Origin of the sequence: Aquimarina muelleri DSM 19832 (genome assembly GCF_000430665.1) — a bacterium.
Taxonomy (GTDB): domain Bacteria; phylum Bacteroidota; class Bacteroidia; order Flavobacteriales; family Flavobacteriaceae; genus Aquimarina; species Aquimarina muelleri.
In genome coordinates this window covers 1-42,047 of record NZ_AUML01000042.1, presented here as the reverse complement: position 1 = coordinate 42,047, position 42,047 = coordinate 1, and the positions used below count along the sequence as shown (strand labels likewise).

Genomic DNA, 42,047 nt, shown 5'->3' with positions numbered 1-42,047 from the left:
AATATTTTTTAGAGATATAAAGCAACAACTACATATTAAATCTTTTATCGGAACTACCCAAAATGCCGTGATGATACAAATTTGGACTGCTCTGATCACAATTCTTATCTTAAAAGCGTTAAAAACACAAGCAAAACATCCTTGGTACTTGTCTAATTTAGTAGCCTTCATAAGACTTAACCTTTTTGTAAAGGTTAACCTCCATAAATGGCTCGACAATCCGTTTCAGAAAAAGCAACCTCCGCCAAATCAATATATACAAGGGGTTCTTTTTTGAATATTTACTTAAATATAGCGATAGGTATGTAAAATGGCTAAAATTTTTATGATACAAATTTATTTAGGACAGGATTGAAAAAGAATATAAACTAAAAACCCTGCGAATCTGGATTCGCAGGGTTTTTTACACATCTTTATAAAAATTACCTCTCTTTTAAAAGGGCATATTGTTTTTATTTATTACTTGCAATCCAGGTATTAATTTTATTTTCTAATAATGCCAAAGGCACACAGCCTGTTTCTAAAACTTGATTATGAAACTGACGAATATCGAATGTGTCTCCTAATTCTTTTTCTGCTTTGGTTCTTAATTCTCTTATTTTTAACTGTCCGATTTTATACGATAATGCTTGTCCAGGATTTGCCATATATCTTTCGATCTCAGAAATTATTCCTGCTTCTGATTCTGCTTCATTATCCAAGGAGTATTGTATTGCTTGCTCTCTGGTCCATCCTTTAGAGTGTAACCCTGTATCTACAACAAGGCGAATTGCGCGATGCATCTCTGCTCCTAAAGTGCCAAAATACTGGTAAGGATCGGTATACAATCCTAGCTCTTTACCTAATGATTCGCTATACAGTGCCCAACCTTCTCCGTAACCACTATACCAAAGTGTTTTTCTAAATTTAGGTAGCTCTGTACTTTCTTGGGTTAAGGATATTTGATAATGGTGTCCTGGTATGGCTTCGTGCAAAAATAAGGACTCGTCACTATATACGTTATATTTTTTTACGTCTGGTATTGGAGTGTAGAAAATCCCTGGTCGTGTACCATCTAGAGATCCTGGGTTATATTCTGCACTGGCAGAGTTTTCTCGAAATGCTTCTGTACGACGAACCTCAAATAATGTCTTCGGTTTTTTATCAAACAGTTTATCTATTTGTGGTTTCATACGATCATGTATGGTATTAAAATTATCGATTACTTGCTGTGGATCTGTAAAAGGCATTAATTCTTTTTTATTACGTACATGATCAAAAAATGATGTTAAGTCTCCGGTATATCCTACTTGCTCTTTTACTTTTTCCATTTCGGCAGAGATTCTGGCAACCTCAGAGAGTCCTAGTTCATGTATTTGCTCTGCTGTCATATCTGTTGTAGTATACAGCTTTATTTGATATTGATAGAATTCTTTTCCGTTAGGAATACCTTCGATTCCTGAAGTTTCTCTACCAGCATCCATATACTCTGTACTCATAAATTGGTGCAGGCCTTTGTATGCAGGAACAATCTTTTCTGTCATCATTTTGCTATACGCTTCGGTTATCTGTTTTTTATCTTCTTCAGAAAAATCTTCAGGAAAGTTGTTTACTGGGGTATAAAAGAGGTGTGTATCTAGATCGTCTACCGTTAATGCTTCTAGTTGTGGAAGTACTTTGACTATCAATGATTTTGGCAAGACATATCCTGCTACCATACCTTCTTTCATTTTTGCTTTGGCAGAGGTCATCCAATCTACATAACCATCCAATCGTTTTAACCAATTGTTATAATCTTGTACTGTTTTAAAAGGTTGCGCACTGGATCCACTTGCTAATTGTCCTACTTCTAAATTAATTGACCACATTTGATCAATAGGAAAGTACTCTTTTTTAAATTGAAATTTTTCCAGATTTCTATCACATTCCCAATTAAGGATAGCTTTGCTCATTTTTTCACTATCCGATAGTGTAGAGTCTTCAAACTGTGCTACCTGCTCTTTATACTTTTTATAATATGCTTTATACTTATTTACTGTTTCTTCGGCTAAAGGGTTAGAGAATTGATCATTAAATCTACTATCTCCTGTAAAAGTGGCTTGCACAGGATTAAGCTGTAAGCCTTCTTCATAATAGTTGTCCAACATTTGATTAAATCGATCGCTAACAGCAATCTGATCTACAGGTTTTTCTGTTGTCTTTTTCTCGTTTTTACAGGCTGTAAAAAGAATAGCTAGACACATTATAGCCAGTGTTTTTTTGATCATAACTAAGAGTTGTTTTTTGATTTAGGAAGGAAAGGTAACAAAATTAGCATTAAAAAAATGTGTTCTTAATATTCTGAAAATAAAAGGTTTATTTCATAAAAAAAACCTCACAGATCTTTCTATATCTGTGAGGTTTGAAATATAATATTATAGTTTAATTATAGCATTATATACTAAACTTATCTAAAGTGATTTTTATTTTTGCTGTTTTTTTAAAACAACCCTCTCCTTAAACTCTTTACAAAAAAAACAAAACGTTCAAATACTAAAGAGTACAATAACACGCTAAGAGTCAAGCCTCCTGCAATACCGTATATATTTCTTACAACTCCAGAATACCCAATAATATCTGTTGGAAACTTAAACAAAGAATGTAACTTCATTAAAAACTCTGTGGTTGGAGTAAAAACAAGAGTCCCTTTATCATTTGCATATCCAATCAAGCTGCATATTACAGCTAGAATAAACAGTAAAATAAATGTAGTAAAATAGGTAGACATGTTAATCTTTTTCATCTTTATATACTATTAAAAGTGATTATAATAAGTGTTTCTTAATACTGCGCAAGATATTATGGTTTGCAGGTTTATAAATCACAGTTAACAATGAAAACCTATATACTGAAAACAGGGGTATGAAGATTGTTTACCAAAGAGAAGATAATACCATTTATCATTTGAGTTTACTGGAATAAAATGTTTTTTTTATACTTTAATTTCAGAATAAATATAAACCGTATCCCAGCTATGCTTGATACCAGATCAAGTCTAATACGATTTACGAATAAAAATCTCGCATATAATCGTGTTCTTTTTCTACTATATTTTCTTCATAAAATGAAACAATGGCTATTCTTTAATTTGATTCATCAATCTAGCGAAAAACCTTTGCAATTATTTATACGCAATTCTCATCCGTAAATCGTATAACACAAGCTTTTCTTCTTCATTGAAAACAAAAAAATCTTTATTTTCTCTTCTAGTAAACTCAAACAATAACTGGTATAACTTTGTAATAATTCAGGTTTAACTTCTGTTCGATATAAGAAATTAATCAATAACCTCGGAGCAAGCTTACGAGGTATGCTTCTGAAAATATATTTTGTTTTTGAGGTTAGCCTGAAAAAATCAAACCTGACCATGTGGATTAAATAAGTATTTACTTACCTCTATAGATAAAAAATTAAGTCAGGTTCATAAATTCAAAAAAAATACTAATAATCAAACTTATAAGTAACACCTCCTAAGACTTGTATGCCTTGAACTGGAAAGTTAGCCCAACGTTCATAATTTTTGCCTAATAAGTTATTTCCTTTAACAAAAAAAGAGAGTTGATCATTTAAACGATATCCAAAATTTATATTGGCATCTAAATAAGAATCTAAAGTAAGTGTAGATCCAGAAACTGTTGGTAGTAAAGCAAATTGATTATTTATATCTTTTCGTTCTCCTACATAAAACAATTGTGCTCCAGCAAACCATTGGGTATTAATTTGATAATCCAAAAACACTGAAGATTTGATTTCTGGCATATTCCAGGCTTCTTGCTCCTTTTCTAAACTATAGTTAAAATACTCTCCAGAAACCCCTAACTTAAATTTTTTATTGATTTCAAAATTTAATTCTCCATATCCTTTTATGGTATTTATATCATCGTATCGGTAGGTAAACGAGTTTCCGTAATCATATCCTTCAAATTGAAGAACAGGTATGGTGTTGTTAACGAATAAAGGTTTCTTATCTTCTGAAATATAGCTTCCTCTAAAGTTATAACTTACCACATCGGATATTTTTCCTTTTAGTCCTATATAAGCATCATACATAGTGCTAGTTGGTATAATTTTTAGTGTAGGGGATACAAAAGGATTATTTTTTACTGCATCTCTATATGTGTTTTGCTTTAATCCTCCTTCTATTCCTCCATAAGCGATAACAGTCTCATCTATTAATCTATAGGAAGCTGTAATTTTGGGATAAATAAATAAATCACTGTCTTTGTTCTCTATATCCATACTATAATATAGTGCTGCCCCTAAATTTACAGTAAGATCATCTCTTAATATTACTAAACTTGGGTTTACTCCTAAGTTTAATATGTTATATGCATTAGGGGTTTGTTCTAAAACGCTTAAGTCTCTTTCAAAACCTCCATTTACATAATCTGCAATAAAATTAGCGGTAATTAAATTGTCTCCCATCTCAAATTCAAAAGTTGGTTTTGCTACTATATGGTGTTCTGTAGAACTAAAAGCGTCGCCAAAAAAACGATAGTTTAAAGATGCATTTTTAAAATAAAGGTCATCAAACTGAAGTTTTCCTCCTAATTTTGCTCCAAAATAACTTTGTTGCGGATCTATCGCGGCTATCTGTTCTTCATTTAATATTGGATTTTTTGGTAAACCATACCAGTTATACAATTGATGTTCTACGCCTGCTTCTATCCCGTATGTATAATCTCTGGTTCTGGAGGTGTAATTAAGGTCTAAAAAAGTATTATAGAATTTATCTTCTAATTTCACTTCTTTTATACCTCCCTGAGAAGAGTTATGGTGCAAATACAGCCCCATATTATCCGAGCGATTTATTTGAAAATTGCTATAAAACTCTGCAAGAACTGATGTAAAACTACCAAACCCTAACGTGGCATAGTTATCATAAATATCTATTGGTTTGGGTCTGTCTATATTTGCTGCTCTTCCTTTTTCTGGTGTATAGGTAGATGCTACCGGAACCGAAAAAATACTATATCGTATTTGCTTTTTTTGTTGGGTTACGGAGTCATTTACAACTGGGGTCGACTTTATCTTAAATGCATCACTAATTGTTGGTGTATATGTTTTAACAATAACTACTCGTTCTGTATCCAGAGTTTCTTCTTCTTTTTCTTGTGCTGATGCAACAGTGCATATTAGACTACTAAACAAAAGTACTACTACAGATTCGTAAAGTTTGCTTGAGGAAAAAGTATTAATCTTTTTAAAATATGTAAACATATAATATGGCTTGTTTGATGTCGAATTACTATTGTTCGGTTTGGATAGATGAATTTGTTTTTGCTTCTTGGGCTTTAATAGCTTTAAGTTCTATTTCTGCTTCTAAAATTACATCGGGGTAATCGGTAAAGTTTTTAATTACACTTTCCAAAATATAGGTTGCTTGATATGCATCTTTAAGTCCATAAAAGTTTTTTGCCATTAATATTAATCCTTTAGAACCATATAATCGATACCCAGAGAAATTTTTAGACAATTTTTGAATGGTCTCATTAGATGTTTTATAATCTCTATCTTGGTTTTTAAAATATGCATCATAATACAAAGCCTCTGCTGCCAACTCTCCTGTTGCTATTTTTTGTACTTCTGCATAGGCTGTTTTAGCTCGTTGCATGTCTAAGGTTTTAAAAGCGGCTCTTGCTGTAAAAATTTTGGCATCACTCTTTACCTCTTTTTGGATTTTAGGGTTTGCTAAAACTTTGTCCGCATATTCTATCGTTTTTTGATAATTTACTAGTTGGTAATGAGATTTCATCAAATTAGATTGTGCAAAAATTATGTTTTGAGGATAGTCTGCATCGCTTTCTAATCGCTCTAATACTGGGATTGCTTTTTTGTAGTTTTGTTTTTCTAGGTATATCTGAGATAATCTTGCTAATGCTTGCTCTGCAAACTCGGTTCTATCTTGTTGTAATACATACTCATAATGTGGCAATGCAGCATCTTTATCTCCTTTTTTGAAATATAATTGCCCTACATAAAAATGACTTTTTAAAGCATGTAATCCATTAGGGAATTCTCTTAAATATTTTTCTAAACTACTAATTGCAGCACCCTCTTTATTTTCTAAAAATTGTTTTTCTGCTGCTTCAAAAGAAGTGTTATCCAAATCTGCATCTGTAACATCTATAAAGCTTAATCCTTTTACCCATGATGCATACTCGTCTGTTCTTCCGAGGTCTACATAAATTAACCTTGCTGTATTTACTGCCTGAATTGACTCATCTGTACCTGGATATTCTGCTACTACTTTCTTAAATTTTGATAATGCTTTATCTCCATTATTAGCATTATAATAAACCAACCCTTGTTTTAATAATGCTTTTGGAACATAAGAACTTCTGGGAATATCCCGAATTAGGCGATCATAAGCTCCCAAACCTTTTTCTATTTTATTTTCTGAAATATAAACATCTCCCAAAGAGAACATAGCATCATCTCTATATGTGGATCGTGTATATGTTTTTAAAAACATTACCAGATCTTCTATCTTTTTGTCATGTTTATTTACAAAACCATAACTAATTGCTTTTTGATAGTGTGCATAGTCTGCATCTGCTCCATTTTGTTTAATTGCCAGATTATAGGCTTCCATTGCTGGCCAGTATTTACTGGATATAAAATGACTATCTCCTAATCTTAAGTAAGTATCTGACTTTCTAGCATCCTCTATATTTTCTTTTTTAGAATAGGATTCGAAATGCTTAGCTGCTTGTGGATATTGTTTTAATTTAAAATAGGTATATCCTAGATTATAATCTATATTATCAAACTCTATCGTTGTAGAGGATTGCTGAGTTTCATAAAATTGTTTAAAACCAATTAGAGCTTCTTCAAAATTACTTAACAAATAGTCACTTTCTGCTTTCCAATAAATGGCTTTAGCAGTAAATCTAGAGTTTACTTGTTCATTTAAAGATTTATCAAAATAAGATATTGCCTCTGCGTATTGCATTTCATTATATAGCTCAATTCCTCGGTAAAAAGCTACTTTTTGATATACTTCTTTATCAGCAAAGTTTCTACTCCCTTCTAGCAGATCCATTGCTTCTTTATAATTTTTAGAGGTGATATAAGAACTTATCAGTAATTCTCTAATTTCTTCTTCAAACTCAGTATTTGGATATTGTTCTAAATATCCAAGTAATACTTTTGGTGTACTTTGGTAAGAGTTACCTATTTCGTAACTTAATTTTGCATAATTATACGTAGCATCTTCTTTAATTTTTGCTTCATAGTCCATTTCTGAAGCATTTTTAAAAGCATGTAAAGCTTGTTGTTTTTGGTCTGTTTTAAGATAAGATTCTGCCAAGTGGTAATATGCATTTTGGGCAGTAGCATTATTACCTCCTACAATTTTATTGAATTCTGATATTGCATTTTGATAATCTCCTTGCTTATAATATGCATACCCTAGTAAATAATAATCTGTATTATTCCATTTTCCTTTTCGCCCTTTATATTCTTTTAAATACGGAATTGCTTTAGCGTATTCTCCAAGATTAAAGTAGCTTTCTCCTATGATTTTATTAAGTTCTGATTTTTCTGAAGGTTTAGAGTTTGGTAATTGCGTTAATCCTTCGTTTATAGCTTCCTGAAAGTTACCCGATTTAAAATTCATGTCGCTTTGAAAATAGGATAAATTTTTATTGTATTGATCTAAATCCTTTACTTCATCAAATAATTTGTCTGCTTCTTGATAATTATCGCCTTCATAAGCTATAAATCCTAAATAATATTTTGCTTTGGCGCTATATTCTGGAGAGTCTTCTACTTGAGTTAAAAACTTTTTAGCTTCATTAAATCGTTGAATTTTAAAATACGCATATCCATTATTGAAATTATATTTTTCTTTTTCATTTCGGCTTAAGTTACTTATATCTACTTTATCATACCATTTACGTGCGTATGCATATTTACCATTATCAAAATAATAAGTTGCTGCATCCAGATATGCTGCATTTCGTTTTATACTAGTTGGATATTGTACTACAAACGTCTCTAAAAGCTGATCTGCATCTTTTTGATTTAACCACACTGCACAATTAGCTATATAATAAGTACAATCTGCATCAACATTTTCATCGTTTGAAGCATTCTTTACTTTATCAAAAAGGTTTTGCGCTGCTAGAAATTGTTTATTATTATATAATTCTAATGCTTGATTATATAGCACTAATTCATTAGTATAAATTGCAGATTGCTGTGCAGATACTTGTGTATACAAAACAATCACAAAAAGCATCGAAATGATGTGTCTCATAAGAATATATTGTAAGATCTTTTAAAAACAATAAAGAAATCGCTACAAAAAATTTTCTTTTTTAGCCTTTATTTATTGATTTAATTAACCTTGATTTTAATTTAAAATAAATATCGTTTCCCGCGAATAAATTTCATGCTAAAGATACCCTAATCTTCGATTTAATAACGAAAGTTTATAAAGTTAATTACATAGGGCATTCATTATTATGAATTCTTTATGAATTTTAAAAATTTATTCTAAAACTATGTTATTTGTTTATATAAATCAAAAACTATTCGTTTACCTTATTTTTTTTAACTAAAAACTTTTTACTTTTACCAAATACTATTAATCAAGAATCAAAACTATGTCTAATACGGTATTAACCCTTAAGGATGCTTCTATATATCAACGTGAAAGTCTTATTCTTTCTGATGTTAATGTTGAAGTAAATAAAGGTGACTTTGTATATCTTATCGGTAAAACTGGAACTGGAAAAAGTAGTTTTATGAAAACTCTATATGGTGATATTCCTTTACTAAAAGGAGAAGGCAGCATTGTAGATTTTGATCTGCCGACCCTTCAAGAAAATCAGATTCCATTTTTAAGAAGAAAATTGGGTATTGTTTTTCAAGATTTTAAACTCTTAAATGACAGAACGGTTAAAGCTAATCTTTTATTTGTACTTAAAGCTACCGGTTGGACCGATGAAAAGGCAATGGATAGTAAGATTAATGATGTACTGGATAAAGTAGGTATGAAATCTAAGGATCTTAAATTTCCTTATCAATTATCTGGAGGGGAACAACAACGTATTGCTATTGCCAGGGCATTACTTAATGATCCCGAATTAATATTAGCGGATGAGCCTACAGGTAATCTAGACCCCCAGACCTCTGTTGAAGTTATGGAGGTGCTTAGGGATATCAATAAGAATGGCAATACTATACTTATGGCTACTCATGATTATGCTTTGTTACTTAAATATCCTTCTAAAACTTTAAAGTGTGATGGAAATAAAGTATTTGAAGTTGTGCAAAGAAAAGCATAAAAAGTAAAGGTATTAGTTCTAGAATACAGTCTATAAGATAAGTAATCAACCTATTTTTAGTCCGTTTTTGACTTTTAAATCTGGGGTAAGCAAAGTTACCTCTTTATCCTCTCCTACTGCTCCCAACACCAAACATTCGCTCATCATATTTGCTATTTGTTTTGGAGGAAAGTTTACTACCGCAACTACTTGTTTACCAACAAGCCCTTCTAAATCATATAGCTGTGTTATTTGTGCAGAAGTTTTTCTATGACCTAATTCACCAAAATCAATAATCATTTTATATGATGGATTTCGGGCTTCTTCAAAAACTTCAACATTTATTATAGTACCAACCCGCATATCCACTTTCATAAACTCTGACCATTGTAAACTTTTTTCCATTGTCCCTATTTTAGACTATATATTATTTTAAAATTTTTGTATTCAGCAAAATACCACTACCACAAGACAAAACAACAACCTAAACTAATAATAAAGGTGTTTAATGAAAATTTATTTTGTTTTCGATACTAATCGCTAGGAATTACTGTCTCTATAAGAGATTAAAAGTACAAAAAACAATTTTTAAGACAATTTATAAATAGAAATACCACAAAAAAACAAAGCAAACTCCTTAGTTCGGCAATGTTTTTTACGTATTTCAACGACTCAAATTGCTTTTTAACGACATTTTATTAACTTTAACTAGTTTACTTAAAGAATTATTCTTACTTTTGTAAAAGTGTTATACAATGATAAAGTACTTTTTTTGCCCTAAAAATATTGAATACCCCAATCGCATACCCCAAAATTTCGACAAAAAATCCTGAGCTAGTCTCGGGATTTTTATTTAAATAAACTTAGCTATAACCTGCGACACACAAATTAATCCTACTCTGTCATCTTAGATTTAAAAAATACATCCATCCCAACCTTCCTTCAAAGGAATGGGTCAAAGTCTCCCTTTGAAGGGGGATTTAGAGGGATGTTAATGGTAAGTCTAAAAATGAAATAAAAGCATATATAAGGTAACAAAATAAGATTAAAACTTGGGGCTTTATAAAAAAATAACCCCAGAGAAAAATTTCTCTGGGGTTATATATTAATGTAGTACAAAAAATATTATACTATCTTATTTCTTTTACGATCAACTTCGGTAAGAAATACTTTTCTCAATCTCAAATGATTAGGAGTAACCTCTACATACTCATCTTTTTGAATATACTCTAAAGCTTCTTCTAATGAAAACTTAATTGCTGGTACAATTTTAGCTTTATCATCTGCTCCTGAAGAACGTACGTTTGATAATTTTTTTGTTTTGGTAATATTTACCGTCATATCATCACCACGTGAATTTTCTCCAATAACCTGTCCTTCATATATATCCTCTCCTGGATCTACAAAGAATTTTCCTCTATCTTGTAATTTATCGATAGAATATGGAATAGCCGATCCTTTTTCCATAGAAACCAAAGAACCGTTAATACGCCCAGGAATATCTCCTTTAAGTGGTTGATATTCTTTAAATCGGTGTGCCATAATAGCTTCACCTGCTGTAGCAGTCAGCAATTGATTTCTTAAGCCTATAATACCTCTAGATGGAATCATAAATTCACAAACCATACGGTCTCCTTTAGCTTCCATACTAAGCATTTCACCTTTACGCATAGTTACCATTTCTACTGCTTTACCAGATACACTTTCTGGCAAATCAATAGTTAATTCTTCAATTGGCTCGCACTTAACCCCATCAATCTCTCTTATAATAACTTGTGGCTGACCAATTTGTAATTCGTATCCTTCACGACGCATAGTTTCGATTAGAACAGATAAATGCAATACACCTCTACCAAATACTATAAACTTATCTGCACTATCTGTATCATTAACTCTAAGTGCTAAGTTTTTTTCTAGTTCTTTTGCTAATCTTTCTTTAATATGTCTAGATGTTACAAATTTTCCATCTTTACCAAAGAAAGGAGAATCGTTAATCGTAAACAACATGCTCATCGTTGGCTCATCAATAGCAATCGTTTTTAATCCTTCTGGATTTTCAATATCTGCTACAGTATCTCCTATTTCAAAACCTTCTAACCCTACTAAAGCACAAATATCTCCTGCATCTACTTTTTCTACTTTCATTCTTCCTAAACCTTCGAAAGTATGAAGCTCTTTAATTCTTGATTTTTTTATAGATCCATCTCGTTTAACCAAAGAAACTTGCATTCCTTCAGTCAAAGTTCCTCTTTGTAAACGTCCGATAGCAATACGTCCTGTAAAAGATGAGAAATCTAAGGAAGTAATTAACATCTGTGGTGTACCTTCTTCTATTTTTGGTGCTGGTATATGCTCAATCACCATATCTAATAAAGGCTCTATATTATCTGTTTCATTTCTCCAGTCATCGCTCATCCAGTTATTTTTAGCTGAACCATATACTGTTGGAAAATCTAACTGCCACTCTTCTGCTCCTAACTCGAACATTAAGTCAAATACTTTTTCATGAACCTCTTCTGGTGTACAGTTTTCCTTATCAACCTTGTTAACTACTACACAAGGCTTCAGTCCAAGATCTATTGCTTTTTGCAAAACAAAACGAGTTTGCGGCATTGGCCCTTCAAACGCATCTACTAAAAGTAATACTCCGTCTGCCATGTTTAATACACGCTCTACTTCACCACCAAAATCGGCGTGACCAGGAGTATCAATAATATTAATCTTTGTTCCTTTATAAATAACCGAAACGTTTTTTGAAGTAATTGTAATACCTCTCTCTCGCTCTAGGTCATTGTTATCCAAAATTAAATCGCCTGTGTTTTCATTTTCACGAAATAATTGGCAATGGTACATAATTTTATCTACCAACGTAGTTTTACCGTGATCTACGTGAGCAATTATCGCAATATTTTTTATAGCTGTCATAAACGCCTCATTTTTAAGGCTGCAAAGGTAAGTTATATTTTGACAGGTTGTACATTAAAATTTGATTATTAAAAAAGCTTCACGTTTTCATAATACTAAACTCGCATTAACACCTATAAAACGCTCATTATCATTTTAATTACTATTCTTTCTAAATATGAATGTTTAGAAAGAAATTAGTTGTTTTTGTAATATAAGAATTAGCTTCAATTAAGAACCTCGGAACAAGCTCACGAGGTACACCTCCGAAAATACATTTTATTTTCAGGAGTATCTCTCAAAGAATTAGACCTTCAATGAAAGATTATAACTACCTCTAAATTTAAATTAATTTTTAGCTTATTAGCTCTCTATATCGAATACAAGTCTACCTCTCTGTTATAATCTAAACTTAATTATAGATTACTAAAATAATTCTCTAAAACTCAACAAGAGAGCATAACTATAAGGCTTTGATATTTCACACTAAATTTAACGTACTTTTACTACCAAATCTTTCCTTTGAATCCTGAATAAGATATATATTTGCCCCATTAAAAAACCCGTATGAATCTTTCTGAAATAAAAAACCTTAAAAATCTTGATGCTAACAATTTTTTTCTTTTGGCTGGCCCTTGTGCTATTGAAGGGGAAGAAATGGCATTACGTATCGCTGAAAAAGTAGTTACCATAACTTCAAACCTTAAAATACCTTATGTTTTTAAGGGGTCCTTTAAAAAAGCTAATCGTAGTCGGATTGATAGTTTTACAGGAATTGGTAATGAAAAAGCATTAAAAATATTACGTAAAGTTGGAGAAACTTTTGAAATTCCAACAGTTACGGATATTCATGAAAATGAAGATGCTGCACTTGCTGCTGAATATGTAGATATTTTACAAATCCCTGCATTTTTAGTACGCCAAACAGACCTTGTAGTTGCTGCTGCAAAAACAGGTAAAACAATAAACCTTAAAAAGGGGCAGTTTATGAGCCCTGAGGCAATGCAACATGCTGTAAAAAAAGTAAAAGATAGTGGTAATAATAATGCTATGATAACAGACCGCGGAACTATGTTTGGGTATCAAGACATGATTGTTGATTTTAGAGGGATCCCTACTATGAAACAATATGCTACTACGGTTCTTGATGTAACACACTCATTACAACAGCCAAATCAATCTAGCGGAGTAACCGGAGGCAGACCAGATATGATCGAAACTATAGCTCGCGCTGGTATAGTTACTGGTGTAGATGGTTTATTTATAGAAACACATTTTGATCCTGCTAACGCAAAAAGTGATGGTGCAAATATGTTACACCTAGATCACTTAGAAAAACTACTAAGTAACTTAGTCGCTATTAGACAAACTGTAATTAATCTTTAATATTACCCATTGAAAAAAAGTACTATTCTAATTTTCCTTTTATTAATAGCAGGAAAATACAAAACACTAGCACAACAAGATAATACCGACTCTAATCCTATAGGTAAAACAAAGGAAAAAACTAAAAACAAAGGAAAGGTCTATTTTTATTGGGGTTGGAATATTTCTCAATATAGTAGTTCTGACATTCGTTTTTATGGAGACAATTACGATTTCACAGTTCAAAACACAAAAGCTGAAGATAAAGTTGCTAAACCTATAGGCTATGACAAATACTTGAATCCGGGAAATATGACTATACCACAAACTAATGCTAGATTGGGGTATTATTTTCATGATAACTGGAATGCTTCTATAGGGTTAGATCATATGAAGTATGTAGTAACTCAATTTCAAACAGCACAAGTATCTGGGGATATTAATCTTACATCACAAAATGAAGGTTTCACTTCTTTTAATGGTGTTTATAATAATACAGATACTATTTTATCTGAAGAGTTTGTATCTTTTGAACATACAGATGGTTTAAATTATATTAATTTAGAAGTCGCTCGTGTGGATAATTTAGGCGATTATATTGGTTTAAATCCTGATAAAATACAAATTAATTTAACAGAAGGTCTGAGTGCAGGAATGCTTATCCCTAAAACAAATTCAAAAATTTTGGGAAAGGAAAGGTATGATGAATTTCATCTTGCTGGATACGGCATATCACTTAAAGGTGGTATTAACGTTACCTTTTTTAAATACTTTTTTATTCAGGCTGAAGTCAAAACAGGGTTTATAAATCTTCCTGATATACGAACAACAAAAAATAGTGCAGATAGAGCAAAACAGCATTTCTTTTTTTCGCAACAGAATATTACTTTTGGAGGAATTTTTAAAGTGTTTTAGATTCTCTTTTTAAAACATCCTTTTGAGGACAAACCTGAATATCTTCAGGTTTATACTATCAAAATAATATACTATTAAAAAAATACATTTATTAATTTGTATAATTGGATATTTTAAATTTACTTTGTTTTTCAAAGTACTTTAATATGCAGAAAGAAGAATATTTAAAAGACATTACTCAGATTAAAGACATGATGAATAAATCATCCCGTTTTTTCTCTCTTAGTGGGTTATCTGGAATAATGGCTGGCATCTATGCTCTTATTGGTGCCGTAATTGCTTACTATCTGGTGAGTATTAGCGGTAGGGAATACCTAATTTTGGATGGAAAAATATTTAATTATATCCTTATAGATCTTGTAATTGTTGCTACACTTAGTATTGTAACTGCTATTTTTTTAAGTGTAAAAAAAGCAAAGAAAAATGACGAAAAATTATGGAATGGCACTTCTAAAAGATTACTTATTGCTTTTTTGACCCCATTATTAACAGGAGGAATATATATTATCATTAAAATCACTAGTGATCATTACGGACTTACAGGTTCTCTAATGCTTATCTTTTATGGGTTGGCATTAGTTAACGCTTCAAAATATACTATCGGAAATGTAAAATACTTGGGATATATAGAAATTGTATTAGGCTTAATTTGTGCAATCTACCCTGGGTACGGATTTTGGTTTTGGGTATTTGGATTTGGTATAATGCATATTTTATATGGAAGTTTAATTTATTTTAAACACGATAGGTAACAATATACAATCAACCTTTTTTAAAACTATTTATCCCTTTTTAATTAATCAAACATCCATAAGCTTAATAAAGCGACAAAGAGAAAAATGAGCAGTATCATCAACAATATAAATAAAGCATTTGATCATAGAATTCGACTAGGAATCATGTCGATACTGGTAGTCAATGAATATGCAGACTTTAAAATGTTGAAAGAACTTCTTGGAGTAACCGATGGCAACTTAGCTAGCCATACAAAAGCATTAGAAAAAGAAGAATACATAAACGTTGAAAAATCATTTATAGGTAGAAAACCCAATACCAAATATTATGTCACAAAAAAAGGAAGAGATGCTTTCAAAAAACATGTAGAAGCAATCGAAAAACTATTAAATAGATAAATATATTTTTTTATCTATTTACTTTGAAATACAAAGTACTTTAAAAGCTAAAAATGAGAGCATTTATTTTAGAAACAATTTACAACTGGAGTAAAAAACCATATCAAAAATGGTTTAAGAAACAAGCACCTTGGGATATATCTGTAAAAGCACTTATTCAATTTCCTAAAAAAAGTCTGGGCTTTCATTTAGGATGCTTTTTATTAATGTATGATTTTAGCCCACAACCTAAATTAGAAAATCATGATGTTTTTCATGTATTAACAAATACTGGTATATCTGTTCCTGAAGAGATATCTATGCAATACTATTTATTAGGAAATGGTAAAAGAACTCTATATCTAATTTTTGTAATTTTTCTTGGCACCCTACTCTATCCAGATAAAATTAATCTTTTTAAAAACGCTTATTTGAAAGGAAAAGCAGCATATACCTTTCATCATCTGGATTATAAAAAATTATTACACCAACCCATATATAAATTACAAACTACATTTTTAATCTCGTCAATATGAAAATCAGACAACCCATAAACAAAAGCGCTCTTATAATTGCTATTGCAAGTTTTATTTTGGGGACCATACTTTTATTATTTTTTATAATCTCTCCATCCAATATATTAGTAGATATAGGTCTTTTTTACATTCTTATAGCTATTGTATTAAACACGATAACCTGTATAGAACTAATTACAAACTCTTTTATCAATTACCAACATAATAAAGAAAATCTAATTACAATTCTACTGATTACATTAAATATACCTATTGCCATTGGATATATTATTATTGTTTTAAATAATCCATTTAACAACCTTTTATAATGAATACTATACTACAAAATCAATTGCCTTTTATAAAAACATTTGTTGTTACTGTACTATTCAGTTTTACACTTTTATTAATACGAGTTATTAAAACAGATTCTACATTCTATTTATTTCTGGTTTGGAATCTTTTTTTAGCCTGTATTCCTTATGCTATAACGCTGATTTTATGCTCGCAAAAAACAAATTCATTTATTTTCTGGATTGGCTTTGCTTGTTGGCTGGTATTTTTACCAAATTCGCCATACATCCTAACTGATTTACAACACATTAAACTAAGTACTTTAGAATCTGTTTGGTTTGATGTTTTACTTATCTTGTCTTTTGCAATTAATGGGCTAGTAGCAGGTTTTGCATCATTATCGATAATACAAACTTCTCTTCAGAAAAAATTTTCAAATAAAATAGCAAATTTTATCGTCTATTTCATTCTACTCCTTTGTGGATTTGGAATTTATCTGGGGCGAGTATTGCGATGGAATAGCTGGGATATACTTCAAGATCCTACAGGACTTTTGTTGGATATCGCAAAAAGAATTCTATTTCCCTATCAACATATAAACACTTGGTTTTTTACAATAACCTTTGGTGTTTTTTTAATTATCATCTATAGAATGATGAATCACTATGAAATAAGAAAAATAAAATAACAAGCACTACAAATTTTAAAACTATGGAAAAACAAAAAAAATCCTTCGGACAATGGCTTAAAACCTCTATTACTATAAGAATGCTTATGGTAGGGATCTTAATTTTGGTTTTATTAATTCCGCTATCTTATATCAAAAGCTTAATACAGGAACGCTCGTACAGACAGGAAGAAGTCGTAAAAGAAATCAATCAAAAATGGGGAAATGAAGTTTTGCTATACGGCCCTATACTTAAGATCCCATACCAAGTACATAATCTAAAAAAAACATGGGATGACAAAACCAAATCCTATTCTGAAGAAGATATAATCACTATAAAACATGCGTTCTTCTTTCCAAACATACTAGATATAAAAGCCAATATAGAATCTGAGACTTTAGGAAGAAGTATATACGAATCTGTAGTATACACATCTAATATGAAAATTACAGGTTCTTTTACTACTCCAGTTTTCGAAACACAAGACATTAAAGAAACAGATATTTTATGGAATAAAGCTACTGTTGTTATAAATTCGACAAACCTAAAAGGCATACGCAGTAATCTAGAATTAAAATTAGGAGAGAGTAACTACCCATTACAATCCAGGTATAGTCAAAATTCTTATACAAACACTTTAGAAACCAAATTCCTTAAAGAAAATTCTCTACCTAAAGAAAAAGAAATACTTTTTAACTTAGATCTTGTTATAAACGGAAGTGAGCAGTTACGTTTTATTCCTGTAGGTCGAGAAACAAATGTCTCTATGACTTCGAATTGGGCATCTCCTAGCTTTAATGGCAATTATTTACCAAATACCAAAACTAAAGAAATCACCAAAGATGGCTTTAAAGCCAACTGGAAAGTACTACAAATAAACCGAGAATTTGAACAGGATTTTTTTGGCGAACTACCTCAAATAGACTCTTCTGCATTTGGAGTAAAACTACTTATACCAGTAGATGAGTATCAAAAAAGCGAGCGCGCAGCAAAATATGGGTACTTAGTGATAGCACTTACATTTTTAGTCTTTTTCTTGATACAAACGATTAGTAAAATTGATATTCATCCTTTTCAATATTTAATGATAGGGTTGGCATTAACAATGTTTTACACTTTATTGATTTCTATATCTGAACACTCCAGCTTTTTGCAAGCGTATTTAATTGCTGGTATTGCGGTAGTTTTTCTTATCTCTGCATACTCTAAGGCAATACTTAAAAGTTTTAAGTTTATGACCTTTATTGCCGCTTCTCTTGCCGCATTATACACCTTTATATTTGTCATCATACAATTAGAAAACTATGCTTTATTAGTAGGCAGTATAGGTCTTTTCTTAATACTTGGAGCTATAATGATGATATCCCGAAAAATAGATTGGAAAAATGAAGGAAATTAGTTTTCAAAAAAATAATATTAATTAATGGTAAAAAGTCGTGTTTCCTATTTTTGAAGCGCGACTTTTTACCTATTTTTAAATTTCAAAAAAAGAAACGAATGAAAAAGGGTATTTACATTTCCATTATTGCCTTAGCTACACTTCAGCTATTCTCCTGTAAAACAGATTCTAAAAATAACAAAAGCTTAATTAAAGAGATTACATTTACCAAAGAAGGTAAACTTTCTTTATTTGATTTAAAAGATTCGATCCCCAATCTTATAACCAAATTGGATATCGAAATAGCAGATGATGAATATCAAATCCAGACAGGTTTAATGTATCGAGAATCTATGTCAAACAACCAAGGTATGTTATTTATTTTTCCTGAAGAGACTCCACGTTCATTTTATATGAAAAACACAAAATTTCCTTTGGATATCATTTTTATCGATGCTAAAAACAAAGTAGTAAGTATTCAAAAAAATGCAAAACCATTAGATGAATCTTCGTTGCCATCTAAGGGAGCTGCTCAATATGTATTAGAGGTTAATGCTAAATTAACAGATACTTGGAATCTTAAATCTGGAGACTCTATTTCCTTTAGTAAAATATAAAAACAATTACTACTATTTTTTTTACGGTAAATCCTAAAGGCTCGAGGTTATAAATAAATTAATACAAATAAAAAATCCTTTCTGAACAAATTCAGAAAGGATTTTTATAGTTAAAATTATAAAAGAGATATTACTATTCTTCAATAGTCTCTTTTTCTTTAGTTTTTAAACCAACTTTACTTACCGTATCATACATTATAGGCGTTGCTATAAACAGGGACGAATAAGTACCTATAATTACACCTATTATTAAAGAGAACATAAACCCTCTTAGCGGCACTGCAAATACAAAGATTGCAATAAGCACTAGTAATGTAGTTAAAGATGTATTTAAAGTACGACTTAATGTGCTATTTAAAGCATCATTAACATTTCTATTCAGCACCCTTCCTGTATTTTCTTTAAAAAACTCTCTAATTCTATCAAATACTACCACCGTATCATTTAATGAATATCCTATTACTGTTAGTATTGCTGCTATAAAAGCTTGATCTATTTCCATATTAAACGGCATAAACTTATAGGTCAATGAGAACACACCTAATACGACTAATACATCATGAAACACTGCAGCAACAGCACCTAAACTAAATTGCCATTTTCTAAATCGTAATAAAATATACAAAAACACTACTATTAAAGATCCTAATACAGACCAAAATGCAGCTTGCTTTATATCATCGGCAATTGTTGGCCCCACTTTCATCGAAGACATAATACCGACTTGCTTATCTTCATCGCCGTTAGCAAATTCTTCATAAGTCAGTCCATCTGTTAGATAAGGTTTTAGAGCAGTATATAGTTTATTGGATATTTCAGAATCTATATCTTCTCCGGTTTCTTCAACCTTATACTTTGTTGTTATTTTTAATTGGTTATTAGCTCCTAAAGTTTTTGCTTGAGCGCTTTCAAATACAGCTACCAAATCTTTTTCTACTGTAGTAGGAACTACATCTTTAGCAAAACGAACGGTATATGTTCTACCTCCTACAAAATCAACTCCATAATCTAAACCTTGAGTAAACAAAGACCCTAATCCTACAAGGATGAGAACTCCTGATATGGCATAAGAAACTTTACGTTTCTTTAAGAAATCAATATTTACATTTTTAAACAGGTTCTTAGTCATTCCTGTAGAGAATGCTAATTCTTTACCATTTTTACCATATCCATCTATAAATAATCTGGTAATAAAAATTGCAGTAAATAAAGAAGTTAAAATACCTATTAATAAAGTAGTGGCAAAACCTTTAATAGGACCTGTACCTATTAGTAACAATATAAGTCCTGTAAGTCCTGTTGTTATATTTGCATCTAATATTGAAGATAAGGCATTACTGAATCCATCTTTTATTGCATCTGCTTGAGATTTTCCTTTACTTAGTTCCTCTCTAATTCTTTCAAAGATTAAAACGTTTGCATCCACAGACATACCAATAGTTAATACAATACCTGCGATACCAGGAAGTGTTAATACTGCTTTTAATCCAGCTAAAACTCCAAAAATAAACAATATATTAACTACCAATGCTATATCAGCAAAAGCACCAGCTTTACCATAGTAAAATATCATCCATATCAAAATTAACACTAATGCTATTGCAAAAGACATTACACCACTATCAATAGCTTCTTGCCCTAAAGATGGCCCTACTACTTCACTTTGAATAATATCTGCTGAAGCTGGTAATTTACCTGCTCTCAATACATTTGCTAAATCCTGACCTTCTTCGATTGTAAAGTCTCCTGTAATTTCACTTCTACCTCCACTAATTGCTCCAGTGGTTACTCCTGGTGCAGAATACACAACATCATCTAATACAATAGCAATCTGACTTCTTTGACTAAAAGCCTTACCAGTCATTTCTTCCCATTTTTTAGCTCCTTTACCATCCATTTGCATAGTTACAGTAACAATACCAACCTGATTGTATTCTTGTCTGGCATCTGTAATAACTCCTCCACTTAATTCTGGATCGTTATCTCGATTACCTTTTATTGCATATAAATCTAAAATTTCAGAATCTTTTACTGGTTTCCCCCATGCAAACTTTACAAAACGCTGTTCTACTGGCAATAATGCTCTAACTTTAGGGTCGTTAAGGTACGCCATAAACTGCTCTGCATTCTTCTTTTCTACAGATACAACTACAGGTCCTCCTTGTCTTCCTTGCCCTGCAATTAGATCAAAAAGAGGATTAACCTCAGTTTCTAAATTTGTCGAATCTTCTGCATCTTCTAACAAATCATTAATAGCTGCATCAGCATCTGTTTTTGTGGAATCTAATTGTATTGAATCTGTAACTTTTTCGCTTACTTCTTCTACTTCTATCTCATCTTTCTCAACAGTGTCTACCTGTTCTTTTAAAAGGTTATTAGCAGCAAACAAGAAGGAAAGAATTTCTTCAGATTTATATACATCCCAGAACTCTAATTGTGCAGTACTGGTAACCAACGATTTTACTCTTTCAATATCTTTTGCTCCTGGCAGCTCTACTAAGATACGACCAGACTCTCCTAAACGTTGAATGTTTGGTTGTGTAACCCCAAACTTATCAATACGCTTACGTAAAACTTCGAATGCAGATGTTACGGATTCGTCTATTTTTCTTTTTAGAATAGGCTTTACTTGCTCATTGGTCATGTCATAAGTGATATCATCACTTAAGTTTTTGTTTGCAAAAATATCTGGTGAAGCTAATTTTGCGTCTGGAATTTTATCAAATTCTGTAAAAAAATCTTCTAAATAGGTATTCTGACTATCCTTTTGTGCTTCATCTGTCGCTAATAAAGCTTGATTAAATGAAGGATCTTTAGATTTATTTGCAAGTCCACTTAAAATATCTTTTACAGAGATTTGTAAAATAACATTAATTCCCCCTTTAAGATCTAGACCTTTGTTTAACTCTTTATCTTTTGCTACATTATAGGTTATCCCTGCAAAAATCTCTTCTTTACCAATAGAATCTAAATAAATGCGCTCTGCGGTTTCCCTAAATTTCGAATAGTTTTCTACATTATCAGGGTACTGTTGTTTTGCATAAGCCTCAGCTTCTTTCTCTTTTGTGTAAGCTATGTAAGTATATGACAGCTGGTAAATACACACCAAGCCAAATAAGACAGCAAACAGCCTAACAAGTCCTTTATTTTGCATTATTTTTTTATTTTTTTATAATCAAACCTTCTATAAAGAGTAGTTATATAGGATTTGATAATTATTTTTAATTATTTTAACATTAATAGATTAAGCTTTATCATAATAATGACATAAGCTATATTAAAAGTTAGCAATGACTTTAAAAAAGGTATTAACCCTTCTTCATTTTAAACTTTTAACAAAAACAATTTTTTTGTATTTGGGAATTTCTTGAAACTTTGAACTCCAATCAAGAGATTGGTCCAGCTCTTACTTCTGGTATATTATGAGAAGCGTTATCTATTGCTATTGCAATATTTGCATGTACTATTTGGGCTACTTTTACAAGCCTGTCTATATAACTTTCATCAACATCAGAAATAAAATTGCAGGTATTAGAGCTAGAATACTCCCCCTGTTCATTTTTTATTTCTAAAACATATTTACCAATAAAGTCAGAGGACAACTCTGTACTTTTTTGAATTTCATAAACATCTAAATTATAATCTTTTGAATTTTCATTTAAGGGAAAAGAATCCTTATCTTCATTATCATAAAAAATAGGATCTAACTCTACGTTTCTCTCTTTAGAAAGTATTTTTTTTATATCCTCTACATCTACATCACTGTAATAAGTAATTTTAAGCTTACCATTTTTTAACTCTTCTGATACTCTGGTATTTTTTATCCCTATAGATTGCAACTGTTTTTTCACAATAGCAATCGCATTTTGAGCTTCTAAAGAAGTGATCTCGATATCAACAAATTCTAATACAATCTCTTGATTAGGCACAACGGTTTGCTGTTGAATAACAACAAGCAATGCTAGTGTAGCAATTAAAATACCGAAGTACCATTTTTTCTTCATCCCGCAAATATAAAAAAATAAAAACTGCATTTCTTAAAGTCTTCAAACAAATATTTATTACAAATCCTAGAACAGCTTCAAAACGTAAAAAAAATCCTAAATCTCTTTTAGGCAAAGGCTTTGTTAATTTAAAACCTTATTTGTAAAAAGTGTTTAAAAACAACTAGAGCTACTCAAAAAGTAGCTCTAGTTAAATTTTATTATCCGAATGAGTTATAACTCTAACAATCCATTTGTTTTTTTAACTCCTTCTGCACTCTCTGCTAGTTTAGTTTTTTCTGCATCACTAAGCTCTATTTCTACAATTTTTTCAATTCCATTTCTACCTAAAACTACTGGTGCTCCAATACACAAATCATTTAATCCGTATTCTCCTTCTAACAGTACTGAACATGGATATATTTTCTTTTGATCACAAGCGATTGCCTGTACCAATCCAGACACTGCCGCTCCTGGCGCATACCATGCTGAGGTACCTAATAATTTTGTTAATGTAGCTCCTCCTACTTTTGTATCCTCTGCTACTTGTTGCAATCTATCCTCAGAAATAAACTCTGATACAGGCACACTATTTCTAGTTGCTAATCTAGTTAACGGCACCATTCCTGTATCACTATGTCCTCCTATAACCATTCCATCAACATCTGAAATAGGAGCCCCTAATGCTTCAGCAAGTCTATATTTAAAACGTGCACTATCTAAAGCTCCACCCATTCCTATAATTCTACTTTTAGGAAGATCTGTAGCTTTATGTACTAAGTAAGTCATCGTATCCATAGGGTTACTAACTACAATAATGATTGTATTAGGAGAATGCTCAATTAAGCTTGTAGCTACTGTTTTAACGATTCCTGCATTTATACCTATCAACTCTTCTCTTGTCATTCCTGGTTTACGAGGAATCCCTGAGGTGATTACAGTAATATCACTACCTGCAGTTTTAGAGTAATCTCCTGTAGTACCTGTGATTTTAGTATCGAATCCGTTTAAAGATGCTGTTTGCATTAAGTCCATTGCTTTTCCTTCTGCATATCCTTCTTTAATATCTAATAACACTACTTCAGAAGCAAAATTCTTTATCGCTATATATTCTGCGCAACTAGCACCCACCGCACCAGCACCTACTACTGTAACTTTCATCGTTTTATGTCTTATTTTGATTAATATTTATACTTTATACTGAAATAACTTCAATACCCTCGCGAAAATACAAATTCTTTGATGAATTAATTAACAAATAGACTGTTAATTACCAGCCAAAATTAAGCCCTAGAGAAAAGTTATTATAGTTTTGAAGGGTATAATCTAAGTTTGCACTAAAAATACCAAATTTAGCTTTTGCTCCTATAGATGCTTTTACACCTTTTGTTTTACTCTTTACACTTATTGGGTTTTCAATAGTTTGTGATCTTAATGGTCCTTTTTGAATTTGATAAACCCCTAATACATCTGCATTACTAGAACCAAAATAATAACCCAACCCGCCATAAACATTAAAAACAGGAAATTTGGTAGATACGATACTTGTAAGTAACCAAGAATTTGTAACTAAACGTACTTCCCTGCCTGTTCCTAAAACACTATCATCTCCTTCGATATCATAAAAACCTTTTACATTAGTATACCCTAACAATGCAGAAAGATGTACAGGCCACCTCTTTAATGGAAAAACCCAATCTGTAAATTCGTGTTGAAAAGCAACACCATACAATTGTATCTCTGCACCTTGCACTGCCTTAATTTTTGGTAAAAACCGTATTTTAATTTCAGTACTTTTAATCAAACCTAAAGATCCTTGAATAAATCCACTTGGTAAAGAGTTAGTTTCTGAATCCCCTATACCATTTGGCAACACTACTTCTACTTCTTCTGGAGTTCCTTCATTAAAAACAACAGTTATATCATTTTGACTTGACCCAAGAGCATTACTAACACTTTGACTATTAGATCCATCTCTAAATGTTAAGCCTGTATACTCTGCAGTATTCATTATAAATGATTGTTTTTCCTCCCTCACGAAAGAAAGATTACCGACAATGCCAGCCTCAAAATGCCATAGTTTTTTTGTCTTTGCTGTACTATACCATCCATTTGACATAGCATTTACCAAAGACTCTCCTGCTGACGCAAAATAATCTTTACTAAATCTTTGTGCATTTTCAATCCCAATTTCTAGAATTTGATCAATCTCTGTCTGTGCATAACTGATATGATTAAGTAGTAGCACTAATAGCAAAGTACATTTTTTCATAAGATTTGGATTTAACACCAATTAAATTTTAAATTACAAACATGCAATTTTTAAATTTTAATCAACATAATAAGGGTTTGCAATATAAAAAAAATCCGCTATACCAATATATAGCGGATCTTAAATATAACTCTAAAAGTATTATGCGTCTATATTTGCATATACTGCATTTTTCTCTATAAACTCTCTACGTGGTGGCACTTCATCTCCCATTAACATCGAAAAAACCCTATCTGCTTCTGCAAGATTATCAATAGTAACCTTACGCATAGTTCTAAACTCTGGGTTCATTGTAGTATCCCATAATTGTTCGGCATTCATTTCCCCAAGACCTTTATATCTTTGTATTTTAGAACTTTCTCCAAACTCTTTCATTATCATATCTCGTTGATCATCATTCCATGCATATTGCTTCTTTGCTCCTTTTTTAACCAAATAAAGTGGTGGAGCTGCTATATATATATGCCCTGCTTCGATCAACTCTTTCATATAACGGAAAAAGAAAGTCAAAATTAATGTTGAAATATGACTACCGTCGACATCGGCATCACACATAATAACTACTTTATGATATCTTAATTTTGACAGGTTTAATGCTTTACTATCTTCTTCTGTACCAATAGTTACTCCTAGTGCAGTAAAAATATTTTTGATTTCTTCGTTTTCAAAAACTTTATGATGCATTGCCTTTTCTACGTTCAATATTTTTCCTCGTAATGGCAGAATTGCTTGAAACATACGATCACGACCTTGTTTTGCAGTTCCTCCTGCCGAATCTCCCTCGACTAAAAACACTTCGCATAATGCTGGATCTTGTTCTGAACAGTCTGAAAGCTTACCTGGCAGCCCTCCAATACTCATTACAGATTTACGCTGCACCATTTCTCTCGCTTTTTTAGCGGCATGACGTGCTTGGGCTGCAAGAATTACTTTCTGAACAATTATTTTTGCATCATTAGGGTTTTCTTCTAAATAATTTTCCAACATTTCAGAAACCGCTTGTGATACAGCTGAAGTAACCTCTCTATTTCCTAATTTAGTTTTTGTTTGTCCTTCGAATTGCGGTTCTTGAACTTTTACTGAAATAATAGCAGTCAATCCTTCTCTAAAATCATCTCCCGCTATTTCAAACTTCAGCTTATCTAGCATTCCTGAAGCATCTGCATACTTTTTAAGTGTAGAAGTAAGACCTCTTCTAAATCCAGAAAGATGAGTTCCTCCTTCATGTGTATTGATGTTGTTGACATAAGAATGAAGATTCTCTGCATACGAATCATTATAAATCATAGCTACTTCTACAGGAATATCATTTTTCTCTCCCTCCATAGAGATTACATCTCCTATAATAGGGCTTCGACTTGCATCTAAAAACTTAACAAATTCTTTTAAACCTTCTTCAGAATGAAAAATTTCTTCAACATCGTTCCCTTCCTTATCTTTATTACGCTTATCAGTTAGCTTAATAGTGATTCCTTTATTAAGGTATGACAGTTCGCGCATACGACTTGCCAAAGTATCGTAATTATACTCTAAGGTTTGTTGAAAAATAGTTGGATCTGGTCTAAAGGTAACTACAGTACCTCTAAAATCGGTTTCTCCTGTAGATTTTACAGGATATAAAGGTTTTCCTTTTTCATATTCTTGTTCCCAAACTTTACCATCCCTATGCACATAAGCGTGTAAATGATCTGAAAGTGCATTTACACAGGATACACCAACACCATGTAATCCACCTGAAACCTTATAAGAATCTTTATCAAATTTACCACCAGCACCAATCTTTGTCATTACTACCTCTAAAGCAGAAACACCTTCTTTTTTATGAATTTCTACAGGGATTCCTCTACCATTATCTTTTGTAGTTATGGAATTGTCTTCATTTATAGTAACATCTATTGTATCACAATGTCCAGCAAGTGCTTCATCAATAGAGTTATCCACTACTTCATACACTAAGTGGTGCAATCCTCTTACTCCAACATCTCCAATATACATCGATGGGCGCATACGTACATGCTCCATACCTTCTAATGCTTGAATACTATCGGCGGAGTAATTATTCTTATTAGCTTCTTCGCTCATAAAATCCCTTATTAATTATTTTATTTTTTGACAACAAACAAAGATAAAAAAAGAGCAAAAGTATCAAAGGGTTTTATCAAGAAGGATTTAACGAGTTATCAACAATTAATTAAGAAATAGTACTAAGAAACAAAAAAACACTCTTAAAAACGATAAAAACCATCTTAAATCGAATTCCAAAGTATTTCTTAGTTTATAAAATATTCCTTAAATCACTCTAACCGCTTTAGAAATCGAAAAATATAAATAACAAACCTTTTCTAATGATAAATACCCGCCACAAGTCTAAAGAAAAGAATATCAGCTTAGTTTGTTATTACCATAATTTACAACAAAATCAACAAGTAACTTATAATAGATAGTAGGTTAACAAGTTTAAGCCAGCGAACAATAATATTCTTTAAAATTAATAACCTCGGAGCAAGCTCACGAGGTATGCTTTCGAAAATATATTTTGTTTTCGAGGCAAGCCTCCTTTAGATATCGAAGGCACTAATAAAGAATACCCTAATGACAGAAACCCTAGCGATATCTGTGATGAAATATTTCCATATGCTTCTGAACAATCTTATTCTATAGGCGACAAAGTAACATATGATGGCTATTTTTTTACTTTACAAAATAATGAATAGAAACAAGAAGGAGAATATAGAAGCAACTGATTCCATATTTTAAAAACAAGAATATTTACTTTTTTACATAAACAAGCTACAATTAATCTTTGTAGCTTGTTTATGATTTCATCTTTATGGAATAAAACCCTGAATATATAATACAGGGATTTTATACTTAATTCTATTAACTCATATTTCTGGTTTTCTATCTAATAAGCTTCTTCATGTACATTAGTAACCGCTCTCCCACTAGGGTCATTCATGTTCTTAAAAGCCTCATCCCATTCTAATGCTATTTTTGTACTACATGCCACTGATGGTTCTTGAGGAACACATAAAGCTGCAGTATCACTAGGGAAATGTTCTTCAAAAATAGAGCGATAATAAAACTCTTCTTTATTTTGAGGTGTTTGAATAGGGAATCTAAAATGAGCATTAGCCATTTGTTCGTCTGTAACCTCTATATCTACCACTTCTTTTAAGGTATCTATCCAACTATAGCCTACTCCATCAGAAAACTGCTCTTTTTGTCTCCAAGCCACACTTTCTGGCAAATAAGACTCAAAAGCTTTTCGAATAACCCATTTTTCCATTCTTTCGCCATTAATCATTTTATCTTGAGGGTTAATACGCATTGCTACATCCATAAATTCTTTATCCAAAAATGGCACTCTACCTTCTATCCCCCATGCTGCAAGTGATTTATTTGCCCGCAAGCAATCATACATATGGAGTTTACTAAGTTTACGCACCGTTTCTTCATGAAATTCCTTTGCATTTGGTGCCTTATGAAAATACAGATAGCCTCCGAAAATTTCATCTGCTCCTTCTCCAGACAATACCATTTTTACTCCCATAGATTTAATAACTCTTGCCATTAAATACATTGGTGTAGATGCTCTAATAGTAGTTATATCATAGGTTTCTAAATTATATACGACATCTTTTATAGCGTCTAAACCTTCTTGAATAGTAAATTTAATTTCATGATGCACTGTTCCAATATGATCTGCTACTTTTTGAGCTGCTTCTAAATCAGGAGAACCTTCTAATCCTACTGAAAAAGAATGCAATTTTGGCCACCATGCATCTTTTGTATCTCCAGATTCTATTCGTTTTTCTGCATATTTTTTTGCAATAGCAGAAGTAACAGAAGAATCTAGACCACCAGACAACAACACCCCGTAAGGAACGTCGGACATCAACTGCCTATGAACTGCAGCTTCCAAAGCATCTCTAACCTCATCAATACTAGTTTGATTATCTTTTACAGCATCATAATCTACCCAATCTCTTACATACCATTTTTTAAATTCTCCATCTATACTACTCAAATAATGTCCTGGAGGAAACAATTCTATTTTAGTACAAACTCCCTCTAAAGCTTTTAATTCCGAAGCTACATAAAAAGTTCCGTTTTGATCCCACCCTATATATAAAGGGATAATCCCCATATGATCTCTAGCGATAAAATACGTATCCTTTTCGACATCATATAATGCAAATGCAAAAATACCATTTAAATCATCTAAGAATTCTACTCCTTTTTCTTGGTATAACGCTAAAATCACTTCACAATCTGATTCTGTTTGAAAATCATACACCCCTTCAAATTGCTTTCGTAGTTTTCTATGATTATAAATCTCTCCGTTTGCAGCAAGCACTAATTTTTTATCCGCACTAAACAAAGGTTGTTTACCTGAAACTGGATCAACAATAGCTAATCTCTCATGTGCTAAAATCGCATTTTCATTAGAGTAAATACCACTCCAGTCTGGGCCTCTATGTCGAATTTTTTTAGACATTTCTAATAGTTGAGGCCTTAAAACCTCTACATCCTGCTTAATATCAAAAGCGCAAACAATTCCACACATATTTCTATTATTTATCTATGATTATGAAGCCAAAAATGCAATTATAACTACATAATAAAAACAATAAACACATATTAGATTACTAATTAATATCAAAAATAAAAAATAACAATAAAAACATCACTTTTAAATAACCATTCTCTTAGAGAAACATCAAACTGTTACCTATATCAATTTAGTACTCAAAACATTTAACAGAATTTATAGACTTGATTAACATTTCTCTTGTAAGTTCACTAATATCTTTACATTTATAATTAAAAATTAAATTCACGTTATGAAAAAATCACTCTTATTAATGGTTGTAATGTTTCTAGGCACTTTATCTTCTATAAATGCTCAAAAATTTGCAGAACTACAAAAAAGTCCTACTGATATTTCTTATGCAAAAAAAGAAAGAGCTGCAAAACCAAAAATTAAAGTAATATATAGTCGTCCTCAAAAAAAGGGGCGTAAAATCTTTGGTAATCTAGCTGCATTTGATAAAGTATGGAGAACAGGTGCTGATGAAGCTACCGAAATAAAATTCTTTGAGGATGTCAAAATGGGAGATAAAAGCATAAAAGCAGGAACATACTCTTTATTTACTATTCCTGGAGAAAAAGAATGGACTATTATTATAAACTCTGATTTGGATAGTTGGGGAGCTTATACGTATGATGAGAAGAAAGATGTTGCAAGAATTAAAGTACCAGTTGCAAACGGTGAAGAATTAGAGGTTTTTTCTATTACATTTAATAAAGTAGACAAAGGCTACCATATGATCATGGGATGGGATACTACACGTATAGAAGTTCCTTTTTACTTATAATTTTATAAAAAAATAGCTTGAAAATTTAATTTTCAAGCTATTTTTTCCTCAACTTTGCTATTAGTATCCTGAAAGATATAATAACATATTCCTTCCTTTTTTTTTACCTGTGGATAGCATGACCTGATGCCTCAGGCAATTCTTTTAAAAAGTCCATTACAACTTTAAAAGTTACTCTAAATTTTGTGTAAAATAGCCCCATATATTCTTTTTTTAATAATTAATAATAAAAGTTTACATAAATATAATATCTATATAACTGATTTTCAATGTTTTTTATACATTTTAGACATAAACTAAGGTTTTCTCGATGATAGGCACAAAAACCTCATTTACAAACTGTTAGTTATTCGTCTTATTGTCATTTTATAGAAGAAAAATAGGATAATCCCTTTAATTCTTTTACAAATACGTAACAAAATTTTATATTTTGTCTGTATCTTTTTTTAAATTGTCCCTCAACAACTTTAAAAAATATTATTATCTACGGATTGCATCACTACAAGCCGATGGTAATTGTTTCAAAAACACTTTTAATGCTTTAATATCAATAACCATAATACCGTAAAATAGTCTCATAATGTTTTGATTTATATTTTGTTATACAAAGATAATATGCAATTGAGCTAGTCTAAAAAAATTAACATTCATAAAAGTAAATTTTCGATATAAATAACACTAAAAACGCCATAATCATTATTTCAAAGGTTTTCATCTACAAGTAAAAAGAAAATTCCTACGGTAAAAGATTAGTTTTTAGGGGTTTTCTCCCCCTTTTTAATTTTATAACTTCTCTCAAAAAATACTATTATCATTAAAAAGTAGACAAATAGGGTTAGAATTCTCATGTACAACTTAAATACATATCATATAATAGAAATTTATTGTAACTTAAAACTACTTCAAGCTCTGACGCCAAAACTACCGTATGCTTTTTAGCTTAACATAATAATGTTATTATGAACTAGGAAAATTTCAGTTTTTATTGTGTTCTTAACTTTAAAGCAAGTTTATTAAGCAATTCAATACTGTTTTCTTTTATTTTTTTAACATAAAAAAGACCATTTAGCTAATGCTAAATGGTCTTTTTTAGATTTTTTAATAGTAGTGTATCTAACTTCTCTAGTTCTATTATGTATTATCTACGCATAGCATAAAGAGAAGCTCCTGGTAATTCTTTTAAAAAATTAATAAAAGATTTAAAGTTTAACCCAGAAATGAAGTATGAATTTCTCATAATTGTTTTATTTTAAGTTAGTTATGTAAAAATAGAAACAATTAACATTTATTTAAAGTTAATTAATATATAAATTTTAGGTTTTCGACATAAATACAAAATAAATATGCTGAAATACTTCCATAAGCTTAAAAAATAAAATAATAGTAGTCTTTTTCCTTCTATTTAAAAATTCAAAAAAACAAAAACCTTTGTCTTAAGATGGTTTCTACGTAATAAATTAGATTGCAAATACTTGTATAAACAACTAAAAAATCTTGTAAGTCACTAAATTTTAAAATATTATGGGATATTTAAGTACTTATGTGTTTGGAGAGAAACTTTCCATTTTGGATTTTTCATAACATAATCTACTATTAAAGGAATTATTTTTTCACGAACACTCCATTCAGGCTGAAGGTACAACACACAATTCTCTGAAACCTCAGAAGCCTGCTCTTCTGCAAAAACAAAATCATTGTTATTATATATAATACATTTTAACTCATCTGCTTTTTCATAAATTTCTTGTTGTGGAAGTTTTATTTTTTTAGGTGAAAGACAAATCCAATCCCATATTCCTGTTAATGGATAAGCTCCTGAAGTTTCGATATGTGTTTTAGCGCCTTTACTCTTAAGTCCTTCTGTTAACAATGTCATATCCCATGTAAGAGGCTCTCCTCCAGTAACTACAATCACATCACTATATTTTAATGCATTGCTTACTATTAAATCTGTATCTGTAGGGGGATGTAAATCTGCATTCCAACTTTCTTTTACATCACACCAGTGGCACCCTACATCACATCCTCCTATTCTTATAAAATACGCTGCTGTTCCTTTATGAAATCCTTCTCCTTGAATGGTATAAAACTCTTCCATTAAAGGAAGCATCTTACCAATATTAACCAATTTTTGTACTCTCTCTTGCATAAGAATGCAAAGGTAAATAATAAATACAACCGATAATACAATAGTTCGGATAAAAAAGGTATAGATCATCCAGTAGCTATATTTTTAACTTACAAACGCATATAATCTACAGATCCCTGATCTCTAAATGAAATTACTAAATTATCTAAAAATGAAGTTTAATCTATTTTTTATATTTCTGGAAATTCGATAAATAAAAAATATTTCTACGAAGCACAAGACTCCTTATACCAAGACTCTAGTGGAAATTTTTCTATTAGAGTTTGTAGCTCTGCTCTGGTAATAGGTTTTACCAAATACCCTGTAAGCTCACCAATTTGCTTAGCTCTATTTAAATCCTCTGGATTTTTTGAGGAAGTAAGTAAGTAAATAAAAATTTTCTTTTCTAAAGAAGGTTTTAAGTATTGAAATTCTTTTAAAAATTGCCATCCATCCATGAATGGCATATTAATATCTAACAAAATGATATCGGGCAACTCATCTAATAACCCTAAATTAGTTCGTAGATAATTAATACCTTCTTCCCCATCCTTAAATAATTTAACCCTAATCGAGGAATCAATATTTGCTATACATCGAGAAATTATAAATTGAAATATCTCATCATCGTCTACTAAAGAAAGTACCATATCCTTCTTATTTAAATTAAAATATTATAGTAAAAATTGTCCCCTCATTAATTTTACTTTCCACTTCTATTCTTGCTCCTAATGACTCTAATATTGTTTTTGTAATGAACAGTCCCATTCCTCTTCCAGAGACCCCTTTATGAAATCTCTTATGAAACTTAAATATTTCATGATTATATCTATTCAAATTTATACCTAGTCCATTGTCTTTTATAGTAATGATTTTTTTGTTGTTCTTAAATGAAGACCTTATATAAATATAGGAATTATTTTTTAAATTCCTATATTTTATAGCATTAGATATTAAGTTTTGTAGTACAATTTTCAAATAATCCCGAGAAAATTGCACCTCATTCCATTCGACAAACTCTTGAGTAACATGAATCGAATTACTTAGTAAAGTATCTTTATGTATATTTAAAACACTATTGACTATTTCATTCAAATCTAATCGTTCTATTTTTGGTTTATCATTGTTAAGTATCTCTACATATGTAAACAAATCATCTACTAATAAATTAATATTAGAAGTTACAGTTGTTAGTTTAGGAAATAAGACTTTAGCCTCATCATAAGTTGTGCTAGAGACTAAAATAGATATTAATGCAGAAATACTTGTAGCAGGAGCTCTAAGGTTATGAGCTACCATATTATTATATCCTTTAAGTTGGTAATTACGAATTTCTAACTTTTTATTTATGCTTTTTAGTTCTCTTAAATATTCCTTTTTTGCTTTTTTACTTTTTAATCTAAGTAACACAAAGCAAAACAAAAAAATAATAACCAGTATATTAAAAACTAAAACTGCAAATAGTAATTTATTTAGTTTTTTCTGTATTAATTCATATGGGATTTGATTAATCAACAACCAATTATTAGATGTTTCTATATCTGAATTTTTATATTGAAAAACAGGAAGATTTGCTAGCTCTACCTTAAAATTAAATTGAATTTTAACCCATAAGTCCTTATCTTTTACAAACGAAGTGTCTGTTTCTTTTTTTAGAATATTCCAAACCTTTGGATGCATGGAGGCAAAATTACTTTTTTCTTGATTTGGTATTATATGAGAAAAATCTTTCTTTTTATCTTTCGTTGCTAAATAATTTCCTTTATTATCTATTAATGTAAAAGAATAATCATCATCATTTTTTAAAATCTCTAAAAGTTTTTGTGCATTAAAATTTATAATAACAATTCCCAACCTTTTGTTTTCTGAATCAAATATGGGGGCACTACCTCTTATTGTTGGAGAGTATGGTATTTCTAAAATATTGTTTTCAACATTTAAGTTAAGGGGGGATAGGTAAATCTGTCCTTTTTTAAGCTGGTTTGTATTTTGAAAATATTTGCTATAACTTTTATCTTGTAAAATTGCCTCTCTTAAAACATTGCCTTTTTCACTTCTATTAAGTCTAAAAACTTCCTGCCCCATATTATCTATCAATCGAAATTGACTGTAGTTACTCATCCCTATCAAAAAATCTCCAAATTCTTTTCCTAATCCTCCATTCATTTTAGGATCAAAATCATTTTCTGAAAAATTATAGTTACTCCAATAAAACACATTTGCTATTATCGGATTCAAAAGTTCTTTTACTAGTTTTTTCTTATAATAAAGGTCTTTTTTCTGTAATGTATCTAGGTTACTATACTGCTTATCATAAGCTAACTTAACAATTAAAGAGCTTAACCCTAAAATTGGCAAATAATATATACTAAAGATAAATAGGATTTTTTTTATCAAAATATACAAGTATTAAAATCTTTATATTAATTTATTATAACTGATATAGAATTTACCTAAAATATTTTTTTTCTAGAAAACAGTTAATTATACGGTAAGTAAATTCAGAATCAAAAAAAAGAAGTTTAATCTGAAATGAAAAAATTCATTTTTACACTAACTTCAAATAGGGGTACTTAAAGGTAACCATTAATTTCCTGAATAAATATTATTAAAAAAAATAATATTTCATTATATTTTAACAAAATCAGGAGATATTTAAACAAATATTATTTTATTATCTTTTATAAGATATTAAGTAAGCTAAAAACTTTATTTCATAGTTATTTAGTTGTAACAGCTACACATTCTATTTCTATCCTAGCCCCTACTGCAAGTCCTTTTGCTGCAAAAGTTGTTCTTGCTGGTTTGTTTGGGAAATATTTTTTATACACTTCATTAAAAGCTGAAAAATCTTCGATATTTGCCAAAATCACAGTACATTTTACAACGTTTTCCATTTTCATATCATGATTTTCTAAAACCGCCTTAATATTTTCCAAAGTCTGTTTAGTTTCAGGTACTATGCCACCATCTACCAATTCCCTAACACTATGGTTCATACCTATTTGACCAGAAAGAAAATACAAATTTCCAACCTGTACAATATCGGAAAATGGAGCTTCACTTTTTTTAGACTCGTGTGTTTTATGAAAGACAACTGTATCTACAGTCTTTAAACACTTTGTTTTACAACTAGTTATAAACACAAAAAAACAACTAAGCATTACTAGTATTTTCATGAATAATATATATTTTTAAATTAGTATTATAATCTACTTTCTATTAAAAGTAGATTATAATTTCAATAAAAAAGTTAAGATCCCTATTTTTATCAAAAAAAATATGCAACTATGAATGACAATCAGGCATTTTTTGATCATATTAACAAAGGTTATATAACTAAAGGTGATTTTATAACCATGGGAGCAGCCATGTATAAAGGAGAAACTATAGCCAATGCGCATGTTAAAATCCCTTTAAAAACATTAAACCGTCATGGATTGATTGCAGGGGCTACAGGTACTGGTAAAACCAAAACCTTGCAAATCATAGCCGAAAACCTGAGTGAACAAGGAATACCTGTTCTTTTAATGGACATTAAAGGGGATCTTAGTGGGATCGCAGCAGCAAGCCCAGGGCATCCAAAGATTAATGAACGCCATGAAAAAATAGGAATTCCATTTGAAGCTAAAGGGTTTCCTGTAGAAATCCTATCTCTTTCTGATCAGGATGGTGTGCGCCTTAGAGCTACAGTTAGTGAATTTGGCCCCGTTTTACTTTCACGAATCTTAGATGTTACTACAACGCAAGCAGGTATTATTTCTATCATCTTTAAGTATTGTGATGATAATAAATTACCCTTATTAGATCTAAAAGATTTAAAAAAGGTATTACAATTTGCTACTAGAGAAGGAAAAGAGGAATTAGAAAAAGACTATGGTCGAATTTCTACAGCATCAACAGGGTCCATTTTGAGAAAAATAGTAGAACTTGAACAACAAGGAGCAGATCTGTTTTTTGGAGAAAAATCTTTTGAAGTTCAGGATTTATGTAGAATTGATGAAAATGGAAGAGGAGTTATAAATATTATTAGATTAACAGATATACAAGATAAGCCCAAGTTATTTTCTACTTTTATGCTTAGCCTTCTTGCCGAAATATATAGCACATTTCCAGAACAAGGAGACAGCGGAAGACCAGAATTAGTAATTTTCCTAGACGAAGCTCACTTAATATTCAAAGAAGCCTCTAATGCATTAATGGGACAAATAGAAAGTATCGTAAAACTAATTCGATCTAAAGGTGTAGGCTTATATTTTGTAACTCAAAACCCAACAGATATACCAGATGGAGTACTAAGTCAATTAGGGTTGAAAGTACAGCATGCACTTAGAGCATTTACTGCAAAAGATCGTAAAGCTATTAAATTAACTGCTGAAAATTACCCGATTTCAGAGTATTATGACACTAAAGAAATACTTACATCCTTAGGTATTGGAGAAGCTTTAATATCTGCTCTGGATGAAAAGGGGCGACCTACACCTCTAGCAGCAACTATGCTTCGCGCCCCAATGAGTAGAATGGATATTTTAAGCGAACAGGAACTAAAGGATCATCTAAAAAAATCAAAACTTATCCCTAAGTATAACGAAGAAATTGATAGAGAAAGTGCTTATGAACTACTAAATGATAAAATAGAAAAAGCTGAAGCTGAAGAAGCAAAGGTTGCTGCCAAAAAAGAAAGAGAAAAATTAGATAGAGGCTCCTCTAATTCTTCGTCAAGAAATAGAAGAACCAGCGCTACAGAAAAAGCAGTTATAAAAGTATTAACCAGTGCCACTTTTATAAGGGGTGCTCTGGGAGTACTTAATAAGTTATTAAAATAAATTACGTTACTAATAAAAGAAATATATAATTAGTTTATCATGATAAAAATAATTTCTCGAGTACTTTTCGTTTCGTTATTTATCGTTAGTTGTCAAAAAGAAAAACAACAAAATCCTTTTGAAATCACTAAAAACAGAATAGGATTACTAACTAATGAAATAAAAATCAAACAATTAGACTCTATTTTTGCAAAAGATTCCGTTGTAAGAATAGCTACCAATGATAAATATCTAAATAATAAAAACGAAATAGAAGTTTTTGAAAAAGGAGGTGCCAAGCTTTTAATATTAGAACCTAATAATGAAGGGGATTCAACATCTACTATAGAGAATATTCAAATAATAGACCCTAGATATAAAACAGCATCTGGATTATCCTCTAATAGTACTTTTAAAGATATTAAAGATCATTACGAAATTTCAAAAATTAACAACACCCTAAGTACAGCTGTTATATTTATAGATAGTATTCAGGCTTATTTTACTATAGATAAAAAAGAACTATCCAAAGATTTTGAGTTTACCACAGATAAAAAAATAAAAGTTGAAGATATTCCTGATTCTGCAAAGATCAAAAACTTTTGGATACACTGGAATTCTAACTAAAAGAAAGATGAGTAAAAAGTATTATATTCAAAAATCTCCGTTTATTGTTCCGACAACAGACGGAAAATTAATTGAAGAGCATTTTGGAATGACATCCAATAAGGAATCTAAAATAAGTATTGCACACATGGTTGCTCCCCCAAATTGGAGTGAGCCTTTTCAAACTCCAGAATTTGACGAGTACACTTATATCATACGAGGCAAAAAACAATTTATAATAGAGGATGAAAAAATAGTTTTAGAAGCAGGTCAATCTATTAAAATAGAAAAACACACAAAAGTTCAATATACTAATCCCTTTAATGAAGAATGCGAATATCTTGCCATTTGTCTTCCGGCGTTTACTCCGGAAACAGTACACCGTGAAAATGAATGAAAGAAAAGTTTAAAAATTATTTACCTGTTATTATTGGAAAATACATCCAATTTCTTTTCTTTTTTTACCCAAAAAAGGCGCTTCACAAAGCCTATATCTTGTTTTCTACTCCAAGAAAAGGGAAAGTATTACTGGAACAAGAATTTTTTTTGGAAGAAGCTGTAGATGAAGTTATTTTAATTGAAGATATCTATATCCAAACCTATAGATGGTCTAATATGGGAGAAACCATACTTTTAGTTCATGGATGGGAAAGCAATACACATCGTTGGAAAAACCTTATCCAGAAGCTACATAAAGAAAGATATAATATTATTGCATTTGATGCCCCTGCTCATGGTAATTCATCTGGGAAAATATTAAATATTCCTCTATACACAAAATGTCTTCAAAAAATAGTAGAATTATATCGCCCAAATCACATATTAGGGCATTCTATTGGAGCAATGACAACTATATTTCATCAATATACCTATCCAAGCATAGAAATAGAAAAATTAATAATGCTTGCTCCCCCATCAGATTTATCTAGAATAATGAAAGGGTATCAGGATATTTTAAAACTCTCTCCTAAATTCATGAAAGCGTTAAATTTATACTTCAAAGAGAAACATGGATTCTATTTTGAAGAATTTTCTGCTTCTATTTTTTCAAAAAAAATAAATAAAAAAGGCCTATTAATACATGATAAAAATGACCCTATCGCCCCTTATACCGAAGCAGAAGCTATAAGTGAAAATTGGAATGAGGTACGTTTTATTTCTACTGAAAATTATGGCCATTCGTTATTTCATGATGAAGTTGATAATATGATTATTGATTTTTTGAAAGATTAATTTTTTATAGCCACCTTTGCATTGTGGAAAACTCTAAACTTACCAGACTTAATAAATACTTAAGCGAAGTTGGCTATTGCTCTCGTCGAGAGGCGGATAAGCTAATCGATAAAGGTCGTGTAACTATTAATGGCAAAATTCCAGAAATGGGAACTAAAGTTGCGCCAGAAGATATTGTGCACGTAGATGGCGAACGTATTAATCAACCAAAAGAAGAACATGTTTATCTGGCTTTTAACAAACCTGTAGGAGTGGTTTGTACGACAGCGCAAAATGAAAAAGATAATATTGTGGATTTTATTAATTACCCTAAGCGTATTTTTCCGATCGGAAGATTAGACAAGCCTAGTGAAGGACTCATCTTTTTAACAAGCGACGGAGATATCGTTAACAAAATTCTTAGAGCAAGAAACAATCATGAAAAAGAATATTTAGTAACTGTAAACAAGCTAATAAGCCCTCTTTTTATCAAACGTATTGGTAATGGAATCCCTATACTTAATACTATAACACGCAAATGCGAAGTTGAACAAATCAGTAAATACGATTTTAGAATCATATTAACACAAGGATTAAATCGCCAAATCCGAAGAATGTGTGAATATCTGGGGTATGATGTGATTAAACTAAAAAGAATTAGGATAATGAATATTACATTGGATGTCCCTGTTGGTGAATGGAGGTATATTACAAATGAAGAATTAAAAATCCTATATTCTGATATAGGGGATTCAAGTAAAACCGAAGAGGCTTCTATATTAGAAGAACCTAAAATTAAAAAAAACAGTAATCCTTCTAAGAATTTTACTCAAAAGAATCCGAAAAAAAAAGATACCAATAAACAAAAAACTAGAGATAAAAAACGTAGAGATCGAAAAAATTAATTCTTTTGATCTTATACTAATAAAATATCCTACCAATTTATTGTTCTTTAAAATAAGCTAATCACCTTTGTTTTTTCGTTTAAAGAAAACATGATCAAGTGGTATTTTCTTTATAAACTTAACAGCTTAGTCTGGCAGAACACAACTTACTTAAATTTATCGTTTCTGAGCAGCCCAATACCACTACTATAAAAAACAAACATACTACCCAACTGTGTGTTAGATTGTAAAAAAGAAAAATAAACAAACATCTATATGTTTTTTACAATTATAAAATACATTTGATTTTGAAGCACTTAAAACGTTGCCGTACGTTGGGTTTTACTCCAGAGGTGTGACTAAATCATGTCTTTTAAAACTTTTTATTATATTTATACTAACCCTAAGACCTGTATTTACCTGTTTGTCAATGTTTTTAAAGACAAACAATCCTCAGTAACCATAAAAACTTAACTATGAAAACAAGTTTACTTTTTAATATTATCATTTTAATAGTACTAGTTAGTTGTGGTGTTCCGCAAGCCGACTTTGACAAATTAAAACAAGAAAATGAAAAGCTTAAAAATGAAATTGCAGAATGTCAGTTAACCCCTAGTCAGATTTTTGAACAAGCAAACGAATATTATGATGCATTAGAGTATCTAAAAAGTAAAGATCGACTAATTTCTCTTATAGATAAGTACCCTAACTCTAAAGAAACAAAAAAAGGTAAGGGTTTACTTAAAAAAGTAGAAAAAGAAATTATTGAAACCTCTAAAGCCCTCGAAAAAGATCAATTAAAAGAGAATAATAATGAAGATTACAAAAATGCTATTTCTAAAATGAAAAAGAAATATGATGTTGATAATGAAGTAACTTGGTACTCTGACAAATCTTCAAATTATACTAATGATCAAAATTATATTCAGACCTATATTGGTAAAAAAGAAAAAAGAAAACCATGGTTAGCTTTATCTATAAATTATTTCGCTAAAAATGATTGGCTCTTCATTCAAAGAATTGAAATAATTGTAGATGGAAAAACTTTTGAAATAGAAGAATATACTCCTGGAGAATTCAACTCAAAAGAAGAATCTGAAGGAAAAAGAGAGTGGATAGATCGAGTTATAAAGGGTTTAGATATGCCAATGATAAAAGCTATCGCTTCTGGAAAAACCATAAAGATAAAATTTGTTGGTAAAGATGATCTTGATACAAGAACAATTAGTAAACAAGAAAAAAAGGCTATTAAAAATGTTTTAGAAGCTTTTGAAGCTCTGGAAAAAGCTGAATAGTTTAATTCTTGTACCAATAAGAGTAGTTGTTACAAAAAAACTTATTTGGATAACTGAACCACTATGGACTTAAAGTCCATAGGTTCGGGCTCGTGACTTAAAGTCACACAATGGTCATTTCTCGATTATGAAATTCGTTGCATTACCATCATCTGGTCTTCGATGATGCTCCAAATACTCATTTACCATTTCATCAGTAATATTACCAGTACTCCAACAACCATATCCAATACCCCAAAAATGTCTGCCCCAATATTTATGCTTCAATTCAGGAAATTCCTCTTGAAGCTTTCTAGAACTTCTACCTTTTAATTTCTTAACTAAATCACTTACTTTTTGAGATGGACGATACTCTAAATGCATATGAACGTGATCTTTAGAAATCACTCCCTTTAAGATTTGAATATCCTCAGAATCACA

Annotated in this window: 34 protein-coding genes and 1 pseudogene; 18 read left to right on the top strand and 17 right to left on the bottom strand. The window is 30.8% G+C overall.

Translation table 11 applies throughout. The annotated features are described in order from the left end of the window. A pseudogene (locus H527_RS0115935) lies at nt 1-277 on the top strand (IS4 family transposase); the annotation flags it as partial. Between the two features lie 175 nt (nt 278-452). Here the strand turns inward: H527_RS0115935 and H527_RS0115930 are convergent. From H527_RS0115930 to H527_RS0115915, 4 genes are all read right to left on the bottom strand, one after another. After that, nucleotides 453-2,246 carry a DUF885 domain-containing protein gene (locus H527_RS0115930; protein ID WP_035088432.1) on the bottom strand — a complete coding sequence of 598 codons (1,794 nt, stop codon included), beginning with the start codon at nt 2,244-2,246 and terminating at the stop codon, nt 453-455. A gap of 212 nt (nt 2,247-2,458) precedes the next feature. Further along, on the bottom strand, nt 2,459-2,761 hold the full coding sequence (locus H527_RS0115925; RefSeq protein WP_155837921.1) for a hypothetical protein: 303 nt from the start codon (nt 2,759-2,761) through the stop codon (nt 2,459-2,461). A gap of 698 nt (nt 2,762-3,459) precedes the next feature. Then, the gene (locus tag H527_RS0115920) at nt 3,460-5,238 is read right to left on the bottom strand and encodes a TonB-dependent receptor (RefSeq protein ID WP_051316819.1); all 1,779 of its coding nucleotides are present in this window, start codon (nt 5,236-5,238) and stop codon (nt 3,460-3,462) included. Nucleotides 5,239-5,266: 28 nt separating this feature from the next. Continuing rightward, the gene (locus tag H527_RS0115915) at nt 5,267-8,281 is read right to left on the bottom strand and encodes a tetratricopeptide repeat protein (protein WP_027413618.1); all 3,015 of its coding nucleotides are present in this window, start codon (nt 8,279-8,281) and stop codon (nt 5,267-5,269) included. 349 nt (nt 8,282-8,630) lie between these two features. On the opposite strand from H527_RS0115915, the gene H527_RS0115910 reads away from it, so the two are divergent. Further along, nucleotides 8,631-9,314 carry a cell division ATP-binding protein FtsE gene (locus H527_RS0115910; protein ID WP_027413617.1) on the top strand — a complete coding sequence of 228 codons (684 nt, stop codon included), beginning with the start codon at nt 8,631-8,633 and terminating at the stop codon, nt 9,312-9,314. Nucleotides 9,315-9,359: 45 nt separating this feature from the next. Here the strand turns inward: H527_RS0115910 and H527_RS0115905 are convergent, their stop codons facing one another. Together H527_RS0115905 and typA are read right to left on the bottom strand one after the other, a co-directional pair. Next, the gene (locus H527_RS0115905; protein ID WP_027413616.1) at nt 9,360-9,698 is read right to left on the bottom strand and encodes a tRNA-binding protein; all 339 of its coding nucleotides are present in this window, start codon (nt 9,696-9,698) and stop codon (nt 9,360-9,362) included. A gap of 720 nt (nt 9,699-10,418) precedes the next feature. Then, nucleotides 10,419-12,218, bottom strand: coding sequence for a translational GTPase TypA (gene typA, locus H527_RS0115900; RefSeq protein WP_027413615.1), 1,800 nt, complete (start codon nt 12,216-12,218; stop codon nt 10,419-10,421). Nucleotides 12,219-12,764: 546 nt separating this feature from the next. On the opposite strand from typA, the gene kdsA reads away from it, so the two are divergent. The 9 genes from kdsA (at nt 12,765) to H527_RS0115855 (ending at nt 19,061) form a co-directional block, all read left to right on the top strand. After that, a complete protein-coding gene (kdsA, locus tag H527_RS0115895; protein WP_027413614.1) occupies nt 12,765-13,583 on the top strand; it encodes a 3-deoxy-8-phosphooctulonate synthase in 819 nt (272 codons plus the stop codon). A 9-nt stretch (nt 13,584-13,592) separates the two neighbouring features. Beyond that, the gene (locus H527_RS0115890; protein WP_081414626.1) at nt 13,593-14,477 is read left to right on the top strand and encodes a hypothetical protein; all 885 of its coding nucleotides are present in this window, start codon (nt 13,593-13,595) and stop codon (nt 14,475-14,477) included. Nucleotides 14,478-14,623: 146 nt separating this feature from the next. After that, on the top strand, nt 14,624-15,229 hold the full coding sequence (locus tag H527_RS0115885; RefSeq protein ID WP_027413612.1) for a hypothetical protein: 606 nt from the start codon (nt 14,624-14,626) through the stop codon (nt 15,227-15,229). A gap of 87 nt (nt 15,230-15,316) precedes the next feature. Continuing rightward, a complete protein-coding gene (locus H527_RS0115880) occupies nt 15,317-15,610 on the top strand; it encodes a winged helix-turn-helix domain-containing protein (protein WP_027413611.1) in 294 nt (97 codons plus the stop codon). A 53-nt stretch (nt 15,611-15,663) separates the two neighbouring features. Continuing rightward, nucleotides 15,664-16,125: a hypothetical protein gene (locus tag H527_RS0115875; protein ID WP_027413610.1), complete on the top strand. Its 462-nt coding sequence runs from the start codon at nt 15,664-15,666 to the stop codon at nt 16,123-16,125. Beyond that, nucleotides 16,122-16,433, top strand: coding sequence for a hypothetical protein (locus H527_RS0115870; RefSeq protein ID WP_027413609.1), 312 nt, complete (start codon nt 16,122-16,124; stop codon nt 16,431-16,433). Before H527_RS0115875 ends, H527_RS0115870 begins: the two co-directional genes overlap by 4 nt. Then, on the top strand, nt 16,433-17,086 hold the full coding sequence (locus H527_RS0115865) for a DUF1361 domain-containing protein (RefSeq protein WP_051316818.1): 654 nt from the start codon (nt 16,433-16,435) through the stop codon (nt 17,084-17,086). The genes H527_RS0115870 and H527_RS0115865 overlap by 1 nt, the downstream gene beginning before the upstream one ends. 23 nt (nt 17,087-17,109) lie before the next feature. Then, nucleotides 17,110-18,465, top strand: coding sequence for a cell envelope integrity protein CreD (gene creD, locus H527_RS0115860; protein ID WP_027413607.1), 1,356 nt, complete (start codon nt 17,110-17,112; stop codon nt 18,463-18,465). 98 nt (nt 18,466-18,563) lie between these two features. Continuing rightward, nucleotides 18,564-19,061, top strand: coding sequence for a DUF192 domain-containing protein (locus tag H527_RS0115855; protein WP_027413606.1), 498 nt, complete (start codon nt 18,564-18,566; stop codon nt 19,059-19,061). Nucleotides 19,062-19,194: 133 nt separating this feature from the next. Here H527_RS0115855 and secDF read toward each other — a convergent pair whose 3' ends face one another. The 6 genes from secDF to asnB form a co-directional block, all read right to left on the bottom strand. Then, a complete protein-coding gene (gene secDF / locus H527_RS0115850) occupies nt 19,195-22,215 on the bottom strand; it encodes a protein translocase subunit SecDF (protein ID WP_027413605.1) in 3,021 nt (1,006 codons plus the stop codon). A gap of 232 nt (nt 22,216-22,447) precedes the next feature. Continuing rightward, nucleotides 22,448-23,065: a hypothetical protein gene (locus H527_RS0115845; RefSeq protein ID WP_027413604.1), complete on the bottom strand. Its 618-nt coding sequence runs from the start codon at nt 23,063-23,065 to the stop codon at nt 22,448-22,450. Between the two features lie 213 nt (nt 23,066-23,278). Beyond that, a complete protein-coding gene (gene mdh, locus H527_RS0115840; RefSeq protein ID WP_027413603.1) occupies nt 23,279-24,205 on the bottom strand; it encodes a malate dehydrogenase in 927 nt (308 codons plus the stop codon). 109 nt (nt 24,206-24,314) lie between these two features. Next, on the bottom strand, nt 24,315-25,316 hold the full coding sequence (locus H527_RS0115835) for a DUF6588 family protein (protein WP_027413602.1): 1,002 nt from the start codon (nt 25,314-25,316) through the stop codon (nt 24,315-24,317). A 141-nt stretch (nt 25,317-25,457) separates the two neighbouring features. Continuing rightward, complete coding sequence (gyrB, locus tag H527_RS0115830; protein ID WP_027413601.1) at nt 25,458-27,398, bottom strand: DNA topoisomerase (ATP-hydrolyzing) subunit B; 1,941 nt, start codon at nt 27,396-27,398, stop codon at nt 25,458-25,460. An 823-nt stretch (nt 27,399-28,221) separates the two neighbouring features. Continuing rightward, nucleotides 28,222-29,886: an asparagine synthase B gene (gene asnB / locus H527_RS0115825; protein WP_027413600.1), complete on the bottom strand. Its 1,665-nt coding sequence runs from the start codon at nt 29,884-29,886 to the stop codon at nt 28,222-28,224. A gap of 277 nt (nt 29,887-30,163) precedes the next feature. Here asnB and H527_RS0115820 point away from each other — a divergent pair, with 277 nt between their 5' ends. Further along, on the top strand, nt 30,164-30,697 hold the full coding sequence (locus H527_RS0115820) for a DUF2911 domain-containing protein (RefSeq protein ID WP_027413599.1): 534 nt from the start codon (nt 30,164-30,166) through the stop codon (nt 30,695-30,697). 1,519 nt (nt 30,698-32,216) lie between these two features. On the opposite strand, the gene H527_RS0115815 is transcribed toward H527_RS0115820, so the two are convergent. The 4 genes from H527_RS0115815 to H527_RS0115800 all read right to left on the bottom strand — a co-directional run bounded on the left by H527_RS0115815 (nt 32,217) and on the right by H527_RS0115800 (nt 36,004). Further along, nucleotides 32,217-32,846 carry a 7-carboxy-7-deazaguanine synthase QueE gene (locus H527_RS0115815; protein ID WP_027413598.1) on the bottom strand — a complete coding sequence of 210 codons (630 nt, stop codon included), beginning with the start codon at nt 32,844-32,846 and terminating at the stop codon, nt 32,217-32,219. 206 nt (nt 32,847-33,052) lie between these two features. Next, nucleotides 33,053-33,475: a response regulator gene (locus H527_RS22370; RefSeq protein WP_035088416.1), complete on the bottom strand. Its 423-nt coding sequence runs from the start codon at nt 33,473-33,475 to the stop codon at nt 33,053-33,055. Between the two features lie 16 nt (nt 33,476-33,491). Next, nucleotides 33,492-35,222 (bottom strand): sensor histidine kinase, encoded by a 1,731-nt coding sequence (locus H527_RS0115805; protein ID WP_155837920.1) that lies wholly within the window; start codon nt 35,220-35,222, stop codon nt 33,492-33,494. Nucleotides 35,223-35,545: 323 nt separating this feature from the next. Then, nucleotides 35,546-36,004: a RidA family protein gene (locus tag H527_RS0115800; protein WP_027413596.1), complete on the bottom strand. Its 459-nt coding sequence runs from the start codon at nt 36,002-36,004 to the stop codon at nt 35,546-35,548. 111 nt (nt 36,005-36,115) lie between these two features. Between H527_RS0115800 and H527_RS0115795 the strand changes: the two genes are divergently transcribed. The 6 genes from H527_RS0115795 to H527_RS0115770 all read left to right on the top strand — a co-directional run bounded on the left by H527_RS0115795 (nt 36,116) and on the right by H527_RS0115770 (nt 41,627). Beyond that, a complete protein-coding gene (locus tag H527_RS0115795) occupies nt 36,116-37,651 on the top strand; it encodes a helicase HerA-like domain-containing protein (RefSeq protein ID WP_027413595.1) in 1,536 nt (511 codons plus the stop codon). Between the two features lie 39 nt (nt 37,652-37,690). Beyond that, complete coding sequence (locus H527_RS0115790) at nt 37,691-38,257, top strand: hypothetical protein (RefSeq protein WP_027413594.1); 567 nt, start codon at nt 37,691-37,693, stop codon at nt 38,255-38,257. Nucleotides 38,258-38,264: 7 nt separating this feature from the next. Beyond that, nucleotides 38,265-38,633, top strand: coding sequence for a cupin domain-containing protein (locus tag H527_RS0115785; protein WP_027413593.1), 369 nt, complete (start codon nt 38,265-38,267; stop codon nt 38,631-38,633). Continuing rightward, complete coding sequence (locus tag H527_RS0115780) at nt 38,630-39,469, top strand: alpha/beta hydrolase (RefSeq protein ID WP_027413592.1); 840 nt, start codon at nt 38,630-38,632, stop codon at nt 39,467-39,469. Before H527_RS0115785 ends, H527_RS0115780 begins: the two co-directional genes overlap by 4 nt. A 23-nt stretch (nt 39,470-39,492) precedes the next feature. Then, nucleotides 39,493-40,353, top strand: coding sequence for a 23S rRNA pseudouridine(2604) synthase RluF (rluF, locus tag H527_RS0115775; protein WP_027413591.1), 861 nt, complete (start codon nt 39,493-39,495; stop codon nt 40,351-40,353). A 455-nt stretch (nt 40,354-40,808) separates the two neighbouring features. Then, nucleotides 40,809-41,627 carry a hypothetical protein gene (locus H527_RS0115770; protein WP_027413590.1) on the top strand — a complete coding sequence of 273 codons (819 nt, stop codon included), beginning with the start codon at nt 40,809-40,811 and terminating at the stop codon, nt 41,625-41,627. Between the two features lie 114 nt (nt 41,628-41,741). Here H527_RS0115770 and tnpA read toward each other — a convergent pair. Next, nucleotides 41,742-42,047 (bottom strand): IS200/IS605 family transposase (tnpA, locus tag H527_RS0115765; RefSeq protein ID WP_027413589.1); only part of this gene is annotated, 306 nt, incomplete at its 5' end.

Excerpts from the sequence above, each read along its gene's own strand:
- gyrB (WP_027413601.1), bottom strand. The coding sequence starts at position 27,398 with ATGAGCGAAGAAGCTAATAAGAATAATTACTCCGCCGATAGTATTCAA.
- H527_RS0115885 (WP_027413612.1), top strand. The coding sequence starts at position 14,624 with ATGCAGAAAGAAGAATATTTAAAAGACATTACTCAGATTAAAGACATG.
- H527_RS0115920 (WP_051316819.1), bottom strand. The coding sequence starts at position 5,238 with ATGTTTACATATTTTAAAAAGATTAATACTTTTTCCTCAAGCAAACTT.
- H527_RS0115770 (WP_027413590.1), top strand. The coding sequence starts at position 40,809 with ATGAAAACAAGTTTACTTTTTAATATTATCATTTTAATAGTACTAGTT.
- H527_RS0115835 (WP_027413602.1), bottom strand. The coding sequence starts at position 25,316 with ATGAAAAAATGTACTTTGCTATTAGTGCTACTACTTAATCATATCAGT.
- creD (WP_027413607.1), top strand. The coding sequence starts at position 17,110 with ATGGAAAAACAAAAAAAATCCTTCGGACAATGGCTTAAAACCTCTATT.
- H527_RS22370 (WP_035088416.1), bottom strand. The coding sequence starts at position 33,475 with ATGGTACTTTCTTTAGTAGACGATGATGAGATATTTCAATTTATAATT.
- H527_RS0115930 (WP_035088432.1), bottom strand. The coding sequence starts at position 2,246 with ATGATCAAAAAAACACTGGCTATAATGTGTCTAGCTATTCTTTTTACA.
- H527_RS0115785 (WP_027413593.1), top strand. The coding sequence starts at position 38,265 with ATGAGTAAAAAGTATTATATTCAAAAATCTCCGTTTATTGTTCCGACA.
- asnB (WP_027413600.1), bottom strand. The coding sequence starts at position 29,886 with ATGTGTGGAATTGTTTGCGCTTTTGATATTAAGCAGGATGTAGAGGTT.
- H527_RS0115845 (WP_027413604.1), bottom strand. The coding sequence starts at position 23,065 with ATGAAGAAAAAATGGTACTTCGGTATTTTAATTGCTACACTAGCATTG.
- typA (WP_027413615.1), bottom strand. The coding sequence starts at position 12,218 with ATGACAGCTATAAAAAATATTGCGATAATTGCTCACGTAGATCACGGT.
- H527_RS0115925 (WP_155837921.1), bottom strand. The coding sequence starts at position 2,761 with ATGAAAAAGATTAACATGTCTACCTATTTTACTACATTTATTTTACTG.
- H527_RS0115815 (WP_027413598.1), bottom strand. The coding sequence starts at position 32,846 with ATGCAAGAGAGAGTACAAAAATTGGTTAATATTGGTAAGATGCTTCCT.
- H527_RS0115880 (WP_027413611.1), top strand. The coding sequence starts at position 15,317 with ATGAGCAGTATCATCAACAATATAAATAAAGCATTTGATCATAGAATT.
- H527_RS0115795 (WP_027413595.1), top strand. The coding sequence starts at position 36,116 with ATGAATGACAATCAGGCATTTTTTGATCATATTAACAAAGGTTATATA.
- H527_RS0115790 (WP_027413594.1), top strand. The coding sequence starts at position 37,691 with ATGATAAAAATAATTTCTCGAGTACTTTTCGTTTCGTTATTTATCGTT.
- secDF (WP_027413605.1), bottom strand. The coding sequence starts at position 22,215 with ATGCAAAATAAAGGACTTGTTAGGCTGTTTGCTGTCTTATTTGGCTTG.
- H527_RS0115870 (WP_027413609.1), top strand. The coding sequence starts at position 16,122 with ATGAAAATCAGACAACCCATAAACAAAAGCGCTCTTATAATTGCTATT.
- H527_RS0115780 (WP_027413592.1), top strand. The coding sequence starts at position 38,630 with ATGAAAGAAAAGTTTAAAAATTATTTACCTGTTATTATTGGAAAATAC.
- H527_RS0115855 (WP_027413606.1), top strand. The coding sequence starts at position 18,564 with ATGAAAAAGGGTATTTACATTTCCATTATTGCCTTAGCTACACTTCAG.
- H527_RS0115800 (WP_027413596.1), bottom strand. The coding sequence starts at position 36,004 with ATGAAAATACTAGTAATGCTTAGTTGTTTTTTTGTGTTTATAACTAGT.
- H527_RS0115865 (WP_051316818.1), top strand. The coding sequence starts at position 16,433 with ATGAATACTATACTACAAAATCAATTGCCTTTTATAAAAACATTTGTT.
- H527_RS0115875 (WP_027413610.1), top strand. The coding sequence starts at position 15,664 with ATGAGAGCATTTATTTTAGAAACAATTTACAACTGGAGTAAAAAACCA.
- mdh (WP_027413603.1), bottom strand. The coding sequence starts at position 24,205 with ATGAAAGTTACAGTAGTAGGTGCTGGTGCGGTGGGTGCTAGTTGCGCA.
- H527_RS0115910 (WP_027413617.1), top strand. The coding sequence starts at position 8,631 with ATGTCTAATACGGTATTAACCCTTAAGGATGCTTCTATATATCAACGT.
- H527_RS0115820 (WP_027413599.1), top strand. The coding sequence starts at position 30,164 with ATGAAAAAATCACTCTTATTAATGGTTGTAATGTTTCTAGGCACTTTA.
- H527_RS0115915 (WP_027413618.1), bottom strand. The coding sequence starts at position 8,281 with ATGAGACACATCATTTCGATGCTTTTTGTGATTGTTTTGTATACACAA.
- kdsA (WP_027413614.1), top strand. The coding sequence starts at position 12,765 with ATGAATCTTTCTGAAATAAAAAACCTTAAAAATCTTGATGCTAACAAT.
- H527_RS0115905 (WP_027413616.1), bottom strand. The coding sequence starts at position 9,698 with ATGGAAAAAAGTTTACAATGGTCAGAGTTTATGAAAGTGGATATGCGG.